The 57136-nt window shown below is 73.2% G+C and carries 49 protein-coding genes and 1 tRNA gene (1 of these 50 cut by a window edge); 25 read left to right on the forward strand and 25 right to left on the reverse strand.

From position 1 onward, the window contains the following. Positions 1 to 7 precede the first annotated feature (7 nt). Genes IF73_RS0110135 through IF73_RS0110145 form a run of 3 tightly spaced genes read right to left on the reverse strand, consistent with a single transcriptional unit; the run spans position 8 to position 3251 of the window. Positions 8 to 853, reverse strand: coding sequence for a carbohydrate ABC transporter permease (locus tag IF73_RS0110135; protein ID WP_031005789.1), 846 nt, complete (start codon positions 851 to 853; stop codon positions 8 to 10). Continuing rightward, complete coding sequence (locus IF73_RS0110140; protein ID WP_078868001.1) at positions 850 to 1905, reverse strand: carbohydrate ABC transporter permease; 1056 nt, start codon at positions 1903 to 1905, stop codon at positions 850 to 852. The genes IF73_RS0110135 and IF73_RS0110140 overlap by 4 nt, the downstream gene beginning before the upstream one ends. 5 nt (positions 1906 to 1910) lie before the next feature. Continuing rightward, positions 1911 to 3251, reverse strand: coding sequence for an ABC transporter substrate-binding protein (locus IF73_RS0110145; RefSeq protein ID WP_031005793.1), 1341 nt, complete (start codon positions 3249 to 3251; stop codon positions 1911 to 1913). 208 nt (positions 3252 to 3459) lie between these two features. Here IF73_RS0110145 and IF73_RS0110150 point away from each other — a divergent pair, with 208 nt between their 5' ends. Then, the gene (locus IF73_RS0110150) at positions 3460 to 6138 is read left to right on the forward strand and encodes a cellulose binding domain-containing protein (protein ID WP_031005795.1); all 2679 of its coding nucleotides are present in this window, start codon (positions 3460 to 3462) and stop codon (positions 6136 to 6138) included. 110 nt (positions 6139 to 6248) lie between these two features. Here the strand turns inward: IF73_RS0110150 and IF73_RS0110155 are convergent. The 4 genes from IF73_RS0110155 to IF73_RS42570 all read right to left on the reverse strand — a co-directional run bounded on the left by IF73_RS0110155 (position 6249) and on the right by IF73_RS42570 (position 9214). After that, positions 6249 to 6321: transfer RNA gene (locus tag IF73_RS0110155), tRNA-His, on the reverse strand. A 117-nt stretch (positions 6322 to 6438) separates the two neighbouring features. Further along, on the reverse strand, positions 6439 to 7041 hold the full coding sequence (gene orn, locus IF73_RS0110160) for an oligoribonuclease (RefSeq protein ID WP_031005797.1): 603 nt from the start codon (positions 7039 to 7041) through the stop codon (positions 6439 to 6441). 188 nt (positions 7042 to 7229) lie between these two features. Then, the gene (locus IF73_RS0110165) at positions 7230 to 8399 is read right to left on the reverse strand and encodes a helix-turn-helix domain-containing protein (protein ID WP_031005800.1); all 1170 of its coding nucleotides are present in this window, start codon (positions 8397 to 8399) and stop codon (positions 7230 to 7232) included. 407 nt (positions 8400 to 8806) lie between these two features. After that, a complete protein-coding gene (locus IF73_RS42570) occupies positions 8807 to 9214 on the reverse strand; it encodes a hypothetical protein (protein ID WP_267883573.1) in 408 nt (135 codons plus the stop codon). Positions 9215 to 9581: 367 nt separating this feature from the next. On the opposite strand from IF73_RS42570, the gene IF73_RS0110175 reads away from it, so the two are divergent. Beyond that, a complete protein-coding gene (locus tag IF73_RS0110175; protein ID WP_031005805.1) occupies positions 9582 to 10103 on the forward strand; it encodes a universal stress protein in 522 nt (173 codons plus the stop codon). A 175-nt stretch (positions 10104 to 10278) separates the two neighbouring features. Beyond that, positions 10279 to 10842 carry a GPR1/FUN34/YaaH family transporter gene (locus tag IF73_RS0110180; RefSeq protein ID WP_031005814.1) on the forward strand — a complete coding sequence of 188 codons (564 nt, stop codon included), beginning with the start codon at positions 10279 to 10281 and terminating at the stop codon, positions 10840 to 10842. Between the two features lie 177 nt (positions 10843 to 11019). Here IF73_RS0110180 and glmS read toward each other — a convergent pair whose 3' ends face one another. Together glmS and IF73_RS0110190 are read right to left on the reverse strand one after the other, a co-directional pair. Further along, positions 11020 to 12837 carry a glutamine--fructose-6-phosphate transaminase (isomerizing) gene (gene glmS / locus IF73_RS0110185; RefSeq protein WP_031005815.1) on the reverse strand — a complete coding sequence of 606 codons (1818 nt, stop codon included), beginning with the start codon at positions 12835 to 12837 and terminating at the stop codon, positions 11020 to 11022. Positions 12838 to 12894: 57 nt separating this feature from the next. Next, entirely contained in the window at positions 12895 to 13170 is a 276-nt protein-coding gene (locus IF73_RS0110190) for a hypothetical protein (RefSeq protein WP_030493927.1), read from the reverse strand. Positions 13171 to 13336: 166 nt separating this feature from the next. Here IF73_RS0110190 and IF73_RS0110195 point away from each other — a divergent pair, with 166 nt between their 5' ends. Then, a complete protein-coding gene (locus tag IF73_RS0110195; RefSeq protein ID WP_051716652.1) occupies positions 13337 to 14953 on the forward strand; it encodes a beta-N-acetylhexosaminidase in 1617 nt (538 codons plus the stop codon). Between the two features lie 16 nt (positions 14954 to 14969). Here the strand turns inward: IF73_RS0110195 and IF73_RS0110200 are convergent, their stop codons facing one another. Then, a complete protein-coding gene (locus tag IF73_RS0110200) occupies positions 14970 to 15182 on the reverse strand; it encodes a DUF397 domain-containing protein (RefSeq protein ID WP_031005819.1) in 213 nt (70 codons plus the stop codon). Then, positions 15179 to 16018, reverse strand: coding sequence for a helix-turn-helix domain-containing protein (locus tag IF73_RS0110205; RefSeq protein WP_031005821.1), 840 nt, complete (start codon positions 16016 to 16018; stop codon positions 15179 to 15181). Before IF73_RS0110205 ends, IF73_RS0110200 begins: the two co-directional genes overlap by 4 nt. A gap of 94 nt (positions 16019 to 16112) precedes the next feature. Between IF73_RS0110205 and IF73_RS0110210 the strand changes: the two genes are divergently transcribed. The 8 genes from IF73_RS0110210 to IF73_RS0110245 all read left to right on the forward strand — a co-directional run bounded on the left by IF73_RS0110210 (position 16113) and on the right by IF73_RS0110245 (position 25567). Continuing rightward, a complete protein-coding gene (locus IF73_RS0110210) occupies positions 16113 to 16535 on the forward strand; it encodes a hypothetical protein (RefSeq protein WP_031005823.1) in 423 nt (140 codons plus the stop codon). A gap of 284 nt (positions 16536 to 16819) precedes the next feature. Then, positions 16820 to 17872, forward strand: a complete 1053-nt coding sequence (locus IF73_RS0110215; RefSeq protein WP_031005825.1) for an ABC transporter substrate-binding protein — start codon at positions 16820 to 16822, stop codon at positions 17870 to 17872. 4 nt (positions 17873 to 17876) lie between these two features. Further along, positions 17877 to 18749, forward strand: coding sequence for a siderophore-interacting protein (locus IF73_RS0110220; protein ID WP_031005830.1), 873 nt, complete (start codon positions 17877 to 17879; stop codon positions 18747 to 18749). Positions 18750 to 18881: 132 nt separating this feature from the next. Beyond that, entirely contained in the window at positions 18882 to 20321 is a 1440-nt protein-coding gene (locus tag IF73_RS0110225) for a pyridoxal phosphate-dependent decarboxylase family protein (protein WP_031005832.1), read from the forward strand. After that, entirely contained in the window at positions 20308 to 21591 is a 1284-nt protein-coding gene (locus IF73_RS0110230) for a lysine N(6)-hydroxylase/L-ornithine N(5)-oxygenase family protein (RefSeq protein WP_031005833.1), read from the forward strand. Before IF73_RS0110225 ends, IF73_RS0110230 begins: the two co-directional genes overlap by 14 nt. Further along, entirely contained in the window at positions 21588 to 22118 is a 531-nt protein-coding gene (locus IF73_RS0110235) for a GNAT family N-acetyltransferase (RefSeq protein ID WP_031005835.1), read from the forward strand. Before IF73_RS0110230 ends, IF73_RS0110235 begins: the two co-directional genes overlap by 4 nt. Continuing rightward, on the forward strand, positions 22115 to 23884 hold the full coding sequence (locus tag IF73_RS0110240; RefSeq protein ID WP_031005837.1) for an IucA/IucC family protein: 1770 nt from the start codon (positions 22115 to 22117) through the stop codon (positions 23882 to 23884). The genes IF73_RS0110235 and IF73_RS0110240 overlap by 4 nt, the downstream gene beginning before the upstream one ends. Before the next feature lie 156 nt (positions 23885 to 24040). Then, complete coding sequence (locus IF73_RS0110245) at positions 24041 to 25567, forward strand: hypothetical protein (protein WP_031005838.1); 1527 nt, start codon at positions 24041 to 24043, stop codon at positions 25565 to 25567. A 62-nt stretch (positions 25568 to 25629) separates the two neighbouring features. Here the strand turns inward: IF73_RS0110245 and IF73_RS0110250 are convergent, their stop codons facing one another. Genes IF73_RS0110250 through IF73_RS0110265 form a run of 4 tightly spaced genes read right to left on the reverse strand, consistent with a single transcriptional unit; the run spans position 25630 to position 31362 of the window. Further along, positions 25630 to 26790: an acyl-CoA dehydrogenase family protein gene (locus IF73_RS0110250; RefSeq protein ID WP_031005840.1), complete on the reverse strand. Its 1161-nt coding sequence runs from the start codon at positions 26788 to 26790 to the stop codon at positions 25630 to 25632. A gap of 2 nt (positions 26791 to 26792) precedes the next feature. Then, complete coding sequence (locus tag IF73_RS0110255) at positions 26793 to 27731, reverse strand: hydroxymethylglutaryl-CoA lyase (RefSeq protein WP_031005842.1); 939 nt, start codon at positions 27729 to 27731, stop codon at positions 26793 to 26795. Next, complete coding sequence (locus IF73_RS0110260) at positions 27728 to 29734, reverse strand: biotin carboxylase N-terminal domain-containing protein (RefSeq protein ID WP_031005844.1); 2007 nt, start codon at positions 29732 to 29734, stop codon at positions 27728 to 27730. The genes IF73_RS0110255 and IF73_RS0110260 overlap by 4 nt, the downstream gene beginning before the upstream one ends. Before the next feature lie 20 nt (positions 29735 to 29754). After that, on the reverse strand, positions 29755 to 31362 hold the full coding sequence (locus IF73_RS0110265) for a carboxyl transferase domain-containing protein (RefSeq protein ID WP_031005846.1): 1608 nt from the start codon (positions 31360 to 31362) through the stop codon (positions 29755 to 29757). A gap of 86 nt (positions 31363 to 31448) precedes the next feature. On the opposite strand from IF73_RS0110265, the gene IF73_RS0110270 reads away from it, so the two are divergent. Continuing rightward, positions 31449 to 32039 (forward strand): TetR/AcrR family transcriptional regulator, encoded by a 591-nt coding sequence (locus IF73_RS0110270; protein ID WP_031005848.1) that lies wholly within the window; start codon positions 31449 to 31451, stop codon positions 32037 to 32039. Positions 32040 to 32228: 189 nt separating this feature from the next. Continuing rightward, positions 32229 to 33011 (forward strand): phosphatase, encoded by a 783-nt coding sequence (locus IF73_RS0110280; RefSeq protein WP_031005851.1) that lies wholly within the window; start codon positions 32229 to 32231, stop codon positions 33009 to 33011. On the opposite strand, the gene IF73_RS0110285 is transcribed toward IF73_RS0110280, so the two are convergent. The 4 genes from IF73_RS0110285 to IF73_RS0110300 all read right to left on the reverse strand — a co-directional run bounded on the left by IF73_RS0110285 (position 33008) and on the right by IF73_RS0110300 (position 37240). Then, complete coding sequence (locus IF73_RS0110285; protein WP_031005853.1) at positions 33008 to 33928, reverse strand: cation diffusion facilitator family transporter; 921 nt, start codon at positions 33926 to 33928, stop codon at positions 33008 to 33010. The two genes, IF73_RS0110280 and IF73_RS0110285, sit on opposite strands and share 4 nt — an antisense overlap. A 22-nt stretch (positions 33929 to 33950) precedes the next feature. Beyond that, positions 33951 to 34820, reverse strand: coding sequence for an acyl-CoA thioesterase (locus IF73_RS0110290; RefSeq protein ID WP_031005855.1), 870 nt, complete (start codon positions 34818 to 34820; stop codon positions 33951 to 33953). After that, positions 34821 to 35978: an acyl-CoA dehydrogenase family protein gene (locus tag IF73_RS0110295; RefSeq protein ID WP_031005857.1), complete on the reverse strand. Its 1158-nt coding sequence runs from the start codon at positions 35976 to 35978 to the stop codon at positions 34821 to 34823. Between the two features lie 74 nt (positions 35979 to 36052). Next, positions 36053 to 37240, reverse strand: coding sequence for a helix-turn-helix domain-containing protein (locus IF73_RS0110300; RefSeq protein ID WP_031005858.1), 1188 nt, complete (start codon positions 37238 to 37240; stop codon positions 36053 to 36055). Between the two features lie 163 nt (positions 37241 to 37403). Here IF73_RS0110300 and IF73_RS0110305 point away from each other — a divergent pair, with 163 nt between their 5' ends. After that, positions 37404 to 38009 (forward strand): hypothetical protein, encoded by a 606-nt coding sequence (locus tag IF73_RS0110305; protein ID WP_031005859.1) that lies wholly within the window; start codon positions 37404 to 37406, stop codon positions 38007 to 38009. 18 nt (positions 38010 to 38027) lie between these two features. On the opposite strand, the gene IF73_RS0110310 is transcribed toward IF73_RS0110305, so the two are convergent. Next, entirely contained in the window at positions 38028 to 39446 is a 1419-nt protein-coding gene (locus IF73_RS0110310) for a PucR family transcriptional regulator (RefSeq protein ID WP_031005860.1), read from the reverse strand. A 117-nt stretch (positions 39447 to 39563) separates the two neighbouring features. Between IF73_RS0110310 and speB the strand changes: the two genes are divergently transcribed. Continuing rightward, positions 39564 to 40532: an agmatinase gene (gene speB, locus IF73_RS0110315; RefSeq protein WP_031005861.1), complete on the forward strand. Its 969-nt coding sequence runs from the start codon at positions 39564 to 39566 to the stop codon at positions 40530 to 40532. Between the two features lie 76 nt (positions 40533 to 40608). Further along, positions 40609 to 42291 carry a thiamine pyrophosphate-binding protein gene (locus IF73_RS0110320; RefSeq protein ID WP_031005862.1) on the forward strand — a complete coding sequence of 561 codons (1683 nt, stop codon included), beginning with the start codon at positions 40609 to 40611 and terminating at the stop codon, positions 42289 to 42291. An 18-nt stretch (positions 42292 to 42309) separates the two neighbouring features. On the opposite strand, the gene IF73_RS0110325 is transcribed toward IF73_RS0110320, so the two are convergent. Continuing rightward, positions 42310 to 42684 (reverse strand): hypothetical protein, encoded by a 375-nt coding sequence (locus tag IF73_RS0110325; protein ID WP_031005863.1) that lies wholly within the window; start codon positions 42682 to 42684, stop codon positions 42310 to 42312. Between the two features lie 170 nt (positions 42685 to 42854). Here IF73_RS0110325 and IF73_RS0110330 point away from each other — a divergent pair, with 170 nt between their 5' ends. From IF73_RS0110330 to IF73_RS0110345, 4 genes are all read left to right on the forward strand, one after another. Further along, positions 42855 to 46601 (forward strand): ABC transporter ATP-binding protein, encoded by a 3747-nt coding sequence (locus IF73_RS0110330; protein ID WP_420706548.1) that lies wholly within the window; start codon positions 42855 to 42857, stop codon positions 46599 to 46601. A gap of 49 nt (positions 46602 to 46650) precedes the next feature. Continuing rightward, a complete protein-coding gene (locus IF73_RS0110335; protein ID WP_031005866.1) occupies positions 46651 to 47076 on the forward strand; it encodes a hypothetical protein in 426 nt (141 codons plus the stop codon). Between the two features lie 82 nt (positions 47077 to 47158). After that, positions 47159 to 47638 (forward strand): hypothetical protein, encoded by a 480-nt coding sequence (locus tag IF73_RS0110340; RefSeq protein ID WP_420706547.1) that lies wholly within the window; start codon positions 47159 to 47161, stop codon positions 47636 to 47638. An 86-nt stretch (positions 47639 to 47724) separates the two neighbouring features. After that, on the forward strand, positions 47725 to 49173 hold the full coding sequence (locus IF73_RS0110345; protein ID WP_031005870.1) for a S28 family serine protease: 1449 nt from the start codon (positions 47725 to 47727) through the stop codon (positions 49171 to 49173). 63 nt (positions 49174 to 49236) lie between these two features. Here IF73_RS0110345 and IF73_RS0110350 read toward each other — a convergent pair whose 3' ends face one another. Together IF73_RS0110350 and IF73_RS0110355 are read right to left on the reverse strand one after the other, a co-directional pair. Further along, positions 49237 to 51045: a glycoside hydrolase family 3 protein gene (locus IF73_RS0110350; RefSeq protein WP_031005873.1), complete on the reverse strand. Its 1809-nt coding sequence runs from the start codon at positions 51043 to 51045 to the stop codon at positions 49237 to 49239. A 400-nt stretch (positions 51046 to 51445) separates the two neighbouring features. Further along, complete coding sequence (locus tag IF73_RS0110355; protein WP_031005876.1) at positions 51446 to 52357, reverse strand: LysR family transcriptional regulator; 912 nt, start codon at positions 52355 to 52357, stop codon at positions 51446 to 51448. Between the two features lie 99 nt (positions 52358 to 52456). Here IF73_RS0110355 and IF73_RS0110360 point away from each other — a divergent pair, with 99 nt between their 5' ends. The 3 genes from IF73_RS0110360 (at position 52457) to IF73_RS0110370 (ending at position 54372) form a co-directional block, all read left to right on the forward strand. Next, positions 52457 to 53446, forward strand: a complete 990-nt coding sequence (locus IF73_RS0110360; RefSeq protein ID WP_051716653.1) for an EamA family transporter — start codon at positions 52457 to 52459, stop codon at positions 53444 to 53446. Between the two features lie 40 nt (positions 53447 to 53486). After that, a complete protein-coding gene (locus IF73_RS0110365) occupies positions 53487 to 53735 on the forward strand; it encodes a hypothetical protein (protein WP_031005879.1) in 249 nt (82 codons plus the stop codon). 61 nt (positions 53736 to 53796) lie between these two features. Then, a complete protein-coding gene (locus tag IF73_RS0110370) occupies positions 53797 to 54372 on the forward strand; it encodes an AAA family ATPase (protein WP_031005881.1) in 576 nt (191 codons plus the stop codon). 1 nt (position 54373) lies between these two features. Here IF73_RS0110370 and IF73_RS0110375 read toward each other — a convergent pair whose 3' ends face one another. Then, positions 54374 to 54940, reverse strand: a complete 567-nt coding sequence (locus IF73_RS0110375; RefSeq protein WP_051716654.1) for a Uma2 family endonuclease — start codon at positions 54938 to 54940, stop codon at positions 54374 to 54376. 40 nt (positions 54941 to 54980) lie between these two features. Continuing rightward, positions 54981 to 56027: a LacI family DNA-binding transcriptional regulator gene (locus tag IF73_RS0110380; protein ID WP_031005884.1), complete on the reverse strand. Its 1047-nt coding sequence runs from the start codon at positions 56025 to 56027 to the stop codon at positions 54981 to 54983. Positions 56028 to 56235: 208 nt separating this feature from the next. On the opposite strand from IF73_RS0110380, the gene IF73_RS0110385 reads away from it, so the two are divergent. Then, positions 56236 to 57136: the 5' portion of a Gfo/Idh/MocA family protein gene (locus IF73_RS0110385; RefSeq protein WP_031005887.1), read on the forward strand. The gene runs 251 nt beyond the window's last position; 901 of the gene's 1152 nt are visible here — the first part of the coding sequence; it begins with the start codon at positions 56236 to 56238; its stop codon lies off the right edge, out of view.

A 57136-nucleotide genomic window follows, 5' to 3' on the forward strand; every position in this document is an offset into this window, starting at 1 on the left:
GCCCCGCTCACCCCTTCACCGCGCCCCGCATCACCCCGCCCACGATCTGCCGCCCGAACAGCGCCAGCACCACCAGCAGCGGCAGCGTGCCGAGCAGCGCCCCCGCCATCACCACCGAGGTGTCCGGCACATAGCCCCGCCCCAGCCCGGTCAGCGCCACCTGCACCGTCGGACTGCCCGTCTGGGTGAGCGCGAGGACCGGCCAGAAGAAGTCGTTCCACGCCGCCACGAACGACAGCATCCCCAGCACCGCCATCGCCGGCCGCGCCGCCGGCAGCACCAGGTGCCACACCACCCGCAGCGTCCCGGCCCCGTCCATCCGCGCCGCCTCCAGGAGCTCCGGCGGCAGCGCCCGCAGCAGATGCTGGCGCATGTAGAAGACGCCGAAGGCCGAGACCAGCGAGGGCAGCACCACCGCCTGCAGCCGGTCCGTCCACCCCAGCCGGGCGATCAGCAGATAGAGGGGGACGACCCCGAGCTGCGGCGGCACCAGCATCGTCGCCCCCACCAGGAGCAGCAGCGGCCCCCGGAAGCGGAACCGCAGCCGGGCGAAGGCGAACCCGGCCAGCGTGGAGAAGAGCACCGTCCCGGCCGCCACCGACCCCGCCACCACGGTGGTGTTGGCCAGCGCCTCGCCCATTCCGCCCTCGTCCCAGGCCACCGACAGGTTCCGCCCCAGGTTCCGCCCGAACCAGAACGGCGGCGGGCTCTCCGCGAGCCGCCCGCTCGTCCGCGAGGCCGCCACCGCCGTCCACAGCAGCGGGAAGACGGACACCACCGTGAACAGGCCGAGGAGCAGATACGTGCCCCACCCCGCCCGCTCGTACGACTCCGCGCCCGAACGTCCCGTCACCGCCGCACGCCCTTCCCGCGGACCAGCCGCACCACCCCGAACAGCGCCACCAGGAGCAGCAGCATCGCCCAGGCGATCGCCGCCGCCCGCCCCAGATGGAGGTTCACCCAGCCCTGCTCGTACAGATAGAGACCCAGCGTCTGGTATTGGTGGTCGGCGCCGCCCGAGGCGCCCGCCCCGCTGCTGAAGAGCAGCGGCTCGCCGAAGAGCTGCACCGCCCCGATCACCGACACCAGCCCGGTGAACGCCAGCGCCGGCCGCAGCCCGGGCAGCGTCACGTGCCAGAACCGCCGCCACCGCGAGGCCCCGTCCAGCGCCGCCGCCTCGTACAGCTCGGGCGGGATCGTCTGCATCGCCGCCAGGTAGATCAGCGCGTTGTAGCCGGTCCAGCGCCAGATCACGATCGACGCCACCGCGAACTTCGAGGCCCACGGCCCGTTCTGCCAGTCCACCGGATCCAGCCCGACCAGCCCGATCGCCCAGTTCACCATCCCCTGGTCACGGCCGTAGAACAGCGCGAAGACCAGGGTCGCCGCCGCCACCGAGGTCGCGTACGGGGCGAGCGCCGCCACCCGGAAGAAGAGCCGCCCGCGCAGCCGGGCGTCGAGCAGACGGGCCGCGCCGAGCGCGAGCAGCAGCTGCGGGACGGTCGCGAGCACCCCGATCAGCACCGTGTTCGCCAGCGCGTTCCAGAAGAACTCGTCGGTGAGCAGCCGGGCGTAGTTGTGGAGCCCCACCCACTCGCGGGCCTCCGGCGCCGTCAGCTCCACCCGGAACAGCGAGGTCCACGCCGTCGCCGCCAGCGGGAACAGCCCGAAGGCCCCGAAGAACAGGAAGAAGGGGGCGATCAGCACGTACGGCGCCGCGCGCGACCGCAGCCGGCCGAGCCGCTCCCGCCGCCCGGTCCCCGGCACCCCGGGCGTGCCCGGCCCCGCGGCCAGGGGCAGGGCCCGCGCCACGAGCTCCCCGGTGCCGCCGAGGCCCGCCCGGCCCTCCGGCCCGCCGCCGTCCCGGCTGCCCACCCCGGGCCCCGCCGTCACGTCCTCCGTCATCCGCCTCACCGGTCCAGGGCGTTGTCGATGGCCTTCATCGCCGCCCGCCAGGCCGACTCCGGCGACCGGCCCGTCTGGTCGACCTGGAGCATCCCGGTGTCGGACAGGATCTGGTTCACCAGGCCGTCCTTCGGCCCGACCGGCGCGACCGGCACGCCCATGGCCGCCGCCGAGTAGATCCGCCCCACCGGCGCGTCGCCGAAGTACGGATGCCGGGCCTCACGCACCTGCGGCAGGCCGAAGGCGGCCTCGGCGCTGGGGAAGCTGCCGCGCCGTTCGAAGAGCACCGCCTGCTGCTCCGGCGCGGTCAGCCAGGCCGCCAGCTCCGCCGCCTCCTCGACGTGGCGCCCGGCCGCCGGGACGACCAGGAAGGAGCCGCCCCAGTTCCCCGGCCGGGGCGCCTCGGCGATGTCCCACTTCCCCTTCCCGTCCGGGCCGCCCTTGTCCTGGATGTAGCCGAGCATCCAGGCGGGGCAGGCGATCGAGGCGAACCGCCCGTGCGCGAAGCCCTGGTCCCAGTCGGGGGTGAACTGCTGGAGGCGGGCGGTGAGCCCGTGCTCCGCGAACTCCGCGCCGAGGTCCCAGGCGGCCCGTACGGCGGGGTTGACCGCGACCACGAGCCGCCCCTCGGCGTCGTAGTAGCGCAGCTTCGCGCCGGAGATCACGGCGGCCATCACCCCGGACGCGGAGTCGGTGAACGCCACCCCCTCGGGGGCCCGTGCGGCGAACCGCCGTCCCGTCTCCAGGTACTTCCGCCAGTCCCCGGCCCACAGCCGGCCGACCTGGTCCCGGTCGGTGGGCAGCCCGGCGGCGGCGAAGTGGTCCTTGCGGTAGCAGACGGCCAGCGGCCCGATGTCGGTGCCGAGGCCGAGCACCCGCCCGTCCCCGGTCCGCGCCTGCGCCCACTTCCAGGGCAGGAAGGCGCTCTCGTCCACGCCGGGCGCGTGGGCCAGGTCGACCAGCCGGTCCGCCTGGGTGTCGACGACCTCGGCGATGTTGCCGACCTCGACGGCCTGGACGTCGGCGAGCCCGGCGCCGGCCGTGAGGTGGGTGAGCAGCTGCGGGTAGTAGACGTCGGCGCGGGCGAGGGAGGTCTGCCGGATCGCGACGTCCGGGTGGAGCCGCATGTACGTGTCGTAGAGCCCGGCCTCCTTGAGCCCGAAGGTGCCGTAGACCCCGACGGTGAGCGTGACCGGGCGTCCCGAGCCGTCCACGCTCTCGCCGGATCCGGCGGCCGGCGGCACGGGCGGGTCGGTGGCGCAGCCGCCGAGCAGGGCGGCGGCGAGCAGCAGGGCGAGGGCCCGCCGGCGCCGGCCCCGTGGTCGTGTCGCGGTCCTCCACCCCATGGACCCCGACCGTAGGCGGCGTTGGCGGGGCGGCCGGTGGGGCGGCGCCGGGGGCCCGGCCCGGCTCACCCGTTCGGCCCACCGGTCACCCCCGTCGTCGAACGTCTTCGACGACTCCCGCGTATTGACCGTGTTCTGACAGGACTCGGATAGTGGGAGCGCTCCCACGTCCCGGGAGCGCGCCCCTTCCTCTTCCGACGGGATACCCATGCGCAGACCACGACTCCTCGCGGGGCTCGCCGGCCTGGCCCTCACGGCCGGGCTCCTCGCCGGCGCCCTCCCGGCCGGCGCCGCCGAGACCGCCGAACCGGCCCGGGCCGCGGCAGCCGCCTCGTACACCTGGAAGAACGTCAGGATCGACGGCGGCGGCTTCGTCCCCGGCCTGGTCTTCAACCGGAGCGAGAAGAACCTCCTCTACGCCCGCACCGACATCGGCGGCGCCTACCGCTGGGACCAGGCCGGCTCCGCCTGGGTCCCGCTCCTCGACCACGTCGGCTGGGACGACTGGGGCCACACCGGCGTCGTCTCCCTCGCCTCCGACACCGCCGACCCGGACCGGGTGTACGCCGCCGTCGGCACGTACACCAACGACTGGGACCCCGGCACGGGCGCCGTCCTGCGCTCCGCCGACCGCGGCGCCACCTGGCAGCGCGCCGACCTCCCCTTCAAGCTGGGCGGCAACATGCCGGGCCGCGGCATGGGCGAACGCCTCGCCGTCGACCCGCACAAGAACTCCGTCCTCTACCTCGGCGCCCCCAGCGGCAACGGCCTGTGGCGCTCCACCGACTCCGGCGCGACCTGGGCGAAGGTCACCTCGTTCACCAACCCGGGCGGCTACCAGCAGGACCCGAGCGACACCAGCGGCTACAACTCCGACGAGCAGGGCATCGTCTGGGTCACCTTCGACGAGTCCACCGGCACCGCCGGCACCGCCACCAGGACGATCTACGTCGGCGTCGGCGACAAGGAGAACGCCGTCTACCGCTCCACCGACGCCGGCGCCACCTGGACCCGGCTCGCCGGCCAGCCCACCGGCTACCTCGCCCACAAGGGCGTCCTCGACGCCGAGAACGGCTACCTCTACCTCGCGTACAGCGACACGGCGGGACCGTACGACGGCGGCAAGGGCCAGGTCTGGCGGTACGCCACGGCCACCGGCGCGTGGACGAACATCAGCCCCGTCGCCGAAGCCGACGTCCACCACGGCTTCAGCGGCCTGACCGTCGACCGGCAACGCCCCGGCACGGTGATGGTCTCCGCCTACAGCTCCTGGTGGCCCGACACCCAGTTCTTCCGCTCCACCGACTCCGGCGCCACCTGGACCAGGGCGTGGGACTACTCCTCGTACCCCACCCGCGCCGACCGCTACACGATGGACGTCTCCTCCGTCCCGTGGCTGACCTGGGGCGGCAACCCCACCCCGCCCGAACAGACCCCCAAGCTCGGCTGGATGACCGAGTCCCTGGAGATCGACCCCTTCGACTCGAACCGGATGCTGTACGGCACCGGCGCCACGGTCTACGGCACCACCGAGCTCACCAAGTGGGACACGAACACGAGGTTCACCATCCGGCCCATGGTGAAGGGCCTGGAGGAGACCGCCGTCCTCGACCTCGTCTCGCCGCCCTCCGGCGCCCCGCTGATCAGCGCCCTCGGCGACGTCGGCGGCTTCCGCCACACCGACCTGTCCGCCGTCCCGCCGATGATGTTCACCTCCCCGAACCTCACCTCCACCACCAGCCTCGACTACGCCGAGACGAAGCCGGACACCCTGGTCCGCTCCGGCCACCTCGACGGCGGCCCCCGGGTCGCCTTCTCCACCGACAACGGCGCGAACTGGTTCGCCGGACAGGAGCCCGCGGGCGTCACCGGCGGCGGCACGGTCGCCGCGGCCGCCGACGGCAGCCGCTTCGTCTGGAGCCCCGACGGCACCGCCGGCGTCCACGCCGCCACCGGCTTCGGCACCTCCTGGACGGCCGCGACGGGCATCCCGGCCGGCGCCACCGTCGAGTCCGACCGGGTCGACCCGAAGACCTTCTACGGCTTCAAGGGAGGCACCTTCTACGCCTCCACCGACGGCGGCCTCACCTTCACCGCCCGGGCCACCGGCCTGCCCGCCAAGGGCGAGGTCCGCTTCAAGGCCGTCCCCGGCAGGAAGGGCGACGTCTGGCTCGCGGGCGGCGCCCCCGACGCCGCGTACGGCCTGTGGCACTCCACCGACGGCGGCGCCACCTTCACCAGGGTCTCCGGCGTCGACCAGGCCGACGCCGTCGGCTTCGGCAAGGCCGCCCCGAACGCCTCCTACCCGGCGCTCTACTCCAGCGCGAAGATCGGCGGCGTCCGCGGCATCTTCCGCTCCACCGACGCCGGTGCCACCTGGGTCCGGGTCAACGACGACGCCCACCAGTGGGGCTGGACCGGCGCCACCATCACCGGAGACCCGCGCGTCTACGGCCGGGTGTACGTCGCCACCAACGGGCGCGGCATCCTCTACGGCGACACCAGCGAGACCGGCGGCGGCGACGGAGGCGGCCCCGGCCCCACGGACCCGCCCACACCGCCCGCCGGCGCCTGCAAGGTCGCCTACAAGGTCACCAACCAGTGGCAGGGCGGCTTCCAGGCCGACGTCACCCTCACCAACACCTCCGCCACCGCGTGGAACGGCTGGACCCTCGGCTGGTCCTTCGCCGCCGGGCAGACCGTCGGTCAGATGTGGAACGCCACCCCGGCCCAGAGCGGCGCCGCCGTCACGGCGAAGAACGCCGGATGGAACGGGACCGTCGCCGCCGGCGGCACCGCCTCCTTCGGCTTCACCGGCAGCTGGACCGGCGGCAACCCCGCCCCCACCGCCTTCACCCTCGGAGGTGCCACGTGCTCCGCCGGCTGATGGGGGGCGGCGGCCTCACCAACCCGCCCCCGGCGACCCTCACCTGCTCCTAGGGGAACGCGGGAAAGACCGAGGCCCCGGTTCTTCCGAACCGGGGCCTCGGCCATCAGGGTGAGTAACGGGACTCGAACCCGCGACATCCTGGACCACAACCAGGTGCTCTACCAGCTGAGCTATACCCACCACGACCGGCGGTTTTCCCGAAGGTTTCCCCGACCGGCCGAGAAGAAGTCTACAGGGTTCCGAGGGGTGCTCGCGCACACGTTTTCCCCGGGTACGCGAGCGAGCCCTCCAGGGGCCTTACTCCGCGGGGACGACGTGCCGGGCGGCGATCGCCTTGGCGGTCTCCGAGTCCGGACCGGGCTGCGGCACGAAGACGGCCTCCCGGTAGTAGCGCAGCTCGGCGATGGACTCGCGGATGTCGGCGAGCGCCCGGTGGTTGCCGTTCTTCTCCGGACTGTTGAAGTACGCCCTCGGGTACCAGCGGCGCGCCAGCTCCTTGACCGAGGACACATCGACGATCCGGTAGTGCAGGTGACTCTCCAGGGCGGGCATGTCCCGGGCGAGGAAGCCGCGGTCGGTGGAGACCGAGTTCCCGCACAGCGGCGCCTTGCCGGGCTCCTTCACGTGCTCGCGGATGTACGCGAGGACCTGCGCCTCCGCGTCGGCCAGCGTGGTGCCGCCGGGCAGCGCGTCGAGCAGACCGGAGGCCGTGTGCATCTGGCGCACGATCTCCGGCATGGTCTCCAGGGCACGGTCCGGAGGGCGGATCACGATGTCCACGCCTTCGCCGAGCACGTTCAGTTCCGAGTCGGTGACCAGTGCGGCCACCTCGATGAGTGCGTCGTCCGTCAGCGAGAGCCCGGTCATCTCGCAGTCGATCCACACCATGCGGTCGTTCATGCGTCCTACCTTAGGCCGTGTCTTTCGGATCATGCCGGGCTCGCGACGGCGACAGCGGGGACGCGACGCGCGCGGGCGGACGCCGGACACGCCGACGGGCGCCCGGGGAAGGTCTCCCCGGACGCCCGTCGGTCACCGCTTCGCGCCGCTCGTGGCGGCGCGGGCCCTCGGTGCGGCCCCGGCCGCCACTACGGCGCGCTGCGCTGGCCCGGCAGCGCGGCCCGGCCCGGCGAGTAGGCGTCGCCCAGCGGCTTGCCCGGCTCCAGCGACGCCCCGGGGCGACGGATTCCCGCCCCCACCTGCGCGGGCACCGCCGGCTCCAGGACCGTCGTCGCCGTCTCGCTCTGCGGCCGGCGGGCCCGGTACGCCGCCCGGTAGGCCGCCGGCGAGGAGCCGAGCTGCCGCCGGAAGTGGCCGCGCAGCGCCACCGGCGAGCGGAAGCCGCAGCGCCCCGCGACCTCGTCCACCGAGTAGTCCGAGGTCTCCAGGAGCCGCTGCGCCTGGAGCACCCGCTGGGTGATCAGCCACTGGAGCGGCGCGGAGCCGGTCAGCGAGCGGAAGCGGCGGTCGAAGGTCCGCCGTGACATGTACGCACGGGCCGCCAGGGTCTCCACGTCGAACTGCTCGTGGAGGTGCTCCAGCGCCCAGGCCACGACCTCGGCGAGCGGGTCGGAGCCGATCTCCTCGGGTAAAGACCTGTCGAGGTAGCGCTCCTGACCGCCGCTGCGCCGCGGCGGGACGACCAGCCGGCGCGCCAGCGCGCCCGCGGCCTCGGTGCCGTGGTCGGTCCGCACGATGTGCAGACACAGATCGATTCCGGCTGCGGTGCCGGCGGAGGTCAGCACGTCCCCGTCGTCGACGAAGAGCTCCCGCGGGTCCACGTGGACCGACGGGTAGCGCTTGGCGAGCGTCGGCGCGTACATCCAGTGCGTGGTCGCCGGGCGGCCGTCGAGCAGGCCGGCCGCGGCGAGGACGAACGCCCCGGTGCACAGGCCGACGATCCTGGCCCCCTCCTCGTGCGCCCGGCGGAGCGCTTCGAGCGCCTCCGGCGGCGGCGGCGAGGTGATCGAACGCCAGGCGGGGACGACGACCGTCCCGGCCCGGCCGATCGCCTCCAGGCCGTACGGCGCGGTGAGTTCGAGCCCGCCCGTGGTCCGCAGGGGGCCGTCCTCGCCGGCGCAGACGAGCAGCCGGTAGCGCGGCACGCCGGCGTCCTGCCGGTCGATGCCGAACACGGAGAGCGGGATGGAGCTCTCGAAGATGGGGCCGCCGCTGAACAGCAGCACCGCGACGACTTCGCGACGGCGGCGCCCGGACAGCTTCCGTGCGACCTCCGGTGCGGCGGAGTCCTGGCTCATGGCGCTAAGCCCCCCTCGGTGTTCGCGTCTCCCTGGTCGTGTCGCTGTGCCACGTTTCCCCTCGGTTTTGCACGAGACCCCAGTCTTCGGTACCCATGATCGAATCTACTGTGTCCCGTGGCGCCGGCGTGACAACTTCTCCATCCGGCACATTGTCGACAAGGCCACTTGGCGTGAAGCGATCGATCCTCGGGTGATCGACCGCAGGGGCCCCCGAAGGGGCTCCGGGGTGGCGAAGTGGCCGTACGCGACGGGTGCGGCCCCGTGGGGCAGGGCTTTTCCGGGAGAGCGGGCAGGGGCTGGCGTACCGTTTCGGCAAGGACGCGCCGGGAACTTCAAGTTGGCTGAAAACATATGGGATCGGCTGTGCGAACCTGTCAACTCGACGGGGGTCGCCGACGTCCCGCTCAGCCCCGGCGGCGCCCCCCGGCGCGCGTGCCGCCCGCCGCGCCGCCCTCGGCGCGCAGCCCCCGTTCCGCGCGGCGCAGCAGCAGCCGGCACGCGGCCGTCACCGACGCGAGCCCGAGCGCGGCGCCGCCCGCCCCGCCCAGCGAGGTCCCGAAGGCGACGAGCACCAGCGGGACGAGGGCGCAGCAGAAGACGGCCCACCGGACCACGTCGTCGGCCGGGCCCCCGAGCCCCGCGCCGGCCGCCCCCGGCTCGCCCCCCGCGTTCCCCCGCGCACCCGCCCCCGGCCCGGCCGGTCCGCCCGTCCCCGGGGCGACGGGCGCCGCCGGGCCCGGCACCCGGGCGCGTCGGCGGGAGCGGGTGGACGGGGCGGACGCGGCGGGGGCGGAGGTGGACGGTACGGGCACGGGCGGTCTCCCTGCGGCGGTGATCCGGACCTGAGGGGAACGAGGAACGGAACGCTCCGGTCACTCTGAGCGACGCCCGTTCGGCCCTGGGGGCGGCGGCCGGGGGACGCCTGTAGGACACATCCGGCATTGCCAGATGGTGAACCCTTCGTGCATCCTCCGGAGGACACCGCGCGCGCCGCTGCCGCGCACGGGCGGTCAGCACGCCGGGTGCGGCACGGCGGGCCCTGGGCAGGAGAGGAGTGTCGCCGTACCCTTGGGGGTATGGGGTTGGGAAGATGATTCCCGGACACAGCTTCGCCGCCACCCGTTGTTCCGCTCCCCTCCACCGTCCCTTCCCACGAGGACTTCCCTAGCCGAGACACCGATGGCCGGTCACGAACTCCCCGAACCCGCGGACCGCAAGCGCGTCGCCGACTCCACGGTCGACCCCCTCGCGGTGGAACAGCCACGCCACGCCTGCGACCCGGCCTTCCGGCACGGGGTGGTCGTCGGCTTCGACGGCTCCACGTCCAGTGAGCGCGCCCTGGCGTACGCCATCGGCATGGCCCGGCGCTCCGGCTCCGGCCTGATCATCGTGCACGTCGCGAACCGGCTCCCCACCACCGTGTGGGCCGGCTGCGAGCCGCCCGTCTTCGTCGACGTCCCGGACCACCGCACCGAGGTCCTCGGTCTCGAGCTGGCCTGCGCCGACCACCTCTCCGAGGTGCCGTGGATCCTGGTGGAGCGCGGCGGGGACATCTGCCACGAGCTGGAGGAGGTCGGCCGCGAGTACTCGGCCGACGCGATCGTGGTCGGCTCGACGCACGGGATCGTCGGGCGGATCTTCGGCTCGGTGGCCGGCCGGCTCGCGCGGCGCGCGCAGCGGCCCGTGATCGTCATCCCCTGACGCGCTCCCGGCCTCTTCCGGCCCCTCCTTTCTCACCTGACTCTCCCTCAACTCCCTTGCGGCAGCGATAATTTCTGCCCGCCTCAGGTGATTTGTGCGCTTGTGAAGGGTAGCTAAAGAGCACCGGAACACAGCAGCTCACGCGGCATCACCGCTCGTTCGAAGGGAGCCCCACGTGAACAAGGACGTCGCGTCGGGGAACGGCACCTCCACGCTCGGAAACCTCGCACTCGGACTGACCCTCCTGGCCTTCGGCCTGGGCGGCACCGGTGTGATCGACAACGTCGCGGCAGCCGATGCCGCGGGCCTCGCCACCTGGGTCGGCGGCGTGGCGCTCTTCCTGGTCGGCCTGCTCGCCCTGCGCGCGGGCAGCACCGGCGACGGCACGGCCTTCACGGCGCTCGGCGCCTTCTGGTTCACCTGGGGGACCGGAGTCGGCGGCGGGGCCTCGGCGGACGCCGCCGGACTCTTCCTGCTCCTGTGGGCGCTGCTGGCGCTCACGCTGACGCTGGCCGCCTCGGGCGGCGGGCTCTTCGGGCAGGGCGTGTACGGCCTGCTCTTCCTCGCCCTGCTGCTCTCGGGCATCGCCGCGCTGGCGGGCAACGAGGCCCTCGGCAAGGCGGGCGGCTGGGTGGCCGCGCTGGCGGGCCTCGCGGCCTGGTACGGCGCCACGGCGGCCGTGGCCGGCTGGCCGGCCCTGGGCCGCGCGAGCGGCGGCAGCACGGCGGCAGCGGCGTAGGGCTGTCGCGTCACGGAAGTAGAGACACCAGCAGAACGGCCCCGCACGCTCCTGGGAGGCGTGCGGGGCCGTTCTTCGTGTCCGGTCGGTTCGCCGGGGGACAGGCCCGGCGTACGGCTCCGGGGGACAGGCCCGGGGCCGCGGCGTGCTCGGCGGGTGACAGGTCCCGCCGGGCGACTACTCGACCGTGACGGACTTGGCCAGGTTGCGCGGCTTGTCGATGTCGCGGCCCATGGCGAGGGCGGTGTGGTACGCGAAGAGCTGGAGCGGGATGCCCATGAGGATCGGGTCGAGCTCGTCCTCGTTCTTCGGGACCACGATGGTGTGGTCGGCCTTCTCCTGCGGCTGGTGCGCGACCGCGAGGATGCGGCCGGAGCGGGCCTTGATCTCCTCCAGCGCGGCGCGGTTCTTCTCGAGCAGGTCGTCGTCGGGGACGATCGCGACCGTCGGCAGGGCCGGCTCGATGAGGGCGAGCGGGCCGTGCTTCAGCTCGGAGGCCGGGTACGCCTCGGCGTGGATGTAGGAGATCTCCTTCAGCTTGAGGGAGGCCTCCAGGGCGACCGGGTAGCCCCGGACGCGGCCGATGAACATCATCGACGCGGCGCCGGCGTACTCGGCGGCGAGGCGCTTGATCTCCTCCTCGTCCTTGAGGATCTCCTCGATCTGCGCGGGCAGCTTGCGCAGGCCCTCGATGATCCGCTTGCCGTCGGTGACGGACAGGTCGCGGATGCGGCCGAGGTGGAGGGCGAGGAGCGCGAAGGCGACCACCGTGTTGGTGAAGCACTTGGTGGAGACGACGCAGACCTCGGGGCCGGCGTGGACGTAGACGCCGCCGTCGGCCTCGCGGGCGATGGCGGAGCCGACCACGTTGACCACGCCGAGGACGCGGGCGCCCTTGCGCTTGAGCTCCTGGACGGCGGCGAGCACGTCGTAGGTCTCGCCGGACTGGGAGACGGCGATGTACAGCGTGTCGGGGTCCACGACCGGGTTGCGGTAGCGGAACTCGGAGGCCGGCTCGGCGTCGGCCGGGATGCGGGCCATGCCCTCGATGAGGGAGGCGCCGATCAGACCGGCGTGGTACGAGGTGCCGCAGCCGAGGATCTTGATGCGGCGGATGGTGCGGGCCTCGCGCGGGTCGAGGTTGAGGCCGCCGAGGTGCACGGTGGAGAAGCGGTCGTCGATCCGGCCGCGCAGCACGCGGTCGACCGCGTCGGGCTGCTCGGAGATCTCCTTGTGCATGTAGGTGTCGTGGCCGCCCATGTCGTAGGAGGCGGCCTCCCACTCGACGGTCTCGGGGGTCGCGGTGGTGGACGCGCCGGAGACCGTGTAGGTGCGGAAGTCGTCGGCCTTGAGGGTGGCCATCTCGCCGTCGTCGAGGGTGACGACCTGGCGGGTGTGGGCGATGAGCGCGGCCACGTCGGAGGCGACCAGCATCTCCTTCTCGCCGATGCCGAGGATGACCGGCGAGCCGTTGCGGGCGACGACGATGCGGTCGTTGAAGTCGGCGTGCATGACGGCGATGCCGTAGGTGCCCTCGATGACCTTGAGCGCGTCGCGGACCTTGTCCTCGAGGGTCTCGGCCTGGGAGCGGGCGACGAGGTGGGTGATGACCTCGGTGTCGGTCTCGGAGGCGAAGACGACGCCGTCGGCCTCCAGCTTGGCGCGGAGCTCCTGGGCGTTGTCGACGATGCCGTTGTGGACGACCGCGACCTTGTTCTCGGGGTCCAGGTGCGGGTGCGAGTTGTGGTCGCTGGGGGCGCCGTGGGTGGCCCAGCGGGTGTGCGCGATGCCGGTGGTGCCGGAGAAGCGCTTGGGGACGCGGGCTTCCAGGTCGCGGACCCGGCCCTTGGCCTTGACCATCTTCAGCGCCGCGCTCTTCGGGCTGTTGATGACCATGCCGGCGGAGTCGTAGCCGCGGTACTCCAGGCGGGCCAGGCCCTCCAGGAGCAGCGGCGCCACGTCGCGCTTACCGATGTAACCGACAATTCCGCACATAAAGGAAACCCCTCCGGTTGGTGATGGTGGTGCTGCTCGGGCCTGGACGGGACCGGGCTAGCCGTAGACGATCCGGCGCAGCTGCCGGAGCGAGAGCTCCGGCGGTGCGACGGCCCGGTGCGGCAGCTCGCCCGCGATCCGTTCGAAGATCTCCGCGTTCACCGCACCGCCGGACTGCAGTTCGCGGTGGCGGCGGCGGACGAACTCCTCGGTCGTCTCGTCGAAGTACGCCAGCACGTCGAGCACCACCCGGGCGGCCTCACCACGCTGGAGCGCGGTGCTCCGGACCAGATGGTCGATGAGGTCGTCATGGGACGGGCGGCGTTCGAGCACCCATGAATACTGAGGGGTACCCGACGGTTCTCGCAAGAATCCTGCCCGAAATCGGGCAGAGACCACATGATCATCGGCCCGGACACGCCTATTGGTCCAGACCTTGACCGGGAGTGTGGGCGGCGGTACGCATGGTGACCCGCCCGCGCACCGAAGGGGACCGCCCGTGAGACGGCGCCTGATCGCCCCCGCACTCCTCCTGCTCGCCGCCGTCCTCGGCTGTACGGAGGCGAGCACCGCCGCCCCCGCGCCGGGACCGGCCGCCCTCCCCGCCGCCGAGCCCGAGGTCCGCCCGCTCGGCCGGGTGATCCCGCTCCCCGCCTCCGTCGAGCCCGCCGGCGCCCCGTACACCCTCACCGCCGCCACCCGCATCGGCGCGCCGGCCCACCCGGGCGCCCGGGCCGTCGCCGAACAGCTCGCCGCCCACCTCCGCCCCGCGACCGGCTTCCGCCTCCCCGTCGTCACCGACGAGACGGCCGACCTCCGGCTCCGCCTCGACCCGGCGGCCACCGCCCTCGGCGACGAGGGGTACGTGCTCCGCTCCGCCCCCGCCCGCCTCACCCTCACCGCCCGCACCCCGGCCGGCCTCCACCGCGGCGTCCAGACCGTCCGCCAGCAGCTCCCCGCCGCCGTCGAGCGCACCACCGTCCAGCACCGCGCCTGGAAGATCGCCGGCGGCACCGTCACCGACACCCCGCGCTTCCCGTACCGCGGCGCCATGCTCGACGTCGCCCGCCACTTCTTCACGGTCGAGGAGGTGAAGGCGTACATCGACCGCATCGCCCTCTACAAGTACAACGTCCTCCACCTCCACCTCACCGACGACCAGGGCTGGCGCCTCGCGATCGCCTCCCGGCCGGCGCTCACCGCCGCCGGCGCCGCCACCGAGGTCGGCGGCGGGCCCGGCGGCTTCTACACCCGGGACCAGTACCGGGAGCTCGTCCGGTACGCCGCCGCCCGGCACATCGAGGTGGTCCCCGAGATCGACATGCCCGGCCACACCAACGCGGCCCTCGTCTCCTACCCGGAGCTGAACTGCGACGGGAAGGCGCCGGAGCCGTACACCGGCATCGAGGTCGGCTTCTCCACCCTCTGCGCCGGAAAGGAGGTCACGTACGCCTTCGCCGACGACGTCCTGCGCGAGGTCGCCGCCCTCACCCCCGGCCGGTACGTCCACGTCGGCGGCGACGAGGCGAGGTCCACCAGTGCCGCCGACTACCGCACCCTCATGGACCGCGTCCAGTCGCTCGTCGGGAAGCACGGCAAGCGGGTCATGGCCTGGCACCAGCTCGCCGCCGGCGCCACGCCCGCCCCCGGCGCCCTGATCCAGTACTGGGGCCTGGACCGCACCACGGCGGAGGAGAAGGAGAAGGTCGCGGCGGCCGCCCGGGCCGGGGCGGGCATCGTCGTCTCGCCCGCCGACCGGGCGTACCTCGACATGAAGTACGAGCCCGGCACCCCGCTCGGCCTCACGTGGGCCGGCACCGTCTCCGTGCGCAGGGCGTACGAGTGGGATCCGGGCAGGTACCTCCCCGGCGTCCCGGAGACCGCGGTCCGGGGCGTCGAGGCCCCGCTCTGGACCGAGACCCTGGCCACCCCCGCCCAGCTCGACTTCATGGCCTTCCCGCGCCTGCCCGGCCTCGCCGAACTCGGCTGGTCCCCGGCGGGCGGCCGCGACTGGGACACGTACCGGCTCCGCCTCGCCGAACAGGCCCACCGCTTCGAGGCCCTCGGCATCGACTGGTACCGCTCGCCGGAGGTCCCCTGGCCGGCCGCGCCCTAGCCCACGGAGGCGGTCGCTACCGGCGGGCCCCGAACCCGCCGTCCTTCACGCCCGCGACGAAGGCGGTGAAGGCGGTGGCGGGGAGGGCGAGGACGGGGCCGGTGGGGCGCTTGGAGTCGCGGACGGGGACGGTGCCGTGGGAGGCGGCGAGGTTGGTGGCGACCTCGACGCAGTCACCGCCGTTGGCGCTGTAGGAGGACTTGTGCCAGCGGGGGGTTTCGGTCGTCACGAGGTGCCCTTTCGTACCTGCTCGATCACAGCCACGGACTCTGCCTGAGAGAGGCATTCCGCCTGAAGTTGATGGTAGGCCGTCAAGAGGGAAGCGACGGCGGTGCGCTCACGGTCAACGTGCCCCTGCGCGTGGGTCTCCGTGTACGCGACCATCGATCGGTCGGCCAATGTGAGCAGGTTGACCGGCAGATTGAACGGGCGGCGCTCGCCTATGGCGAAAGGTGCCACCTGAAGCATGCTGTTCGGTAGATCGGCGAACTCGACCAGTCGCGCCAATTGCGCATCCATGACATCGGGTCCGCCGACAGGGCGACGGATGCAGCTCTCGTCCATCACCACGAGCAGCATGGGCGGGCGCTCCCTCACCAACGCCGCTTGGCGCTCCGCGAGGAACGCGACGCGTTCGTCCGCCTGTTGTTGCGTGATGGAGCCGCGCCGCACATCGCCGTAGGCGAGCGCCTGCGCGTACTCCGGAGTTTGCAGCAGTCCGGGGATGATCCCGATCTGGAACAACCGGATCTCGACGGCGCGCCCCTCGTACCCGACGTACTCCGGGAAGCCCTCCAGCAGGCTGCCGTACCGGATCTCGTTCCACAGGCGTTCGAGCGAGTCGGCGGTCCCTGCCGTGCCGAGAGCCTGATCGGCTTCCCGCGAGAACGGAAGGGTCGGAGGCTTGCGGGCGGTTTCCACCGCCGAGACGTGCTGGCTCGAGTAACCCGTCTGCGCCGCCAGGTCGTCCTGGGTCCAGCCCCGGCGCTCCCGCAGTCTGCGTAGATGTGCACCGTAGGCCGCGCGCGGGCTGTCCTCCGGGTTCAGTTCCTTGCGATTGACCACAACTCTTCCTTCTGGATTGCCCAGTTGAAGGGTTCTCGAGCCTACGCCACGCTGGGCACGCCTGGTAGTGAAACCGCTACAGAGAGGAGCGGCCATGTCCGCGTCCAGCGTCCCCGCAACCGGCGCCTACGTCGTCGACACCGGCAACGGAAAGGTCCGGCTCGGGCGGGTGTCGCGGAGTCAGGCCGGCACGGTGTACGTGAGTCCGCCGGGCGGAGGCGCGGAATGGGCCGCGGCGCCCGCCGACCTGCGCGCGCCCGACGAGGCCGAGTGGGCGACCATCCGCGTGCTCACCACACCCGTACCCCCGGTGATGGTGCTGTCCGCCGATCACGAGCTGCGGCCCCGGCCCGAGCCGGCGCCCGGCTGCACGGCCTGCGCGCACCTGGTGCGGTGGTTCGACCTCTACATGGGCACGGGACCCCGGCACGACGAATCCGCCGCCGTGGACTGCGTGGTGGAGATCCGGAACCACCCGCACGACCCGCCGAAGATGCGCATCGAGGCGGCGCCGTGAGCGCCTCCGCGCACCCTTGCCCGGTCGGGGGCCGCCTCCCACGGGCTCGTCCGGGGGTGTCGCTCGAAGGCGCGGCGGTGCGTGTCCCGCGCGGTCGTCACCTGCCCTTGTGGAGAGGGGGGTTCCTGTCCCTGTGGAACGGGGTGGACGCGAGCCCGTCGGGCGGCCGGGCTCGGTGTGATCCAGACCTCGGGGACCCGGCCCTGTCGGACGGTGTGAGGTTAGGCTAACCTACCCTCGACTTGCCCAGGCCGACCCCGGCACGTATCGAAAGCGATCCCGCCATGCCCAGCAACGCCCGAGCCACCTCCCTCACCCGCCGCGGCATCCTCGCCGCGGGCGGCGCCCTCGGGCTCGGCGCCGTGCTCGCCGCCTGCGGTGACGGGGACAAGAAGAGCACCGGCTCCTCCTCGTCCGCCTCCGCCAAGTCCGGCTCCTGGGAGTTCAAGGACGACCGCGGCCAGACCGTGAAGACCAAGTCGACGCCGAAGAACATCGTCGCCTTCACCGGCATGGCCGCCGCCCTCAAGGACTTCGGCGTCGAGGTCACCGGTGTCTTCGGCCCGACCTACGTCGAGGACCCGAAGACGAAGGCGAAGAAGCCCGACGTCCAGGCCGGCGACCTCGACATCACCAAGGTGAAGGTCATCGGCAACGTCTGGGGCGAGTTCAACATCGAGGAGTACCTCAAGCTCCAGCCCGAGGTCCTCATCACCGACATGTGGGAGAAGGACGCCCTCTGGTACGTGCCGGAGGAGCAGAAGGCCAAGATCCTGAAGATCGCCCCCAGCGTCGCCCTGTGGGCCGCCGGCAAGTCGATGCCGTCCGTCCTCCAGCGCCACGCCGACCTCGCCGCCTCCCTCGGCGCCGACGTCCAGAGCGAGCAGGTCAAGAAGGACAAGGCCCGCTTCGAGGCCGCCGCCGAGCGCCTGCGCAAGGTCGCCCAGAGCAAGAAGGACATCAAGGTCCTCATCGGCTCCGGCGCCCCCGACACCTTCTACGTCTCCACCCCGGTCCGCCCGACCGACACCCTCTTCTTCCAGGAGCTGGGCCTCAACATCGTCGTCCCGAAGAAGCTGGACCCGTCCGGCTGGTTCGAGCTCCTCAGCTGGGAGAACGTCGACGCCTACAAGGCCGACGTCATCCTCCTCGACAACCGCACCGGCACCCTCCAGCCGGAGCAGCTGAAGGCCAAGCCGACCTGGGCCGCGCTGCCCGCCGTCAAGGCCGGCCAGGTCTTCCCGCGCGTGACCGAGCCGGTCTACTCCTACGCCAAGTGCGCCCCGCTCCTGGAGGACCTGGCCACCGCCCTGGAGAACGCGAAGAAGGTGTCCTGACCCGATGACGAACGCCGAGACCGCCCCGTTCCAGTTCTTCTCCCTCCAGGTCGACCGGACGCGGCGGCTCGGCCCGTCGCTGGTCCGTGTGACCTTCACCGGCGAGGACCTGAAGGGCTTCGCCGCCGGCGGGCGCGACCAGTCGCTCTCGCTCTTCCTGCCGCACCCCGGCCAGGAGGCCCCGGTCCTGCCGCCGCTGGACGACCCCGACATGTACGGGATCCTCGGCGCGTGGCGGGCCATGCCCGACGACGTCCGGGCCGTGATGCGCTCGTACACCGTCCGCGCCCAGCGCACGGACCCCGTGCACGAGGTCGACATCGACTTCGCCGTCCACGAGGACGGCGGCCCGGCCTGCCGCTGGGCGCAGCAGGCCAGGCCCGGTGACCGGGTGGTCGTGCTCGGTCCGGCGGTCGCCGACAACACCGGCGTCCGCTTCCGGCTGCCGGAGGGCGCCGACTCGGTGCTGATCTGGGCGGACGAGACGGCGCTGCCCGCCGCCTCCGCCATCCTGGAGTGGCTGCCGGCCGAGACCCGCGCCCAGGTCTTCCTCGAAGTGCCCTACTCGGGGGACCGGATGGAGCTGGCCACCGAGGCCGACGCCACGGTCACCTGGCTGGTCCGGGAGGAGGGCGCGCCCTCCGGTCTGGAGGCGATCGCGGGCGCGGAGCTGCCCGGGGAGTCGCCGTACGTGTGGATCGCGGGCGAGTCCGGCGCGGTCAAGGCGCTGCGGCGGCACTTCGTGCGCGAGCGCGGGCTCGACCGGCGCCGGGTGACGTTCGTGGGCTACTGGCGCAAGGGGCTGTCGGAGGACGCCCTGCGCGAGGTGCCGGACGAGACGACGCAGGACGCGGAGCGGGACGAGGCTCAGGCGTAGAAGCCCGACATCCCACGGCCCCTCAACCTTCACCGGTTGGGGGGCCGTTGTCGTACTAAATTAGGTTAGGCTAACCTTACTTCGACATGGCCGGTTGTAGACCGCGTCCCCTCATCCCGGAAGGGCCCCCACATGCGTTCGCACCTGCTCAACGACACGACGGCGGAGAGCTACCGACGCTCCGTCACCGAAGGGGTCGAGCGGGTGGCGAGGAAACTCGCCACGACGCGCGGCCCGTTCACCGGCGTCACCCCCGCCGAACTGGCGCCCGTGATCGACGCCGTGGACCTCGACCGTCCCCTCGGTGACGCCTCCGCCGCCCTCGACGAGCTGGAGGACGTCTACCTCCGCGACGCGGTCTACTTCCACCACCCCCGCTACCTCGGCCACCTCAACTGCCCGGTCGTGATCCCCGCCGTCCTCGGCGAGGCGGTCCTCTCGGCGGTCAACTCCTCCCTCGACACCTGGGACCAGTCCGCCGGCGGCACGCTCATCGAGCGCAAGCTCATCGACTGGACCGCCGCCCGCATCGGCCTCGGCCCGCTCGCCGACGGCGTCTTCACCAGCGGCGGCACCCAGTCCAACCTGCAGGCGCTGCTGCTCGCCCGCGAGGAGGCCGGCACCGCCGACCTGTCGAAGCTCCGCATCTTCTCCTCCGAGTGCAGCCACTTCTCCGTCCAGAAGTCGGCCACCCTCCTCGGCCTCGGCCACGACGCCGTCATCTCGATCCCGGTCGACAAGAACAAGCGGATGCAGTCCGTCGTCCTCGCCGCCGAGCTGGAGACCTGCCGCGCCGAGGGCCTCGTCCCGATGGCGATCGTCGCCACCGCCGGCACCACCGACTTCGGCTCCATCGACCCGCTCCCCGAGATCGCCGCCCTCGCCGAGGAGTACGGCGCCTGGATGCACGTCGACGCCGCCTACGGCTGCGGACTGCTCGCCTCCCTCAAGCGCCGCCACCTCCTCGACGGCATCGAGCGCGCCGACTCCGTCACCGTCGACTACCACAAGTCGTTCTTCCAGCCGGTCAGTTCCTCCGCCGTGCTGGTCCGCGACGGGGCCACCCTGCGCCACGCCACCTACCACGCGGACTACCTCAACCCGCGACGCACGATCGCCGAGCAGATCCCCAACCAGGTCGACAAGTCGCTCCAGACCACCCGCCGCTTCGACGCCCTCAAGCTGTGGATGACCCTGCGCGTCATGGGCGCCGACGGCGTCGGCGAGCTCTTCGACGAGGTCTGCGACCTGGCCGCCGCCGGATTCGACCTGATCGCCGCCGACCCCCGCTACGACGTGGTCGTGGAGCCGCAGCTGTCCACCCTCGTCTACCGCTACATCCCCGAGGCCGTCACCTCGCCCGCCGAGATCGACCGGGCCAACCTCTACGCCCGCAAGGCGCTCTTCGCCTCCGGCGAGGCCGTCGTCGCCGGCACCAAGGTCGACGGCCGCCAGTACCTCAAGTTCACCTTGCTCAACCCCGAGACCACGGTGTCCGACATCGCCGCCGTCCTCGATCTGATCGCCGGCCACGCCGAGCAGTACCTGGGAGAGAACCTTGTCCACGCCTGAGAGCGCTGAGATCCACGACTTCATCGGGATCGGGCTCGGTCCGTTCAACCTCGGACTCGCCTGCCTGACCGAACCCATCGAGGAGCTGAACGGCCTCTTCCTGGAGTCCAAGCCGGACTTCGAGTGGCACTCGGGGATGTTCCTCGACGGCGCCCACCTCCAGACGCCGTTCATGTCGGACCTGGTGACCCTCGCCGACCCGACCTCGCCGTTCTCCTTCCTCAACTACCTGAAGGAGAAGGGGCGGCTGTACTCGTTCTACATCCGCGAGAACTTCTACCCGCTGCGCGCCGAGTACAACGACTACTGCCGCTGGGCCGCCAACCGGGTCACCTCGGTCCGCTTCGACACCACCGTCTCCTCCGTCGCCTACGACGAGGCCGCCGAGGTGTACGTCGTCACCACCGAGGCCGGAGAGACGTTCCGCGCCCGCCGGATCGTCCTCGGCACCGGCACCCCGCCCTACGTCCCCGACTCCTGCCGGGAACTGGGCGGCGACCTCATCCACAACTCGCGCTACATGGCCCACAAGGAAGCCCTCCAGCGCAAGAAGTCGATCACGATCGTCGGCAGCGGCCAGTCCGCCGCCGAGATCTACTACGACCTCCTGTCCGAGATCGACGTCCACGGCTACAAGCTCAACTGGGTGACCCGCTCCCCGCGCTTCTTCCCGCTGGAGTACACCAAGCTCACCCTGGAGATGACCTCCCCCGAGTACGTGGACTACTTCCACGGCCTCCCCGAGGAGACCCGCTACCGCCTGGAGTCCCAGCAGAAGGGCCTCTTCAAGGGCATCAACGGCGACCTCATCGACGGCATCTTCGACCTGCTCTACCAGAAGAACTTCGCCGGCCCGGTGCCCACCCGGCTGCTCACCAACTCGGCGCTGCACACCGCCTCGTACGACGAGGCCGGCGGCACGTACACCCTCGGCTTCCGCCAGGAGGAGCAGGAGAAGGAGTACGAGATCGAGACCGAGGGCCTGATCCTCGCGACCGGCTACAAGTACACCGTCCCCGCCTTCCTGGAGCCGCTGAAGGACCGGCTGCGCTTCGACGGCCAGGGCCGCTTCGACGTGGCCCGCAACTACGCGGTCGACACCACGGGCCGCCAGGTCTTCCTCCAGAACGCCGGTGTCCACACCCACTCGATCACCTCGCCCGACCTGGGCATGGGGGCGTACCGCAACGCCTACATCATCCGCGAGATGCTGGGCTCCGAGTACTACCCCGTCGAGAAGACCATCGCGTTCCAGGAGTTCGCCGTATGACCGTCCAGATCCGCCCCCTCGACCCGCTGCAGGACGCGGAGCTGATCCACCCCTGGGTCACCGACGCCAAGGCCGCGTTCTGGATGATGCAGGACGCACAGCTCCAGGACGTCGAGCGCGCCTACATGGAGATCGCCGCCCACCCGCACCACGACGCCTTCATCGGCCTCGTCGACGGGGAGCCCGCCTTCCTCATGGAGCGGTACGACCCCTCCCAGGTGGAGCTGGTCGGCCTGTACGAGGCGCAGCCCGGCGACGTCGGCATGCACTTCCTCGTCGCGCCCACCGACACCCCCGTGCACGGCTTCACCCGCAAGGTGATCACGGCCGTCATGACCGAGCTGTTCGCCGACCCGGCGACCGCCCGCGTGGTCGTGGAGCCCGACGTCCGCAACAAGGCCGTCCACGCGCTCAACGAGGCCGTCGGCTTCGTGCCCGACCGCGAGATCCAGAAGCCGGAGAAGACGGCGCTGCTGAGCTTCTGCACCCGCGCCCAGTTCGAGACCGCCGTCGGAGCCCTGATATGAACGCCGTCGCGCACCTCACCCCCGACCGCTGGGCCGCCGCCAACCGCGCGCTGATCCGCAAGGGCCTCGCCGAGTTCGCCCACGAGCGGCTGCTGAACCCGCAGGAGCTGGGCGACTCCCGCTACCGCGTGCTGAGCGACGACGGCGCCACCGAGTACCGCTTCACGGCGGACCGGTTCGCCCTCGACCACTGGCAGGTCTACCCCGAGTCGATCAGCCGGCACCGCGGCGACGAGCAGCTGCCGCTGGACGCCCTCCAGTTCGTCACCGAGCTGCGCGGCGCGCTGGGCCTCAGCGACGAGATCCTCCCCGTCTACCTGGAGGAGATCTCCTCCACCCTGGCCGGCACCGCCTACAAGGCGACCAAGCCCCAGATCCCCGCCGCCGAACTGGCCCGCGCCGACTTCCAGGCCATCGAGACCGGGATGACCGAGGGCCACCCCTGCTTCGTCGCCAACAACGGCCGCCTCGGCTTCGGCGTCGACGAGTACCGCGCCTACGCCCCCGAGGCCGCGAGCCCGATCCACCTGGTGTGGCTGGCCGCCCGCCGCGACCGGGCCGCCTTCACCGCCGGCGCCGGCATCGAGTACGAGACCTTCATCCGCGCCGAACTGGGCGACGCGGCCGTGGACCGCTACGCCGGGATCCTCGCCGAGCGCGGCCTGGACCTCGCCGACTACCTCCTCATGCCGGTCCACCCCTGGCAGTGGTGGAACAAGCTGTCGGTGACCTTCGCCGCCGAGGTGGCGCAGCAGCGCCTGGTGTACCTGGGCGAGGGCGACGACGCCTATCTGGCGCAGCAGTCGATCCGTACCTTCTTCAACACCGCCGACCCGGCCAAGCACTACGTGAAGACCGCCCTGTCGGTCCTCAACATGGGCTTCATGCGGGGCCTCTCGGCCGCGTACATGGAGGCCACGCCCGCCATCAACGACTGGCTGGCGCAGCTCATCGAGTCGGATTCGGTCCTCCGGGCGGCCCGGTTCTCGATCATCCGGGAGCGGGCGGCGGCCGGCTACCGGCACCTGGAGTACGAGGCCGCGACGGACCGCTACTCGCCGTACCGCAAGATGCTGGCGGCGCTCTGGCGCGAGTCGCCGGTGGAGCGGCTCGCCGAGGGCGAGCGGCTGGCCACGATGGCCTCCCTGCTGCACGTCGACCACGCCGGCGCGTCCTTCGCGGGCGCCCTGATCAAGGACTCGGGCCTGGCGCCCGAGGAGTGGCTGCGGAAGTACCTCGACGCCTACCTGCTGCCGATCCTGCACTGCTTCTACGCCTACGACCTGGTCTACATGCCGCACGGCGAGAACGTGATCCTGGTCCTGGACGAGCGCGGCGCGGTCGACCGGGCGATCTTCAAGGACATCGCCGAGGAGATCTGCGTGATGGACCCGCAGGCGGTCCTGCCGCCGGCGGTCGAGCGGATCCGCGCCGAGGTCCCGGAGGACATGAAGCTGCTGTCCGTCTTCACGGACGTCTTCGACTGCTTCTTCCGCTTCCTGGGCGCGACCCTGGCGGCCGAGGGCACGGTCACTGAGGACGTCTTCTGGCGGACGGTCGCGGAGTCCGTCAAGGGCTACCAGGACTCCAAGCCGGAGCTGGCGGACCGCTTCGCGCAGTACGACATGTTCGCGGAGACCTTCGCCCTCTCCGCCCTCAACCGCCTCCAGCTGCGCAACAACAAGCAGATGGTGGACCTGGCGGACCCGTCGGCGGCCCTCCAGCTCGTCGGCGACCTGGTGAACCCGATCGCCCGGTACGCCTGACGGCGACACCCCCGAGACCGGCGCGGGTCCTGGCGGAGTACGGTCCTCCGCCAGGGCCCGCGTTGTCGTTCCCCACTGCTCCTGACGGGGTGCCGGGACCCCGCGCAGCGGCGCGCCGCCGCGACCGGGCCACGGCCCCCGCCCAGGGTGGACGGGATGACGACCCCCGAAGCGAGCGCCCTTCCGCGGTCCCCGAGCGGCACCCGGCATCCCGGCGACCCCCGGCCGCCGGGCCGGGCGTGGCCCCTGGCCGCCGTCGCCGTGGCCTTCGTCCTCGCCCAACTCGCCCTGGCCGTACCGGGAACCGGGCTCGGCTGGGACGAGGCGGTGTACGTCAGCCAGGTCGGCGGCAACGCCCCGCCCGCCTACTTCAGCGCGCCCCGCGCCCGCGGCATCAGCTATCTCGTCGCCCCCGTGGCCGCGTTCACCGCCTCCACCGGCGTCATCCGGCTCTACCTCGCCCTGCTCTCCGGGGCCGCGCTGCTCGGCGTGCTGTGGCTGTGGCGGGCGGTGCTGCCGGTGCGGGTGCTCGCCCTCGCGGGCGCCCTCTTCGCCGGGCTGTGGGTGACCCTCTTCTACGGGCCGCGCGTGATGCCCAACCTGTGGTGCGCCTTCGGGGCGCTCGCGGCCGTCGGCTGCTTCCTGCGCGCGGTCGCCCCGCCCGGCCGGGGGCGGCGGGACCGCCGGGCGGTGCCCGGGCTCGGCGCCGCCGTCGCAGCCGTCACGCTGCTGCGCCCGGCCGACGGGCTCTGGCTCGCGCTGCCGCTGCTCGCCGCCGCGCTCCTGGTCCCGGCCTGGCGCCGCCCCGCCCCGCCGGTGGCGACGGCCGCCGGACTGGTGCTCGGCGCGGTCCCCTGGGTCGTGGAGGCGTACACCTCGTACGGCGGCCTCGCCGCGCGGCTGCACCGCGCCGGGGAGATCCAGGGCACCCTGGGCTGGTACTTCTCCGTCGACGACCACGTGCGGGCGCTGGCCGGCCGCACCCTGTGCCGGCCGTGCGACGTGCCCTGGGAGCATCCGTGGACGGCGCTGTGGTGGTGCGCGCTGCCGCTCCTGGTCGCCGGCGGCTTCGCCGCCGCCGTCCGGGCCGGGCGGGGCACCGCCGCCGTGCTCGCGACCGCCACCGCCGCCTCGCTGGCGTTCCCGTACCTCTTCACGATCGGCTACGCGGCCCCGCGCTTCCTGCTGCCCGCCTACGCCCTGCTGGCCCTGCCGGCCGCCGAGGGCGTCCTGGCCGTGACCGGCGCGGTGCGGCCGGCCCGCCGGCGGCTCGTCGCGGGGCTGCTCGCCGCCGTCTTCCTCGCCCATCTGGCGGTGCAGTACGCCGTCCTCGACCGGACCGTCGGCTACAGCCGCTCCGTCCGCGCCCAGTTCACCGGCGTCGCCGCCGCCCTGCGCGGACTCGGCGTCCGCCCGCCCTGCACGGTCACCGGCCGCGAGTACGTGCCGATCGGCTACTACACCGGCTGCTCCTCCCGCCAGCCGCGCGGCCACGACGGCAGCATCACCGAGGCCGGCCTCGCCGAGCTCGCCCGGCACCGGCCGCTCGCCGTCGTCGTCCACGCGGGCAAGGCCCCGCCCGCCTACGCCGCGGGCTGGCCCGTCACCCGCCTCCCCTCCGCCCCCGGCTGGCGCGCCTTCGACGCCTACGTGTCGCCGGGCGCCCGCCCCGAAACCGGCTGACGCCCGCGCCCGCCGCACACGGTTCGGTGCGGCGGGCGCGGGCGCGGGGGAGCGGGCGGTGCTCAGCCGGCGAAGCCGAGCTCCCGGGCGATCAGCATGCGCTGGACCTCGCTGGTGCCCTCGCCGATCTCCAGGATCTTGGAGTCGCGCCACATGCGGGCCACCGGGTACTCGTTCATGAAGCCGTAGCCGCCGTGGATCTGGGTGGCCTCGCGGGCGTTGTCGACGGCGACCGTGGAGGAGTACAGCTTGGCGATGGCCGCCTCCTTCTTGAAGGGCTCGCCCATGACCAAGCGGGAGGCGGCGTCGCGCCAGCCGATGCGGGCCATGTGGGCGCGCGTCTCCATGTCGGCGAGCTTGAACTGGATGGCCTGGTTGTCGCCGATCGCACGGCCGAAGGCGTGACGTTCCTTCGCGTACTTCACCGACTCGTCGACGCAGCCCTGGGCGAGGCCCGTGGCGAGGGCGGCGATGGCGACGCGGCCCTCGTCGAGGATGCGGAGGAACTGGGCGTAGCCGCGGCCCTCCTCGCCGAGCAGGTTCTCCACCGGGACGCGGACGTCGTCGAAGGAGAGCTCGCGGGTGTCCGAGGCGTTCCAGCCGACCTTCGAGTAGGGCGCGGCGACGGTGAAGCCGGGGGTGCCGGAGGGGACGATGATCGAGGAGATCAGCGGCCGGCCGTCGGGCTTGCGGCCGGTGACCGCGGTGACCGTCACCAGACCGGTGATGTCGGTGCCGGAGTTGGTGATGAAGCACTTCGAGCCGTTGATGACCCAGTGGTCGCCGTCCCGGACGGCCGTGGTGCGGGTGCCGCCCGCGTCGGAGCCCGCGCCCGGCTCGGTGAGGCCGAAGGCGCCCAGCATCTCGCCGGCGCAGAGCTTCGGCAGCCACTGCCGCTTCTGCTCCTCGGTGCCGAAGAGGTGCAGCGGCATGGCGCCGAGGGAGACGCCCGCCTCCAGGGTGATGGCCACCGAGGAGTCGACCCGGGCCAGCTCCTCCAGGGCGATGCCGAGGGCGAGGTAGTCGCCGCCCATGCCGCCGTACTCCTCCGGGAACGGCAGCCCGAAGAGGCCCATGCGGCCCATCTCGGCGACGATCTCGTACGGGAACTCGTGCCGCTCGTAGTAGTCGCCGATCTTCGGCGCCACCACGTCGTGGGCGAACTGCTCGACGGTACGGCGGAGTTCCTCGTGCTCTGCGGAGAGCCGGTGGTCGAGGGTCATGCTCAGGACTCCTTGTGGGAGAGGGCGCGGACGGTGCGGGACGGGCTCGGGCGGCCCAGTTGTTCGGCCATCCACACGCTCGTGGCGGTGAGGGCGGCCAGGTCGACCCCGGTCTCGATGCCGAGGCCGTCGAGCATCCACACCAGGTCCTCGGTGGCGAGGTTGCCGGTGGCGGACTTGGCGTAGGGGCAGCCGCCGAGGCCGCCCGCGGAGGCGTCCACGGTGGTCACGCCGTGCCGCAGCGCGGCCAGCGTGTTGGAGAGCGCCTGCCCGTAGGTGTCGTGGAAGTGCACGGCGAGGCGCGAGGTGGGCACCCCGGCGTCGTTCAGGGCCGTCAGGAGCGCCTGGACGTGCCCGGGGGTGGCGACGCCGATGGTGTCGCCGAGGCTCAGCTCGTCGCACCCCATGTCGGCGAGCGCCTTGGCGACGCGGACGGTCTGTTCGACGGGGACGGCGCCCTCCCAGGGGTCGCCGAAGCACATCGACAGATAGCCGCGGACCTTCAGTCCCGCCTCTATGGCCCGGACGACGACCGGCTCGAACCCGGCGAGCGCCTCGTCGACGGTCCGGTTGAGGTTGGCCTTGGCGAAGGACTCGGTGGCGGACGCGAAGACGGCGATCTCGCGGGCGCCGAGCGTGAGCGCCCGGTCGAGGCCGCGCTCGTTCGGCACGAGGACCGGCAGGCGTACGGGAACGTCGTTGACGAGGCGGAACAGCGCCTCCGCGTCGGCCAGTTGGGGCACCCACTGGGGGTGCACGAAGCTGGTCGCCTCGACGGTGGACAGTCCGGCGCCGGCGAGCCGGCGGATGAACTCCGCCTTCACCTCGGTCGGGACGGCCGTCTTCTCGTTCTGCAGCCCGTCGCGGGCGCCGACCTCGTGGATCCGGACCCGGGTGGGCAGGGCCGGGTCGGGGACGGTCATCGGCAGTCCGGTGCTCATGCGTCCTCCTCCTCGCGGGGCGTGACGACGGCCAGGATCTGGTCCATGGCGACGGTCGTGCCGGGCGTGACGTCCAGCTCGGTGACGGTGCCGGCGTGCGGGGCGGAGATGACGTGCTCCATCTTCATCGCCTCCACCACGAGCAGGCTCTGTCCCGCCTCCACCTCGTCCCCGACCGCCACCTTCACGACGGTGACGGTCCCGGGCATCGGCGCGGCGAGCGTGTCCGCCCCGCCGTGCCGGGCCCCGGAGAGCGCGGCGGCCACGGGGTCGTGGTCCATGACGTGCCACGAGTCCCCGTCCCGGCCGAGCCAGAGCCCCTCGGGGGACGGGGCGACGGAGAAGCGGTGCGTGACACCGTCGAGGTGGAGCTGGATCTCCCCCGGCCCGGATCCCTCGTCGCCCTCGGGGCGCGCGAGCAGCGAGGCGCGTGCCGTGGTCTCGCCGAGCAGCAGCTCGGCGGTGCGGGCCTCGCCGCGCACGCGGACCAGCACCGGCTCGTTTCCGGGGACGCGGACGTGGTGCGGGGTCCAGGCGGGGGTGCCGCCGAGCCGGAAGCCGTCGCGGACCCCGAAGGGGTCGACCCAGCCCGTCGCGGCGGGTGCCGGCGGGAACTGGCGCGACAGCGCCGCCGCCGCGTACACCTCCGCCGGGACCGTCCCGTCGACCAGCGTCTCCGCGTCCCGCTCGACCAGGCCCGTGTCCATCGCGCCCGACACCACGTCCGGGTGGGCCAGGAGGCGGCGCAGGAAGCCCGCGTTGGTGGGGACGCCGAGGGTGGTGAGCTCCGCCAGGGCCGCGCGGAGCTTGCGGAGGGCCGTGGGGCGGTCCTTCGCGTGGACGATGACCTTCGAGAGCATCGGGTCGTAGAGGGACGAGACCTCGGAGCCCTCCAGGAGGCCGGAGTCGGTGCGTACCCCGTCACCCGCGGGCTCGTGCAGCGCCAGGACCGTGCCGCCCGACGGGAGGAAGCCGCGGGACGGGTCCTCCGCGCAGATGCGGGCCTCGACCGCCCAGCCGTCGAGGCGGACGTCGTCCTGGCCGAAGGAGAGCGGCTCGCCGGCGGCCACCCGCAGCTGCCACTCCACCAGGTCCAGGCCGGTGATCAGCTCGGTCACCGGGTGCTCGACCTGGAGGCGGGTGTTCATCTCCATGAAGTAGTACGCGGACGGGTCGCCGCCCGGCACGATGAACTCGACGGTGCCCGCGCCGACGTAGCCGCAGGACCGGGCCGCCTCCACGGCCGCCGCGCCCATCGCCGCCCGGGTCGCCTCGTCGAGGAGGACGCTGGGCGCCTCCTCGATGATCTTCTGGTGGCGGCGCTGGAGCGAGCACTCGCGCTCGCCCAGGTGCACCACGTTCCCGTGCGCGTCCGCCAGGACCTGGATCTCGATGTGCCGGGGCCGGTCGATCCACCGCTCGACGAGGAGCGTGTCGTCGCCGAAGGAGGCGCGCGCCTCCCGCCGGGCCGCCGCGATCTCCTCGTCCAGGACCGCCAGGTCCCGCACCAGGCGCATGCCCTTGCCGCCGCCGCCCGCGCTGGGCTTCAGCAGGACGGGCGCGCCCATCTCCCGCGCGGCCTCGGCCACCCGGGGGTCGGCGTCGCCGGGGACGACGGGGACGCCCGCCGCCTTCACCGTCTCCTTGGCCCGGATCTTGTCGCCCATGAGGGCGATCGCCTCGGCGGACGGGCCGATGAAGACGAGCCCGGCCTCGGCGCAGGCGCGCGCGAAGGCCGCGTTCTCCGCGAGGAAGCCGTAGCCGGGGTGGACGGCCTGCGCGCCGGTGCGGCGGGCCGCGTCCAGGAGCGCCGGGACGGAGAGGTACGACTCCGAGGCCGCCGCGGGCCCGATCCGTACCGCCGTGTCCGCCTCCCGCACGTGCCGGGCGTCGGCGTCGGCGTCGCTGTAGACCGCCACCGAGCGGACGCCGAGGGCGCGCAGGGTGCGGATGACGCGGACCGCGATCTCGCCCCGGTTGGCGACGAGGACGGTGTCGAACATCTGCTGCATCGTCAGGGTCCTCACATCCGGAAGACGCCGAACTGGGGGTCACCCAGGGGCGCGTTGGCACAGGCGGTCAGCGCGAGACCCAGCACCTGGCGGGTCTCCAGCGGGTCGATCACGCCGTCGTCCCAGAGGCGGGCGGTCGCGTAGTAGGCGCTGCCCTGCGTCTCGTACTGCTCGCGGATCGGCGCCTTGAAGGTCTCCTCCTCCTCGGCGCTCCAGGCGTCGCCGAGCTGGTCGCGCTTGACCGTGGCGAGGACCGAGGCGGCCTGTTCGCCGCCCATGACGGAGATCTTGGCGTTGGGCCACATCCACAGGAAGCGGGGGGAGTAGGCCCGGCCGCACATCGAGTAGTTGCCGGCGCCGAAGGAGCCGCCGACGACGACCGTCAGCTTGGGCACGCGCGTGGTGGCGACGGCGGTGACCATCTTGGCGCCGTGCTTGGCGATGCCGCCGTGCTCGTACGCCTTGCCGACCATGAAGCCGGTGATGTTCTGGAGGAAGACCAGCGGGATGCCGCGCTGGTCGCACAGCTCGATGAAGTGCGCGCCCTTCTGGGCGGACTCGGCGAACAGGATGCCGTTGTTGGCGACGATGCCGACCGGGTGGCCGTGGATCCGGGCGAAACCGGTGACCAGCGTCTGCCCGTACTCGGACTTGAACTCCTGGAAGCGGGAGCCGTCCACCACGCGGGCGATGACCTCGCGCACGTCGTAGGGGGTGCGCGAGTCGACCGGGACGGCGCCGTACAGCCCGTACGGGTCGACCTTCGGCTCCTCGGTCGGCTCGACCTTCCACGGCAGCGGGCCCCGCTCGGGCAGGGTCGCGACGATGTTCCGGACGATCCGCAGGGCGTGCGCGTCGTCCTCCGCGAGGTGGTCGGTGACGCCGGAGATGCGGGAGTGGACCTCGCCGCCGCCCAGCTCCTCGGCGGTGACGACCTCGCCGGTCGCGGCCTTCACCAGCGGCGGGCCGCCGAGGAAGATCGTGCCCTGGTTGCGGACGATCACGGCCTCGTCGCTCATCGCCGGGACGTACGCGCCGCCGGCCGTGCAGGAGCCCATGACGGCCGCGATCTGCGGGATGCCGGCGCCGGACATCCGGGCCTGGTTGTAGAAGATCCGGCCGAAGTGCTCGCGGTCGGGGAAGACCTCGTCCTGCATCGGCAGGAACGCGCCGCCGGAGTCGACCAGGTAGAGGCAGGGGAGACGATTCTCCAGCGCCACCTCCTGGGCCCGGAGGTGCTTCTTCACCGTCATCGGGTAGTAGGTGCCGCCCTTGACGGTCGCGTCGTTGGCGACGATCACGCACTCGCGGCCGCTGACCCGCCCGACGCCCGCGATCACGCCGGCGGCCGGGGCCTGGTCGCCGTACATGCCGTTCGCCGCCAGCGGCGCCAGCTCCAGGAACGGCGAGCCCGGGTCGAGGAGGGTGTCCACCCGGTCGCGCGGCAGCAGCTTCCCGCGCGCGGTGTGCCGGGCCCGGGACTTCTCACCGCCTCCGAGGGCGGCCTGGGCGAGCTTGGCGCGCAGGGTCGCGGCCAGCTCGTGGTGCGCCGCCTCGTTGGCCCGCCAGGCCGGCGAGGCGGGATCCGCCGCACTCGACAGCACAGGTGCCTGCTGCATCGACCGATCTCCCTTGTTCGGTTAATGAGCGTTAACGTACGGCATCAGGTTAACGACCGCTAACCGGGTTGTCTAGAATCGAATCCATGACCACGAGCCCGATCCGGATGGACGCGTCGACCCGCCGCGAGCAGATCCTCAAGGAGGCCGCCCGCCTCTTCGCCGAGCGCGGGTTCCACGGCGTGGGCGTCGACGAGATAGGAGCCGCCGTCGGCATCAGCGGCCCCGGTCTCTACCGCCACTTCCCCGGCAAGGACGCGATGCTCGCCGAGCTCCTCGTCGGCATCAGCGAGCGGCTGCTCGACGGCGGCCGGCTGCGCGCCGCCGCCTCGGACGGCGACCCGGCGGCGCTGCTCGCCTCCCTCATCGACGGCCACATCGACTTCGCCCTCGACGACCGGCCGCTCATCACCCTCCACGACCGCGAGCTCGACCGCCTCAAGGAGGAGGACCGCAAGCGGGTCCGGCAGCTCCAGCGGCAGTACGTCGAACTGTGGGTGGACGTCGTCCGCGCCCTCCATCCGGAGGCGGGCGAGCCGGAGGTCCGGGCCGCCGTCCACGCTGTCTTCGGCCTCCTCAACTCCACCCCCCACCTCCGCACCCCGCTGGACCGCACCGACCTGGAACGCCTGCTGCGGAACCTGGCCCACGGCGCCCTGGGTGCCCTGACGGCCTGACGGCCGGCCGCCCTGACGGTCAACCGGCCGGGGCGGCCGCCGGACCCGGGCGGCGCAGCGCCGGCGCGACGACCGGCCCGCCCGCCGCGCACCCGGCGAGGACCAGGAAGGCGGCGCTCCCCGGGACCGGTCCGGCCGGAGTCCGGGCGTCCGGCACGGCGGAGGCTCCGGCCCGGCAGAATGAGCCCCATGCCGATACTCAGCCGTGACGCCCTCGTCGAGCACCTCCTCCGCAGCCGGATCGCGGGAGACGTCGCCACGCCCCGTGAGAACAACCTGGACCACTACCGGAAGCTCGCCAACGGCGACCGGCACTACTGGCTCGGTCTGGAGCTCGGCGACCGGTGGACGGACGAGCAGGACGTCCTCGCCGTGATGGCGGAGCGCTGCGGCGTCGTCGACGACCCCGCCCACCGCGTCGGCCAGGACACCATCGACCCCGAGCTGACCGTGGACGCCCTGGACCGGATGGCCGCCCGGCTGAAGCAGGCCGCCGCCGGGCGGGAGCGGGTGCTGTTCGCGACCGGCCACCCCGGCGCGCTGATCGACGCGCACAGCCGGGTCGCCGCCGCGCTCCGGGCGCAGGGCTGTGACATCGTGCGGATCCCCGGCGGGCTCGTCGCCGACGAGGGGTACGTCGTGCAGTTCGCGGACGTCGCCGTCTTCGAGCGCGGCGCCAGCCTCTGGCACACCCACTCGCCCGAGCCGATGAACGCGATCCTCGACGGCCTCGCGCTGCTCGGCGAGGCCGCGCCGGACCTGGTCGTCGCCGACCACGGCTGGGCCGGCCGCGCCGCCCAGCGCGGCATCGACTCCGTCGGCTACGCGGACTGCAACGACCCGGCGCTCTTCCTCGCCGAGGCCGAGGGGACGATGAAGGTGACCGTCCCGCTCGACGACCACGTCGTGGACCCGCGCTTCTACGAGCCGTTGACGGCCTATCTGCTGAACGCCGCCGGGCTGCTCGGCTAGGCCGGACCCGGCGTCGGGTCCAGGTACACCCGGCGCACCGAGGGGAAGCGGGCCCGCAGACGCGTCTCGGCCTGTTCGCAGGCCCGCTCGACCTCGGCCGCCGTCACCACGTCCCGGAAGTCGACCTTCGCGGCGATCATGACCTCGCCGGGACCCTGGATCAGGGTGATCAGGTCCAGGACGGCCACCACGTGCGGGACGCCCAGCAGTTCCTCCCGCACCTCCGCCCGCATGGCGCGCGGCAGCGGGCGGCCGATGAGGAGCTGGGCGTTGGCGCGGCCCAGCGTCCAGGCCACGTAGACCAGCAGACAGCCGATCAGGATCGAGGCGACGCCGTCCCAGACGCCGGAGCCGGTGATCTGGCCGCCGAGCAGGCCGCCCGCGGCGAGCATCAGACCGGCGAGGGCGGCCGAGTCCTCCAGGACGACCGCCTTCACGGTGGTGTCGGGGGTGAGCCGCAGGTACGTGGCGAACGGCGCCCGCATCCGTTCCGCCTCCGCCTCGACCTGCCGGATGCCGGTCCGCAGGGAGAAGCCCTCCAGGACGAAGGAGACGGCGAGGACGACGTAGGAGACGAGCGGGTCGCCCGGCTCCTCGCCGTGGGTGAGGGTGTGGATGCCGTCGTAGAGGGAGAAGACGGCGCCGCCGACGAAGGTGGCGACGGCGGCGAGCATCGCCCACACGTACCGCTCGCCCGCGTAGCCGACCGGATGGTCCTCGTCGGCGGGCTTCTCGCTCCGCTTGAGCGCGGTGAGCAGCATGACCTCGGTGACCGTGTCGGCGACCGAGTGGGCCGCCTCCGACAGCATCGCGCTCGACCCGCTGATGACGCCGGCGACGGCCTTGGCCACCGCGATCCCGAGGTTCGCGACCGCCGCCACGATCACCGTGAAGGTGCTTTCGCCGTTGTCCGCCATGATCGGACGGTATGTCCGGCCGTCAGCGCGGGACGCGAACGACACCCTCCTGGATGACGGAGATCGCGAGCCGCCCGTCCCGGGTCCAGATCCGGGCCTGGCCGAGGCCGCGCCCGCCGGAGGAGGACGGCGACTCCTGGTCGTAGAGGAGCCATTCGTCGGCCCGGAAGGGCCGGTGGAACCACATGGCGTGGTCGAGCGAGGCGCCGACCACGTCGCCGACGGCCCAGCCGCCCCGCCCGTGGGCGAGCAGCACCGAGTCGAGCAGCGTCATGTCGGAGACGTAGGTGGCGAGCACGACGTGCAGCAGGGGGTCGTCCGACAGCTTGCCGTTGGTGCGGAACCACACCTGCGAGCGCGGTTCGCGCGGCTCCCCGACGGTGCCCCACGGCGGGGTCTCGGCGTACCGCAGGTCGACGGCCGCGCGGGCCTCGACGAGCCGGTCCGCGATCTCCCGGGGGAGGTGCCGGGGCAGCATCTCCTCGGCGGTCGGCAGCGACTCCGGGTCGGGCGCGGCCGGCATCGCGTCCTGGTGGTCGAGCCCCTCCTCGTCCGCCTGGAAGGAGGCGGAGAGGTGGAAGATCGGCCGCCCGTGCTGGATCGCGACGACCCGGCGGGTGGTGAAGGAGCGGCCGTCCCGGATCCGGTCGACCTCGTAGACGATCGGCGCGCCCGGATCGCCCGGCACCAGGAAGTAGGCGTGGAGCGAGTGGGCGAGACGGTCCGCGGGGACGGTCCGGCCCGCGGCCACCAGCGCCTGGGCGGCCACCTGGCCGCCGAAGACGCGGGGGACGATCGCGGACCGGGACTGTCCCCGGAAGATGTCCTGCTCGATCCGCTCCAGGTCGAGCAGAGCGAGCAGGTCATCCAGTGCGGAAGGTGCTTCGGGCACTTACAGGCCCATCGACTTGGCGATGATCGACTTCATGATCTCGCTGGTGCCGCCGTAGATGCGGTTCACGCGGTTGTCGGCGTACAGGCGGGCGATCGGGTACTCGTTCATGTAGCCGTAGCCGCCGTGCAGCTGGAGGCAGCGGTCGATCACGCGGTGCGCGACCTCGGTGCAGAAGAGCTTGGCGGAGGCGGCCTCGGCCGGGGTCAGCTCGCCCGCGTCCAGGGCCTCCAGGGCGCGGTCGGCGACGGCCTGGGCGGCGTCCACCTCGGCCTGGCAGGCGGCCAGCTCGAACTTGGTGTTCTGGAAGGAGGCGACCGGCTTGCCGAAGACGGTGCGCTCCTGCACGTACTGCTGGGCGAAGCGGATGGCGGCGGCGGCCTGGGCGTAGGCGCCGAAGGCGATGCCCCAGCGCTCGGAGGCGAGGTTGTGGCCGAGGTAGGAGAAGCCCTTGCCCTCCTCGCCGAGCAGGTCCTCGACGGGGACCTTGACGTCGACGAAGGCGAGCTCGGCGGTGTCGGAGGTCTTCAGGCCGAGCTTGTCGAGCTTGCGGCCGATCGAGTAGCCCTCGGACTTGGTGTCGACGGCGAAGAGGGAGATGCCGAAGCGGCGGTCCTCGGCCGACGGGGCCGAGGTGCGGGCGCAGACGATCACGCGGTCGGCGTGGACGCCGCCGGTGATGAAGGTCTTGGCGCCGTTGAGGACGTAGTGGGTGCCGTCCTCGGAGAGCTTGGCGGTGGTCTTCATGCCCGCGACGTCGGAGCCGGTGCCCGGCTCGGTCATCGCGAGGGCCCACATCTCCTCGCCGGTGACGAACTTCGGCAGGTAGCGCTTCTTCTGGTCCTCGGTGGCGAGCATCTTGATGTACGGCAGGGCGAGCAGCACGTGCACGCCGGAGCCGCCGAACTGGACGCCGGCGCGGGAGGTCTCCTCGTAGAGGACGGCCTCGAACTTGTGGGTGTCGAGGCCGGCGCCGCCGAACTCCTCGGGCACGTTGATGCCGAAGATGCCCAGCTCGCCGAGCTTGTAGTAGAAGTCGCGCGGCGCCTGGCCGGCCGCGAACCACTCGTCGTAGACGGGGACGACCTCGGCCTCGATGAAGGCCCGGACCGTCTCCCGGAACGCCTCGTGGTCCTCGTTGAATACGGTACGGCGCACGGTGCGACTCCTCCGCGGTGTGTCGGTCTGTCTAAGCGCTTGCTCAGCCTGTCGTCCTCGAAGTTACCCAGCGGTCACCCGTGCTGTCCAGACTCCTCGCCTGTGATCCAGGCCCGCCCCACCGAGTCGTACCCGTACAGGGGCCGCCCCTTCGCCCCGCTGGTCCGAAAGGGTTCCCCGTCCTCGTCGCCGATCCGGACCGTGCCCCGGCGCCCCTCCGAGCTCCACTCCAGCTCCAGGTACCAGCGGCAGTCGCAGCCGGCGGTCCGCGCCGAGACCAGCAGCTCCTCCGGATCGGCGGCGGTGACCGCGTACGGGAAGGAGACCGCGGGCAGCGTCCGGCCCTCCTGGCCGGAGGCGTCGTACCCGTCCAGCGCCCGCGCCACCGGCCGCGGCCGGTCCAGGTCCACCTCGAAGCGGCGCGGCGTCACCGCCCCGCCGCAGCCGTCGTCCATCCGGTAGCCCGGCCACGGCAGCGGCGCCGCGCGCCCCACCACGCGCACGTGCAGCCCCTGGAGCACCACCGCCGCCGCGCCCTTCCCCTGCACCGACACCCGCACCAGCGTCTCCCCGCCGTGGACGGCCCCCCGGGCCATCGCCCACCGCCGCGCGTCGGCCGCCTCCGGCGGGGGAGGCGGCGTCCGCTCCACGAGGTAGGTGTGCCCGCACCCGTAGCTCCACAGGTGCGAGGCGACGGTCCACGTCAACGGCGCGGGCGCCGGAGCCGCCGGCTTCCGGGGCAGGAGTACGACTCCGAGCGTCACCGCCGCCACGACCGCGAGCGCCCCGCCGACCAGGCCCGCCCACGCCCACCGACGCCGCCGTCGCCCGGACGGGAGGCCCGGCACGCGCGCGTGCACGGGTGCCGGCTCGGGCGCCGGTTCCCGGGCGGGCTCGGGCTCGGGGTCGGGTTCCCGGGCGGGCTCGGGCTCGAGGTCCTGGGCGGGCTCGGGCTCGGGGTCCTGGGCGGGCTCGGGCCGCGGGGCCGGCCGGGGCTCCGGCGCCGCAGGGCGGCGGGCGCCGTCCGCGCGGGTCCAGGCCGCCTCCAGGGTCCGTCGTTCCTCCTCGTCCGCCCCGCACAGCAGGGCGAGGCGGTCGACCACGGCGAACTCCTCCGGGACGGTCGCGCCCGAGCAGTAGCGGTGGAGGGTGGACGCGCTGACGCTCAGGCGCCGGCCCAGTGCCTCGTAACTCCTGCCGTCCCGCGCCTTCAGCGCGCGCACGAGCCGCGCGAACTCCTCGACGGCGGCGTCCTTCGGCATTCCATCCCCCTGGCTCTGCGTTTCACCCTTCACATCCCTGCACGTCAACGGGGGTGGAACGGTTCCGGGACGGAGGGTGGGCGCGTCACCGTTGCGCGGCGGCGGGCGCCGGCCCGACGCTGGTCGAGCACGGACCGAACGACCAGACGGGGGATCCACCACCATGAACACGTTCCGCACCGCACTCGCCGGCGCCGCCGCTGCCGCCCTGGGCCTCGCCGCCCTCGCCGCCGCCCCGGCGCAGGCCGCCGCCCAGCCCGCCTTCCTCTCCGCCTCCCAGATGCCGGCGTCCTCGACGCCGTGGACCGCCACCCGGATCTTCACCGGCGTCCCGGAGAACGGCGGCGCCCTCTGCGCCCCGTACAAGATCCCGGCGCAGAACACCCGCTACCGCGAGTTCAGCACCGAGCTCGACACCAACGGCGTCCAGATCACCACCGTCGCCCGCACCGAGGCCGACGCGGTGAAGCTGGTCGACACCCTGCGCAAGGCGCTCGCCGGCTGCGGCCCCCTCCTGGAGCGGCAGAACCCGGGCCTGGACGCCGTCAGCGCCTACCACGGCAAGCTCGCCGTGGAGGAGGGCGCCTGGGTCTACAGCCTCGACACCGCCGACCGGCAGATCGGCAACACCGACATCCACCTCTTCTCCGTCGGCCGCGACGGCCGCACCGTCACCTTCGTCCGCTGGGGCCAGATGGGCGACTTCAAGGACGCCCCGCTGACCGCCTTCCGCACCACGACGAAGACCGCGGTCAACAAGCTGTACTGAGCCGCACTCACCCCGCCCTCACCGGAGCGCGAACCACAGCTCCATCCGCACGTCCGCGTCGTCCAGGTCGCGGTCGAGGAGGACCGCGCAGCGGGCGATCCGCTGGCGGACCGTGTTCCGGTGCACGCCCAGCGCGGCGGCCGTGCGGTCCCAGCTGCCGTGCAGGGACAGCCAGGTGCGGAGCGTCTCCGCCTGCACCTCGCCGAGGGGAGCGAGGAGCACGCGCGCGTGGGCGGCGGCCTCCGCCGGGTCGACGAGCCCGGCGAGGCCGTTCGCCCGGTGCCGCACCAGCGCCTCCCGGGACGCCTCCGCCCGCCGCAGCGCCCGCGCCGCCTGCGCGTCCGCCGCCGGCAGCTCCGCCGCGCCGGCCGGGGCGCTCACGCCGAGCGTCCAGCCCGGCTGGGCCGTCACGGCCGCGCCGGGCGGCAGCAGGAGCCGTACCGGGGGGCCCGGGTCCACCAGGGCCGTGCCCAGCGCCGCCGCAAGGGCGGCCGCCGCGAACGGCGTGCCGTCGCCGCCCCGCCCGTGCACCACCGTCCACGGGCCGGCGGACAGCGCCGCCGCCGCCTCCCCGGGCGCCGCGCCCAGCAGCAGCCTCGTCAGGGCTCCGTCCCGTACCGACACGTCGGTCGCCCCGTGCGGGGCGGTCAGCAGCGACAGCAGCACCACCGCCATCCCCGCCACCGTGTGGTCGCCGGGTTCGCGCCGCTCCGTCGCCACCCCCAGGGCCGGCCCGTCACCGCCGCCCAGCGCGTACGCCGCCAGCTTCAGCCCGCCGCTCTCGCCGCTCGCCGACGCCGGGCCGCCCGGCCGGGGACCCACCACTGCCGCCAGCTCCGCCAGCGCCCGGGCCGCCTCCGCCGGCAGCTCGCGGCCGGCCGCCGCCGACTCCGAGCCGTCCGCGCCGAACAGCACCGCCCGGCCGCCCAGCCGGGACGCCAGGGCGCCCAGCACCGCCGGCACCGGCGCCGGGCGGGCGGCGGCCGTCGCCAGCGACTGCTGGGCCTCCGTCACCCGGCGCAGCTCCCGCAGCCGGGCCTCCGCCATCAGCCGCCACAGCGCCCGCGCCACCGCCGTGAACGGCGTCCGCGGCGGCACCTCCACCAGCGGCAGCCCGTACCGGACACAGGCGTCCACCAGCTCCGCCGGCACCGTGTCGTACACCGGCGTCACCCCGAAGCCCAGCGCCGCCGCGCCCGCCTCGACCACCCGCGCCACGAACCGCGCCGGATCCGTAAGCTGCACGCCCGCCGTCATCAGCAGCTCGCCGCCGAGCAGATACGGATACGGGTCGGCCATCTCCGAGGTGTGCACCCAGTGCAGCGCGACCTCGTCCGAACCGGCGAGCAGCCGCAGCCCCAGCTCCCGGCGGGCCAGCAGTGCGGCCAGCGGCACCGGCGGCGCCGGGGGAGTGGCACTCGGCTCCGAGACGGTCACGACATGGTCCCTTCGTACATCTCAAGCCCCGACAGTGGAGGAAACGTACACTTCAATGTGGCTTTCGGGCGACTTACCGTCGAGCCGGACCCCGACGACAGCCAGGAGGCACCCCCCATGAGCAGCAGCGACCAGAACACCCCGCGCGGCCCGATCGACTCGTCCCGCGTCCCGCGGTACGCCGGTCCCGCGACGTTCGCCCGGCTGCCGCGGCTCGACGAGGTCGGCACCGCCGACATCGCCGTGGTCGGCGTCCCCTTCGACTCCGGCGTCTCCTACCGCCCCGGCGCCCGCTTCGGCGGCAACGCGATCCGCGAGGCGTCCCGCCTGCTGCGCCCGTACAACCCGGCGCAGGACGCCTCCCCGTTCGCCCTCGCGCAGGTCGCCGACGGCGGCGACATCGCCGTCAACCCGTTCAACATCAACGAGGCCGTCGAGACCATCGAGGCCGCCGCCGACGAGCTCCTCGGCACCGGCGCCCGCATGATGACCCTCGGCGGCGACCACACCATCGCCCTCCCGCTGCTCCGCTCGGTCGCCAAGAAGCACGGCCCGGTCGCCCTGCTCCACTTCGACGCCCACCTGGACACCTGGGACACCTACTTCGGCGCCGAGTACACCCACGGCACCCCGTTCCGCCGCGCCGTCGAGGAGGGCATCCTCGACACCGAGGCCCTGTCGCACGTCGGCACCCGCGGCCCGCTCTACGGCAAGCAGGACCTGACCGACGACGAGAAGATGGGCTTCGGCATCGTGACGTCGGCGGACATCTACCGCCGCGGCGCCGACGAGGTCGCCGACCAGCTCCGCCAGCGCATCGGCGACCGCCCGCTGTACATCTCCATCGACATCGACTGCCTCGACCCGGCCCACGCCCCCGGCACCGGCACCCCCGAGGCGGGCGGCATGACCTCCCGCGAGCTCCTGGAGATCCTCCGCGGCCTCTCCTCCTGCAACCTGGTCTCCGCCGACGTCGTCGAGGTCGCCCCGGCGTACGACCACGCCGAGATCACCGCGGTCGCCGCCTCGCACACCGCGTACGAGCTGACCACCATCATGAGCCGCCAGATCGCGGCGAGCCGATAATTCCCGGGGGTGCCCGGCCCCGAGGGGCCGGGCACCCGTCGCGTACGAGACCGACCACGCCCGGAGGAACCGGACCATGACCCACGACCACGACCTGGTCCTGCGCCCGACCGAGGCCCAGATCGAGGCCGCCCTCAACCCGCCCACGGGGCGCACGGGCGGCGACCTCGTCGTCGAGACCCTCACCGGCCTCGGCGCGAGCACGGTCTTCGGTCTCCCCGGCCAGCACGCCCTCGGCATGTTCGACGCCCTGCGCCGCTCGTCCCTGCGCTACGTCGGCCTCCGCGTCGAGAACAACGCGGGCTTCGCCGCCGACGCGTACGGCCGGGTCACCGGCGAGGCCGCCCCGCTGCTGCTCTCCACCGGCCCCGGCGCGCTCATGTCGCTCGCCGCGCTCCAGGAGGCCGCCGCGGCCTCCGCGCCGGTCCTCGCCATCGGCAGCCAGATCCCGGTCGCCGGGCTCGGCGGCGGCAGGCACGGCTATCTGCACGAGCTCCGCGACCAGCAGGCCAGCTTCCGGGACGTCGTGAAGTCCGTCCACACGGTCCGTACGCACTCCCAGATCCCGTCCGCGATCGCGGCGGCCTGGGAGTCGGCGCTCACCGCCCCGCACGGCCCCGTCTGGGTCGAGATCCCGCAGGACGTGCTCACCGCCGTGACGACGCTGCCGGTCGTCACGGCGATGGACGCGACGCCCGAGGACGTCGTCCCGCGCCCGGAGCTGACGGCGGTCGCCGCCCACCTCCTGTCGACGGCGAAACGCCCGGCGGTCATCGCCGGCGGCGGGGTCGTCCGCTCGGACGCCGCGGGCAAGCTCCGGGCGCTCGCGGAGCGGCTGGACGCGCCGGTGGTCACCACCTTCGGCGGCAAGGGCGCCTTCCCCTGGACGCACCCGCTCTCCCTCCAGTCCTGGCTGGAGGACCGGCACACCACCGACTTCCTGGAGGACGCCGACGTCCTCCTCGTCGTCGGCTCCGGCCTCGGCGAGCTGTCCTCGAACTACCACACCTTCGCCCCGCGCGGCCGGGTGATCCAGATCGAGGCGGACGCGGGGAAGCTGGAGTCCAACCACCCGGCGCTCGGCATCCACGCGGACGCGCGGCTCGCGCTGCAGGCGCTCCTGGAGACGACCGAGCGCCGCACCGACCCGACGGCCCCGGCCCGGGTCGCCGAGGTCCTGTCGAGGATCCGCACCCGCCTGGCGGCCCAGGACCTCGACCTGGAGCACCGGCTGGTGGCCGCGGTCCGCGAGGCGCTCCCGTCCCGGGCGCCCAGCTTCTGGGACATGACGATCCTGTCCTACTGGGCCTGGTCGGCCTTCGACGCCCGGCACCCCAACACGATGCACTCCGCACAGGGCGCCGGCGGCCTCGGCTACGCCTACCCGGCCGCCCTCGGCGCGGCGGCCGCGGACCCGACGACGCCGGTCCTCGCGGTCTCCGGCGACGGCGGCGCGATGTACTCCCTCGCGGAGCTGGCGACGGCGAAGCAGTACGGCTTCGACGTCACCTGGCTGATCGTCGACGACGGCGGCTACGGCATCCTGCGCGAGTACATGACGGACGCGTACGGCGAGGCCACCGGCACGGACCTCACCCGCCCCGACTTCGTCGCCCTGGCGGAGTCCTTCGGCGTCCCCGCCGTCCGCACCACCCCCGACACCCTCGCCACGGACCTCTCGAAGTCCCTCGCCACCCCCGGCCCCTCGGTCGTGGTCCTCCCGGCCCTCCTGAAGATGTTCGAACCGACGCACCTGTGAGGGTGCCGGGGGAGGAGGTCAGTCGACGATCTCCTCCCACTCCTTCCGGTAGGCGGCGGTCCGCTCGGCGTACCCGAGCCGGAACGCCTCGGCCTCCGGGGGCTTCAGGCCGCCCCGCGCCATGTGCTCCGGCGGTATCAGCCGTCCTATGTCGGCGACGGCCGTCCCGGTCGCCTCGGCGACCTTCCCGCCCTTCTGCCGGGCGGTGAGGATCTGTATCCCGAGATGCGGCAGCAGCGCCTCGAACGTGCCCCGGGGCGCCCCCGTCGCGTCCTTCGTCTCCCGCTCCGTGGCGGGCACGACCCGCCCGCCCTTCGCCAGCCCCCTGACGGCGACCAGCGCCGCGTAGAGCTGCCCCCACCGGTACGGCGTCCCGTCCTCGACCCGCCCCACGGGCGTCTCCTCTCCCTCGGATCCTCCTCGTACGACCACGTCGCCGGGTTCCTACCCAGGGGCCGGGGGTCCTAGGACTTCCGGCCGGGATTTGTTGCGGCGGGATGAAATGGCACGTCGGGCACGTTGTGGCCTTCCGGTAGACCAGGACGGACGGGAGGCGCCACGTGGTGGTGGAGCGGGAGCAGGGGTGGGCGCGGCGGCTGTGGTCGTACGCCTGGCGGTACAAGGCGGACGTCGTGCTGGCGCTCGGCTCGTCGCTGGCCGGCATGGCGCTGCTCGCGCTGGTGCCGCTCATCACCAAGGTGATCATCGACGACGTGATCGGGACGGGGACACGGTCCCTCACGATGTGGACCGGGCTGCTGCTCGGCGCCGCCGTGCTCGTCTACGTCCTGACGTACGTCCGGCGCTACTACGGCGGGCGACTCGCGCTCGACGTGCAGCGGGACCTCCGTGACGACATGTACGGGACGATCCTGCGGCTCGACGGGCGGCGGCAGGACGAGCTGTCCACCGGACAGGTCGTCGGGCGGGCCACCAGCGACCTCCAGCTGATCCAGGGCCTGCTCTTCATGCTCCCGATGACCATCGGGAACGTGCTGCTGTTCCTCATCTCGCTCGCCGTCATGGCCTGGCTGTCGATCCCGCTGACCCTCGTCGCCCTCGCCGTCGCCCCCGCCCTCTGGTGGATCGCCAAGCGCAGCCGCACCCGGCTCCATCCGGCCACCTGGGCCGCCCAGCAGGAGGCCGCCGGGGTCGCCGGCGTCGTCGACGGGGCCGTCACCGGCGTCCGGGTCGTGAAGGGCTTCGGGCAGGAGGAGCAGGAGACCGGCAAGATCCGGGAGGCGGGGCGGAAGCTGTTCGCCGCGCGGCTGCGGACCATCCGGCTGAACTCCCTCTACACCCCCGCCCTCCAGGCCGTCCCCGCCCTCGGCCAGGTCGCCGTCCTCGCGCTCGGCGGCTGGCTCGCGTACAAGGGCCAGATCACCCTCGGCACCTTCGTCGCCTTCTCCGCCTACCTGGCCTCCCTGGTCGGCCCGGTCCGGATGCTCGCCATGGTCCTCACGGTCGGCCAGCAGGCGCGCGCGGGCGTGGAGCGGGTCGTCGAGCTGATCGACACCGAGCCGGCCATCGCGGACGGCGTGAAGGAGCTGCCCGCCGACGCCCCGGCCACCGTCGAGTTCGACGACGTCTCGTTCGGCTACGGAGCCGGGGACGGGGGCGGCAAGCCGGTCCTCGACGGGTTCTCGCTGGAGCTGAGGGCCGGCGAGACCGTCGCCCTCGTCGGCTCCTCCGGCTCCGGCAAGTCGACCGTCTCCCTCCTCCTGCCCCGCTTCTACGACGTCGACCGCGGCGCCGTCCTCGTCGGCGGCCACGACGTGCGCGAGCTGACCCTGGAGTCGCTGCGGGCCGCGATCGGCCTCGTCCCCGAGGACTCCTTCCTCTTCTCCGACACCGTCCGCGCCAACATCGCGTACGGGGTCCCCGACGCCACCGACGAGCAGGTCGAGGCCGCCGCCCGGGCCGCCCGCGCGGACCGCTTCATCGCCGAGCTCCCGGACGGCTACGCCACCAAGGTCGGCGAGCACGGCCTCACCCTCTCCGGCGGCCAGCGCCAGCGCATCGCGCTCGCCCGGGCGATCCTCACCGACCCCCGCCTGCTCGTCCTCGACGACGCCACCTCCGCCGTCGACGCCAAGGTGGAGCACGAGATCCACGAGGCGCTGAAGGCCGTCATGGCGGGCCGGACGACCCTCCTCATCGCCCACCGCCGCTCCACCCTCGGCCTCGCCGACCGGATCGCCGTCCTCGACGGCGGCCGGCTCGCCGACCTCGGCACCCACGAGGAGCTGGAGGAGCGCTCCGCGCTCTACCGCCGGCTCCTCACCGACCCCGACGAGCTGGGCGGCGTCTCCCCCGGACACGTCCCCGCCACCGGGACGGACACCGCGCAGGACGACGGGCTGCGGGCCGAGCTGGACGCCGAGTTCGACGCCGAGCGCGGCATCACCCCCACCCTGTGGGTACGGGACGAGACCCGCGACCGCGACGCCGAGGCGGCCGGGGCCACCCCCGAGCTGCTCGCCGCCGTCGCCGCCCTGCCGCCGGCCGCCGACACCCCCGACGTCGACGAGGCCCGCGCCGTGCAGCCGGAGACGAGCTACGGGCTCCGCCGGCTGCTGCGCGGCTTCGGCGCGCCGCTCCTCATCAGCCTCGGCCTGGTCGCCCTCGACGCCGGCGCGGGCCTGCTCCTGCCGGTGCTGATCCGGCACGGCATCGACGAGGGCGTGAACCGGCTGGCGATCGGCGCCGTCTGGGCCGCCTCCGCGCTCGCGCTGGTCACCGTCCTCGTCCAGTGGGTCGCGCAGACCGCCGAGACCCGGATGACCGGCCGCACCGGCGAGCGGGTGCTGTACGCGCTCCGCCTGAAGATCTTCGCCCAGCTCCAGCGGCTCGGCCTGGACTACTACGAGCGCGAGCTCACCGGCCGGATCATGACCCGGATGACGACGGACGTCGACGCCATGTCGACCTTCCTCCAGACGGGCCTGGTCACCGCCTTCGTCTCGGTCGTCACCTTCTTCGGGATCATGGTGGCGCTGCTCGTCCTCGACCTCCAGCTGGCCCTGGTCGTCTTCGTGACCCTGCCGGTCCTCGCCGTCGCCACGTACTACTTCCGCCGCTCCAGCGTGAAGGCGTACGAGCTGGCCCGGGAGCGGATCAGCGTCGTCAACGCCGACCTCCAGGAGTCCGTCGCCGGACTGCGGATCGTGCAGGCGTTCGGCCGGGAGCGGGCGGGCGCCGCCCGGTTCGCCGAGCGCGGCGACGCCTACCGGGACGCGCGCGTGCGCGGCCAGTGGCTGATCTCGGTCTACTTCCCGTTCGTCACCCTGCTGTCCTCGGCCGCCGCCGCGGCCGTCATGATCGTCGGCGCGAACCGGATCGAGGCGGGCACCCTCACCACCGGCGCCCTCGTCGCCTACCTCCTCTACATCGACCTCTTCTTCGCCCCCGTCCAGCAGCTCTCCCAGGTCTTCGACGGCTACCAGCAGGCCGCCGTCTCCCTCGGCCGGATGCAGGAACTGCTCCAGGAGCCGACGTCGACGGCCGCCGCCGACGAGCCCCGCGAGGTGCTGTCGCTGCGCGGCGACATCGCCTTCGAGTCCGTGTCCTTCGCCTACGGCACCGAGGAGGCCGCCCTCAGCGGGATCGACCTGCGGATCCCCGCCGGGCAGACGGTCGCCTTCGTCGGCGAGACCGGCGCCGGCAAGTCCACCCTGGTCAAGCTGGTCGCCCGGTTCTACGACCCGACCTCGGGCCGGGTCACCGCGGACGGCGCCGACCTGCGGGACCTCGACCTCACCTCGTACCGGCACCGGCTCGGCGTCGTCCCCCAGGAGGCGTACCTCTTCGCCGGCACCGTCCGCGACGCCATCGCCTACGGGCGGCCCGGCGCCACCGACGCCGAGGTGGAGGCGGCGGCCCGCGCGGCCGGCGCGCACGACATGATCGCCACCCTCGACGGCGGCTACCTCCACGAGGTCGCCGAACGCGGCCGGAACCTCTCGGCGGGCCAGCGGCAGCTGATCGCCCTGGCCCGGGCCGAGCTGGTGAACCCGGACGTCCTCCTCCTCGACGAGGCCACGGCCGCCCTGGACCTGGCCACCGAGGCGCAGGTCAACGCCGCCACCGAACGGCTCGCCGGCCGCCGCACGACGCTGATCGTCGCCCACCGGCTCACCACGGCGGCCCGCGCGGACCGGGTGGTCGTCATGGACCACGGCCGGGTCGCCGAGGACGGCACCCACGACGAACTCCTCGCCCGGGACGGCCGCTACGCCGCCCTCTGGCGCACCTTCATCGGCGAGGCCGACCCGGAGGCGGAGCCCGAGGAGGAACCGGCCGCGATCTGAGTACGGGTGCTCATGACAGGGCCGGGGCGGGGCCGGTTGGATCGGCGCCATGAACGACACCGGCGGCCCGAACGCCCCCGCCCCGGCCCCCACGCCCGACGCCCGCACGCCCGACGCCCCCTCCGCCGTACCTGACACGGAGCCGGCGACCGCCCGGATCCCGTACCTGGAGGCCCGGGTGCTGCGCCGCGCCGCGCTCTGGGCCGGGCTGCTGTTCCTGCCCGCGCTGCTCCTCGGCGTCGTGCTCGCCCTCTCCTCCGAGGCGGGCACGGCCTGCGTGATGCGGGGAACGTGCGGCGAGATCCCGGGCTGGCTCTACGTGACCACCCTGGTCGTCGGCGGCGGCGCCTGGATCAGGGCGCTCACCGTCCCGGACGGCGCCCCGCCCACCCCGGCACGCTGGGCCGCGCTGTGGACGCTGATCGGCGCCGAGCTCGTCTTCCTCGCCCTGGTCATGGGCTACTTCACCGGGTGAACCGGCGCACGAGGGCAACCGTACGGGCGTCGGAGGCGTCGTAAGCGTGTACGGCCAGAGGTGGAGCGGGGGAGGAACGGACATGTCCGGAAGTACGGCGGCGCGCCCGCGCACCGTCCGCACGCGCGCGTACGCCACGACGCCCCGCACGCGCGCGTCCGTCCGCGGGCTCCTCGCCCGCGCCCGCCTCCACCCCGTCGCGTACGGCCTGGTCCTCGCCCTCGCGGTCGGGCTGCTGACCCTGGCCGGGCCCGGCACCGGCACCGCCGACGCGGTCTCCGTCTGCCAGGGGCGGCCGACCCGCACCGTCTCCTTCGCCACCGGCGAGCTGCGCCTCTACCGGACCCGCCACTACGCCTGCGCGCTGGTCCTCGCCAAACGGCCCGGCGCGCCCCGGCCCATGAAGGTCACCCTCCAGCCGCGCGGCGGCCGGGCCGCCGTGGTGAGCGGGCGCTGGGGCCGGCAGGCCGGCCCGGTGACCGTGCACGCGCTGAACCGCTGCGTCCGCGCCTCCGCGACCGTCTCCGGCCGCTCCACCGCCACGGGCTGGATCCTGTGCTGAACCACAGGTAAGACTCAACCGGGTCTGGCGGCCCGGACGTTCACCCCGCTAGGTTCACGGCACCGTTGTGAATCATGGGAGGGTGCATGCGTAAGTCGCTGAGACTGTTGCTGTCGCTTTCGGTGCTCATAGGCACCGTGGGCTCCACCGGCGTGGCCACCGCCACCGCCGCGGACACGGAGTCCGTCAGCACCGTCGCGGACGCGCAGAGCCAGGACATCAAGGACCGCCTGCTGGCGATCCCCGGGATGAGCCTGATCGAGGAGAAGCCGTACGCCGGCTACCGCTTCTTCGTCCTGAACTACGAGCAGCCGATCGACCACAAGCGCCCCTGGGCAGGAACGTTCCAGCAGCGGATCTCGGTCCTCCACAAGGGAACCGACCGCCCCACCGTCTTCCGCACCAGCGGCTACGGCCTGAGCACCACCCCCAGCCGGTCCGAACCGACCCGGATCGTCGACGGCAACCAGGTCTCCATGGAGTACCGCTTCTTCACGCCGTCCCGTCCCGCCCCCGCCGACTGGTCCAAGCTCGACATCTGGCAGGCCGCCAGCGACCAGCACCGCATCTTCACCGCGCTGAAGAAGGTCTACGGCGAGAACTGGCTCTCCACCGGCGGCTCCAAGGGCGGCATGACGGCCACCTACTACGAGCGCTTCTACCCGCGCGACATGGACGGCGTCGTCGCCTACGTGGCCCCCAACGACGTGGTGAACAAGGAGGACTCGGCCTACGACCGGTTCTTCGCCGAAGTGGGCACCAAGGAGTGCCGCGACCGCCTGAACTCCATGCAGCGCGAGGCGCTGCTGCGCCGCGCCCCGCTCCAGGAGAAGTTCAAGGCGTGGGCCGCGACCGAGGGCGCCACCTTCAACACGGTCGGCTCGCTCGACAAGGCGTGGGAGGCCACCGTCCTCGACTTCGTCTGGGGCTTCTGGCAGTACTACGGCGAGGACGTCTGCGACACGATCCCGGACGCGAAGACCGCGAGCGACGACACCGTCTACGAGACGATCGACGCCTACGCCGGCTGGTCCGCCTACACCGACCAGGGCCTGGAGTACTACACCCCGTACTACTACCAGGCGGCCACCGAACTCGGCTCGCCCACGATCCGGCAGCCGCACCTCGACGGCCTGAACCGCTACGGCTACCAGCCCGCGTCGAACTTCGTGCCCCGCGAGATCCCGATGAGGTTCAAGCCCTGGGTCATGCGGGACGTCGACGACTGGGTCCGCAAGAACGCGAACCGGATGCTCTTCGTCTACGGCGAGAACGACCCGTGGGGCGCCGAGCCCTTCCGCGTCGACAAGGGCGCCCGCGACAGCTACGTCTACTACGCGCCCGGCGGCAACCACGGCGCCAACGTCGCCGGACTCGTCGACGCCGAGCGGGAGAAGGCCACCGCCCGCATCCTGGCCTGGGCCGGCGTGGACGCCCCCGCCGTCGCGGCCGCCAAGCCGCTGGCCGGCTTCGACGCCCGCCTCGACCGGCCGGTCGACGAGGACGTGACCCGGGAGCACGGCCTGCGGCCGTAGCCGTACGCCGTAGGGAAGGGTGCGGCCCCGCGAGGAGCCGCACCCGCTCCGTACGGGAGGCCGTCAGGCGTACGAGAGGCCGAAGCCGACCGGGTAGAGCGTCACCGCCGGGTCCTCGGCGCTCCGCACCGGCACCGGCAGCCGCCCGCGCGGCTTCGCCCGCCCGGCCAGCACCCGCACGGCGGCGCGCAGTTCGACGTCGGTCCACGCGTAGGCGGCCAGCGTGGCCCGCTGCCCGGAGATCCGGGCGACGTCGTACGGGTTGCGGATCGCGACCGTCACCACCGGCACCCCGGTCGCCACGAGCCGCGCCACCAGCGTCCGCTGCGGACTGGCCGCGGTCAGGTTGTACGTGCCCACCACGATCACGTCCTGGCCGGCCGCGGCCGCCACCGCCTCCTCGATCCGGGCCGCCGTCGGGGTGATCCCGGTGGACAGGACGGTCGGGGTGAAGCCCAGCTCGCGCAGGGCCGCGCCGAGCGTGGTGGTCGGCGGTCCCGTCGTCCCGGACGGGGAGGCGGGGTCGGCGCCGACGACCAGGACCTTCCCGTGCGAGGCCGGGGAGAGCGGCAGGAAGCCGGCCTCGTTGACGAGGAGGGTGGTGGTCCGCTCGGCGATCCGGTCGGCCTCGGCGAGGTGCCGGGCGGTGCCGACCGTCGCGTCCACGTCCGCCCGGGTCGTGCACGGGTCGGTGAACAGCCCCCGCCGGGCCTTCAGCCGCAGGATCCGCAGAACCGATTCCTCGATCCGCCGCTCCGTCAGCTCCCCGTCCCGGACCGCCTTCAGGACCGCGTTCCAGGCCACGTCCAGCTTCGGCGGGTTGAGCAGCTGGTCCACGCCCGCCTTGAGGGCGAGCACCGGCACCCGGTCGTCGCCGTACTTGGTGCGCACCCCCTGCATGTCCAGTGCGTCGGTCACCACCACCCCGTCGTAGCCCAGCTGTTCGCGGAGCACCCCGGTGAGGATGGGGTACGAGAGCGTCGCCGGGTCCTCGGACGGGTCGAGCGCCGGGACGACCAGGTGGGCGGTCATGATCGCGTCGATGCCGGCGGCGATCGCGGCCCGGAACGGCGGGGCGTCCAGCTCGGCCCACTGCTCACGGGTGTGGGTGATGACCGGCAGGCCGTAGTGGCTGTCGACGGCGGTGTCGCCGTGGCCGGGGAAGTGCTTGGCGGTGGCCGCGACGCCGGCGCCCTGGTAGCCGCGGATCTGCGCGGCGACGAGACCGGAGACCGCGCCGGGGTCGGAGCCGAGGGAGCGGACGCCGATGACCGGGTTGGCCGGGTTGACGTTGACGTCGGCCACCGGGGCGTAGTTCTGCCGGATGCCCAGGGCGGCCAGCTCGGCGCCGGCGATCCGGGCCGCCTTGCGGGTGTCCGCCGGGGAGCCGCCCGCGCCCAGGGCCATCGCGCCCGGGAGGAGGGTGGCGGGCTCGCCGACCCGGCAGACGATGCCGTGCTCCTGGTCGGTGGAGATCAGCACGGGGAGCCGGGAGGCCGCCTGGATGCCGTTGGACAGCTCGGCGATCTGGTGCGGGTCGCGGGTGTTGTGGGCCCAGGCGAAGTAGATGATCCCGCCGAGGTGGTAGCGCCCGAGGAGTTCGGCGGCGGTGCGGACGCCGAGCTCCCGGAGGTTGGCGTCGACGTCGGCCGGGTCGGGGGCGGTGGCCGAATGGCCGTACACCCGGCTGACGAAGAGCTGGCCGACCTTCTCCTCCAGCGACATCCGGCCGACGATCCGGCGCAGCCGCTCCTCGGTCTTGGCGTCGGTGGCGGGGGAGGCGGCGGAGGCGACGGGGACGGCCCCGGTGAGGGCCGCGGCGGTCGTGGCGGCGGTGGCGGCGAGCAGGGTGCGGCGGGTGGGGTGGGGCACTGGTGCTCCTTCCGGCCGTGCGTGGGTGACAGAGCGGTGGGTGAAGGAAACTGCCAAGGTGCACGGATAGCCTGAAAGTAACTGCCAGGTCAAGGATTCCCGCACGAATCGCCGAGGCGGCCGGCCGCGTCCGCTCGGGCCGCCGAGGCGGCGCCCGTCCCTGGGCTCAGGCCGGGGAGGCGGTGCCCGGCTCTGTCCGCTCAAGCCGCCGACGCGGCGCCGGTCCTGTCGGGTCAGGCCGGGGAGGCGGTGCCCGTCCCTGTCTGCTCAGGCCGCCGAGGCGGCGCCCGTCCCTGTCGGTTCGGGCCGCCGACGCGGCGCCGGTCCTGTCGGTTCGGGCCGCCGACGCGGCGCCGGTCCTGTCGGGTCAGGCCGGGGAGGCGGTGCTGGTCCCGTCGGCTCAGGCCGCCGACGCGATCGACGGCCACAGCTCCTGGAGCGTACGGACCGTCTCCACGATCGCCGGACGGCGCGCCGCACCCGTGCGCCACAGCGCGTGCAGCCGGCGCGTCGGCGCCGGGTCGAGCCGCAGCGGCGCCACCTCGGGCGGCAGCCCGCCGCGCCCCAGCCGGGGCACCAGGGCGATGCCGAGACCGGCCGCGACCAGCGCGACCTGGGTGTGGTTCTCCTCCGCCTGATGCACGATCAGCGGCTCCACCCCGGTGGCCCGCAGCGTCCGCGCCAGCCAGTCGTGGCAGACCGTCCCCGGCGGCTGCGAGATCCACCGCTCGTCCGCCAGCTCCTCCCGCCGCACCGACCGCCGGGCCGCCAGCGGATGGTCCCGGTGGACGAGGATGTCGCAGCCGTCGTCGCCGATCACCGCCTGCTCGACGCCGGGCGGCGCCGGCAGCGGGGCGATGTCCCAGTCGTGGGCGACGGCCAGGTCGAGCACCCCGCGCGCCACCAGGTCCACCGACAGGTGCGGGTCGACCTCGGTCAGCCGGGCGTCCAGACCGGGGTGGCGCACGGCCAGGTCCGCCAGCACCCGGGGCATCAGACCGCGCGCCGCGCTCGGGAAGCAGCCGATCGAGAGCCGCCCGGCGGGCAGCCCCCGCCGCTCTTCGAGCAGTACCTCCGCCTCCTCCACGATCGCCAGCAACCGCCGTGCGGTGGAGGCCAGTTGACGGGCCTCGTCGGTGAGGCGGACGCCCCGGCCGCTCCGTTCGAGCAGGGTCGTACGGGTCTCCCGCTCCAGCTTCGCGATCTGCTGGGAGACCGCCGACGGGGTGTAGCCCAGCGCCGTGGCGGCGGCGCCCACGCTGCCGTGGACGGAGACGGCGTGCAGGGCGCGCAGACGGCCGAGATCGAGCACGGAAACCTCCGGCGGGCGCTCTGGATTCAGTATCGCTTCATCCAACCATGAAGAGACCTGTGCTGGTGCTTCACGGTCGAGGGCGGTCATGCTCGTTCCATGCGCCCCGCACACATCGCCCTCGCCGCGCTCGTCGCCGCGGTCTGGGGGGTCAACTTCGTCGTCATCGAGATCGGCCTCGACCACTTCCCCCCGCTGCTCTTCTCCGCCCTCCGCTTCCTCGCCGCCGCCCTCCCCGCGGTCTTCCTCGTCGGCCGCCCCAAGGTCGCCTGGAAGTGGATCGTCGCCGTCGGACTCGCGCTGGGCGTCGCCAAGTTCGGCCTCCTCTTCACCGGCATGGACCTCGGCGCCCCGGCCGGGCTCTCCTCCCTCGTCCTTCAGGTGCAGGCCGTCTTCACCGCCCTCTTCGCCTTCGCCGCCCTCGGCGAACGCCCCGCCCGGCGCGCCGTCCTCGGCATGGCCGTCGCGCTCGCCGGCATCGGCGTCGCCGCCGTCGACGAGGGCACCTCCGGACCGGTCACCGGCTTCGTCCTGGTCATCGTGGCCGCGGCCTGCTGGGGCGTCTCCAACGTCCTCACCCGCAAGGCCGCCCCGCCCGACCCGCTCAACTGGATGGTCTGGGTCAGCACCGTGCCCGTCCTCCCGCTGCTCGCCCTCTCCCTCCTCCTGGAGGGCCCCGAGCGCGACCTGGCCGCGCTGCGCGCCCTCGACTGGACCGGCGCCGGCGTCATCCTCTACGTCGCCTGGGTCACCACCGTCTTCGGCTTCGGCGCCTGGGGCTGGCTGCTCCGCCGCCACCCCGCCTCCTCCGTCGCCCCCTTCTCCCTCCTCGTCCCCGTCTTCGGCATGTCCTCCGCCGCGCTCTTCCTCGGCGAGTCGGTGAGCCCGCTGCGCTGGGTCGCGGCGGCGCTCCTCGTCGGCGGGGTGGCCCTGACCTCGCTGTCGCCGCGGCGTACGGCCCCCGGGGCGGCGGCCGGCGGCGGGCCGGCGGACGCCCGGCATTCGGGCGCCTCCCCGGCCCCCTCCGGGGGACAGCCCCAGCCCGCCGCCGCGGCCCCGGCGCCCGGGCGCCCTTCTCTGACGTCATGACCACACGACGGACTGCCGGCCGCTCGCGGACGGCACCACGGTGACCTTCCAGCGGCGGCTCGGCCACCCGGACCTCGGCCGACGGAAGCGGCTGACCGGCAGGTACTGCACCGTCGGCGACGCCGGACACACGCCGAACGCGGCCACGTCCGCCGAACCGGCCTCCCGCCCCGGCCGCCACCGCCAGGCGACCGGCTCCGGGGCCATGGTCCTCCAGGACCGGATCGGCAACTCCCCGGGCGGCACGGGCGCGTGGCAGGCGAGCGGGACGGGCGCCCTCGTCTGCTGACCGGCCCCTCCCCGGAATCGACCACGGCCGGGCGGACGATCGGATGACCTAGGGTGCGGGGATGGATCTCGTACCCGTCGACCGGTCCCCGTCTGCTCCCGGCACCGTCCTGATCAGCGGCATCCCCGGCAGCGGCAAGTCCACCGTCGCGGCGGCGCTCGCCGCCCGCTTCGCGATGTCCGCGCACATCGAGGTCGACGAGCTCCAGAACCTGATCGTCCGGGGCTGCCACTGGCCCACCCCGGACGGCGACCCGGAGGCCGACCGGCAGATCTTCCTCCGGGCCCGCAACGCCTCCCTGCTCGCCGGCAGCTTCGTCACGGCCGGGTTCCTGCCGGTCGTCGACGACGTCGTCGTCCGCCGCTCCCACCTGGGCTTCTACCGCGACCAGATGACGACGGGCCCGCTGCACGTGGTCTTCCTCGCCCCCGGCCCCGACAAGGCGTGGGAACGCAACAACGCCCGCCACAAGCGCCTCACCACCAACTGGGCCTTCCTCGACGAGGCCATGCGCGAAGAACTGGCCGGCGAGGGTGTCTGGATCGACAACGCCGCCCAGACGGTCGACGAGACGGTCGACGCGGTCCTCGCCGCGACGGGCCTGACGGTCCATGGGGACCCGGAGGCCGGCGCGTAGCTCAGCCCTCCGCGCGCGGGAAGCCGTCCGTCTCCACGACGATCTCGCGCCCTTCGAGGGGGAGGACCAGGTCCTCGCCGAAGGCGATGGTCTCCTGCTCGGTGTAGGTGCCGGTCTTGGTGGGACGACTGTGGATCGTGCAGGTCCGGTCGGACGGGTCGATGATCACGTACAGCGGAATCGCGCACTCGGCGTACATCCGGAACTTCTTCTCGAAGTCGTGGTCCCGGGTGCTCTTGGAGATCACTTCCAGAACGGCTTCAAGGTCGTGCCACTCGAAACGGCCCCGGCTGTTGAGCTTGGAGCCGGGTGCGACGACGGCGAGGTCGGGCGCGTAGCCGTACAGGCTCGACGGAAAGTCGATCATGACGTCCGAGAGGATCTCGCCGTGGCCCGCGAGCTGCTGCTCGATCTGGGGCGCGGCCTTGAGGATCACCTTCCACCGACCCCTGCCCTGCGGCGTCATGATGATCTTCCCGTCCGTGATCTCGACGTGGTAGCCGCTGGGCAGTTCGGCGTCCTCCAGCGCGTCCCATGCGCTCCGAACATCCGTCTCTGTCGTCGTCATGCGGACCTCCGTATGCCGTCGATTCCCGCGATAGACGCCTTCACCCGCGCGGCGTCCCCGTCGAGTCCCGTACCACCAGCTCGCCCGGGACCGTCTCCGTGCCGTCGGCCGGGGCGTCCTCCGTGCCCATCGCCAGCCGGCCGGCGCGGACGCCGGAGTCGTGGAGCGGGAGGCGGACGGTGGTCAGGGCAGGGACCGCGTCGACCGAGAACGGCAGGTCGTCGAAGCCGGCCACCGAGACGTCGCCGGGGATGGACAGGCCCCGCTCCCGCAGCGCCGCGCAGACGCCCAGGGCCACCGTGTCGTTGGCGGCGACGATCGCCGTCAGCTCCGGGTCGCGGTCGAGGAGCCCGGCGACGGCCGCGTGGCCGGAGGCGCGGTCGTACGGGCCGTGGACGGTCGGCCCCTCGGCGACGCCCGCCGCCGCGAGGGCCTCCCGGTGACCCTCCAGGCGGTGCCGGGTGGTGGTGCGGTCGGCGGGGCCCGCGACGTAACCGATCCGCGTGTGGCCGAGGCCGAGCAGGTGCTCGGTGAGGCGGCGCCCGCCGGTGCGGTTGTCGAAGACCAGCGCGGCGGTGTGCGCGTCCCCCGGCACCGGCGGCCGGCCGCACAGCACGACCCGCGTCCCCGCCTCGGCCATCCGCGACAGCTTGGCGGCGGTCGCGGCCAGGTGCTCCGGGTCCTCCAGCGAGCCGCCCATGAGGATCACGGCGGCGGCGCGCTGCCGCTGGAGCAGGGTGAGGTAGGTGAGCTCGCGCTCGGGGGAGCCGCCGGTGTTGCAGACGACCGCCAGCTTCTCGCCGCCCGCGCGGCCCGACGCGCCCTCGCCGATCGCACTCTGCGCCGCGCTCGCCATGATCCCGAAGAAGGGGTCGGCGATGTCGTTGACGAGCACCCCGACCAGGTCGGAGGTGGCGGCGGCGAGCGAGCTGGCGGGCCCGTTGAGGACGTAGTCCAGCTCCTCGACGGCCTTCAGGACCCGCTCCCGCGTCGACGCCGCCACCGGGTAGTTGCCGTTCAGGACGCGGGAGACGGTCGCGGGGGAGACGCGGGCGCGGGCGGCCACGTCCGAAAGGGTGACGGTCATCGCGTGCGTACCTCCGACATCGCGTGCACGGCTCCAAGGCCGTAGGCGTTGGGGCCTTGTCCGGCGTGATGTCGGCAGGCTAGCGTCATCTGCGGCAGAAAGCGCTTTCTATCGTCGCGCCGGAAGCGCTTTCTGCCCGCATGGCGCTTTCCGTCGTGCTTCCACGCGGTGATCGAGGGCGCAGCCCCGCCGGAGAGAGGAACCTTCCATGACACGCAGGACCGTCCGCATCGCCATGAACGGCGTCACCGGACGCATGGGCTACCGCCAGCACCTCGTCCGCTCGATCCTCGCCCTCCGCGAGCAGGGCGGCCTCGACCTCGGCGACGGACGGGTCCTCTGGCCCGAGCCCGTCCTCGTCGGCCGCCGCGAGCACGCCCTGCGCGCCCTCGCCGAGCAGCACGGCCTCACCGAGTGGTCCACCGACCTCGACGCCGTCCTCGCCGACGACTCCATCGACGTCTACTTCGACGCCCAGGTCACCTCGGCCCGCGTCGACGCCCTCACCAAGGCGATCGCCGCCGGCAAGCACATCTACACCGAGAAGCCCACCGCCGCCGACTTCGCCGGCGCCCTGGAGCTCGCCCGGCTCGCCGACGCCCGGGGCATCAAGCACGGCGTCGTCCAGGACAAGCTCTTCCTCCCCGGCCTGCGGAAGCTCAAGCGGCTCATCGACGGCGGCTTCTTCGGCGAGATCCTGTCCGTCCGCGGCGAGTTCGGCTACTGGGTCTTCGAGGGCGACTGGCAGGAGGCCCAGCGGCCCAGCTGGAACTACCGCTCCGAGGACGGCGGCGGGATCGTCGTCGACATGTTCCCGCACTGGGAGTACGTCCTCCACGAGCTCTTCGGCCGGGTCACCTCCGTCTCCGCCGAGATCGCCACCCACATCCCGCGCCGCTGGGACGAGCGGGGCAAGCCGTACGAGGCGACCGCCGACGACGCCGCCTACGGCACCTTCCACCTGGAGGGCGGCGCCATCGCCCAGATCAACTCCTCCTGGGCCGTCCGCGTCCACCGCGACGAGCTCGTCGAGTTCCAGGTCGACGGCACCGAGGGCTCCGCCGTCGCCGGCCTGCGCAACTGCCGCGTCCAGCACCGCGGACTGACCC

Source organism: Streptomyces sp. NRRL F-5727 (assembly GCF_000719555.1).
Lineage (GTDB): Bacteria > Actinomycetota > Actinomycetes > Streptomycetales > Streptomycetaceae > Streptomyces.

Excerpts from the sequence above, each read along its gene's own strand:
- IF73_RS0110140 (WP_078868001.1), bottom strand. The coding sequence starts at position 1,905 with ATGACGGAGGACGTGACGGCGGGGCCCGGGGTGGGCAGCCGGGACGGC.
- IF73_RS0110145 (WP_031005793.1), bottom strand. The coding sequence starts at position 3,251 with ATGGGGTGGAGGACCGCGACACGACCACGGGGCCGGCGCCGGCGGGCC.
- IF73_RS0110150 (WP_031005795.1), top strand. The coding sequence starts at position 3,460 with ATGCGCAGACCACGACTCCTCGCGGGGCTCGCCGGCCTGGCCCTCACG.
- orn (WP_031005797.1), bottom strand. The coding sequence starts at position 7,041 with ATGAACGACCGCATGGTGTGGATCGACTGCGAGATGACCGGGCTCTCG.
- IF73_RS0110165 (WP_031005800.1), bottom strand. The coding sequence starts at position 8,399 with ATGAGCCAGGACTCCGCCGCACCGGAGGTCGCACGGAAGCTGTCCGGG.
- IF73_RS0110175 (WP_031005805.1), top strand. The coding sequence starts at position 9,582 with ATGGCCGGTCACGAACTCCCCGAACCCGCGGACCGCAAGCGCGTCGCC.
- glmS (WP_031005815.1), bottom strand. The coding sequence starts at position 12,837 with ATGTGCGGAATTGTCGGTTACATCGGTAAGCGCGACGTGGCGCCGCTG.
- IF73_RS0110210 (WP_031005823.1), top strand. The coding sequence starts at position 16,113 with ATGTCCGCGTCCAGCGTCCCCGCAACCGGCGCCTACGTCGTCGACACC.
- IF73_RS0110215 (WP_031005825.1), top strand. The coding sequence starts at position 16,820 with ATGCCCAGCAACGCCCGAGCCACCTCCCTCACCCGCCGCGGCATCCTC.
- IF73_RS0110220 (WP_031005830.1), top strand. The coding sequence starts at position 17,877 with ATGACGAACGCCGAGACCGCCCCGTTCCAGTTCTTCTCCCTCCAGGTC.
- IF73_RS0110225 (WP_031005832.1), top strand. The coding sequence starts at position 18,882 with ATGCGTTCGCACCTGCTCAACGACACGACGGCGGAGAGCTACCGACGC.
- IF73_RS0110235 (WP_031005835.1), top strand. The coding sequence starts at position 21,588 with ATGACCGTCCAGATCCGCCCCCTCGACCCGCTGCAGGACGCGGAGCTG.
- IF73_RS0110240 (WP_031005837.1), top strand. The coding sequence starts at position 22,115 with ATGAACGCCGTCGCGCACCTCACCCCCGACCGCTGGGCCGCCGCCAAC.
- IF73_RS0110245 (WP_031005838.1), top strand. The coding sequence starts at position 24,041 with ATGACGACCCCCGAAGCGAGCGCCCTTCCGCGGTCCCCGAGCGGCACC.
- IF73_RS0110250 (WP_031005840.1), bottom strand. The coding sequence starts at position 26,790 with ATGACCCTCGACCACCGGCTCTCCGCAGAGCACGAGGAACTCCGCCGT.
- IF73_RS0110255 (WP_031005842.1), bottom strand. The coding sequence starts at position 27,731 with ATGAGCACCGGACTGCCGATGACCGTCCCCGACCCGGCCCTGCCCACC.
- IF73_RS0110260 (WP_031005844.1), bottom strand. The coding sequence starts at position 29,734 with ATGTTCGACACCGTCCTCGTCGCCAACCGGGGCGAGATCGCGGTCCGC.
- IF73_RS0110265 (WP_031005846.1), bottom strand. The coding sequence starts at position 31,362 with ATGCAGCAGGCACCTGTGCTGTCGAGTGCGGCGGATCCCGCCTCGCCG.
- IF73_RS0110270 (WP_031005848.1), top strand. The coding sequence starts at position 31,449 with ATGACCACGAGCCCGATCCGGATGGACGCGTCGACCCGCCGCGAGCAG.
- IF73_RS0110280 (WP_031005851.1), top strand. The coding sequence starts at position 32,229 with ATGCCGATACTCAGCCGTGACGCCCTCGTCGAGCACCTCCTCCGCAGC.
- IF73_RS0110285 (WP_031005853.1), bottom strand. The coding sequence starts at position 33,928 with ATGGCGGACAACGGCGAAAGCACCTTCACGGTGATCGTGGCGGCGGTC.
- IF73_RS0110300 (WP_031005858.1), bottom strand. The coding sequence starts at position 37,240 with ATGCCGAAGGACGCCGCCGTCGAGGAGTTCGCGCGGCTCGTGCGCGCG.
- IF73_RS0110305 (WP_031005859.1), top strand. The coding sequence starts at position 37,404 with ATGAACACGTTCCGCACCGCACTCGCCGGCGCCGCCGCTGCCGCCCTG.
- speB (WP_031005861.1), top strand. The coding sequence starts at position 39,564 with ATGAGCAGCAGCGACCAGAACACCCCGCGCGGCCCGATCGACTCGTCC.
- IF73_RS0110320 (WP_031005862.1), top strand. The coding sequence starts at position 40,609 with ATGACCCACGACCACGACCTGGTCCTGCGCCCGACCGAGGCCCAGATC.
- IF73_RS0110335 (WP_031005866.1), top strand. The coding sequence starts at position 46,651 with ATGAACGACACCGGCGGCCCGAACGCCCCCGCCCCGGCCCCCACGCCC.
- IF73_RS0110340 (WP_420706547.1), top strand. The coding sequence starts at position 47,159 with ATGTCCGGAAGTACGGCGGCGCGCCCGCGCACCGTCCGCACGCGCGCG.
- IF73_RS0110345 (WP_031005870.1), top strand. The coding sequence starts at position 47,725 with ATGCGTAAGTCGCTGAGACTGTTGCTGTCGCTTTCGGTGCTCATAGGC.
- IF73_RS0110360 (WP_051716653.1), top strand. The coding sequence starts at position 52,457 with ATGCGCCCCGCACACATCGCCCTCGCCGCGCTCGTCGCCGCGGTCTGG.
- IF73_RS0110370 (WP_031005881.1), top strand. The coding sequence starts at position 53,797 with ATGGATCTCGTACCCGTCGACCGGTCCCCGTCTGCTCCCGGCACCGTC.
- IF73_RS0110375 (WP_051716654.1), bottom strand. The coding sequence starts at position 54,940 with ATGACGACGACAGAGACGGATGTTCGGAGCGCATGGGACGCGCTGGAG.
- IF73_RS0110380 (WP_031005884.1), bottom strand. The coding sequence starts at position 56,027 with ATGACCGTCACCCTTTCGGACGTGGCCGCCCGCGCCCGCGTCTCCCCC.